This is a genomic window from Kitasatospora sp. NPDC056731 (assembly GCF_040687675.1).
In the GTDB taxonomy this organism is placed as follows: domain Bacteria; phylum Actinomycetota; class Actinomycetes; order Streptomycetales; family Streptomycetaceae; genus Kitasatospora.
The window spans coordinates 1-55955 of sequence record NZ_JBFBNR010000002.1; the positions used below are offsets into that span (position 1 = coordinate 1).

General features: G+C 72.8%; 53 protein-coding genes and 3 pseudogenes (1 of these 56 running past the window's edge). 32 read left to right on the top strand and 24 right to left on the bottom strand.

All coding sequences use genetic code 11. From position 1 onward, the window contains the following. Nucleotides 1-72: 72 nt before the first annotated feature. The gene (locus AB0R04_RS02285) at nucleotides 73-210 is read right to left on the bottom strand and encodes a hypothetical protein (RefSeq protein WP_363367367.1); all 138 of its coding nucleotides are present in this window, start codon (nucleotides 208-210) and stop codon (nucleotides 73-75) included. 57 nt (nucleotides 211-267) lie between these two features. Between AB0R04_RS02285 and AB0R04_RS02290 the strand changes: the two genes are divergently transcribed. Further along, nucleotides 268-972, top strand: a complete 705-nt coding sequence (locus AB0R04_RS02290) for a TetR/AcrR family transcriptional regulator (protein ID WP_063352140.1) — start codon at nucleotides 268-270, stop codon at nucleotides 970-972. Between the two features lie 198 nt (nucleotides 973-1170). Here AB0R04_RS02290 and AB0R04_RS02295 read toward each other — a convergent pair whose 3' ends face one another. Continuing rightward, nucleotides 1171-2808, bottom strand: coding sequence for an amidohydrolase (locus AB0R04_RS02295; RefSeq protein WP_363367369.1), 1638 nt, complete (start codon nucleotides 2806-2808; stop codon nucleotides 1171-1173). 35 nt (nucleotides 2809-2843) lie between these two features. Continuing rightward, nucleotides 2844-4262, bottom strand: a complete 1419-nt coding sequence (locus AB0R04_RS02300) for an APC family permease (RefSeq protein WP_363367371.1) — start codon at nucleotides 4260-4262, stop codon at nucleotides 2844-2846. Between the two features lie 84 nt (nucleotides 4263-4346). Here AB0R04_RS02300 and AB0R04_RS02305 point away from each other — a divergent pair, with 84 nt between their 5' ends. Further along, on the top strand, nucleotides 4347-4634 hold the full coding sequence (locus AB0R04_RS02305) for a TetR-like C-terminal domain-containing protein (protein WP_363367999.1): 288 nt from the start codon (nucleotides 4347-4349) through the stop codon (nucleotides 4632-4634). 112 nt (nucleotides 4635-4746) lie between these two features. On the opposite strand, the gene AB0R04_RS02310 is transcribed toward AB0R04_RS02305, so the two are convergent. Together AB0R04_RS02310 and AB0R04_RS02315 are read right to left on the bottom strand one after the other, a co-directional pair. Next, nucleotides 4747-5370: a hypothetical protein gene (locus AB0R04_RS02310; protein ID WP_363367373.1), complete on the bottom strand. Its 624-nt coding sequence runs from the start codon at nucleotides 5368-5370 to the stop codon at nucleotides 4747-4749. Nucleotides 5371-5396: 26 nt separating this feature from the next. Further along, nucleotides 5397-5954: a hypothetical protein gene (locus tag AB0R04_RS02315; RefSeq protein WP_363367375.1), complete on the bottom strand. Its 558-nt coding sequence runs from the start codon at nucleotides 5952-5954 to the stop codon at nucleotides 5397-5399. Nucleotides 5955-6186: 232 nt separating this feature from the next. On the opposite strand from AB0R04_RS02315, the gene AB0R04_RS02320 reads away from it, so the two are divergent. The 3 genes from AB0R04_RS02320 to AB0R04_RS02330 all read left to right on the top strand — a co-directional run bounded on the left by AB0R04_RS02320 (nucleotide 6187) and on the right by AB0R04_RS02330 (nucleotide 11243). Next, nucleotides 6187-8943 carry a LuxR family transcriptional regulator gene (locus tag AB0R04_RS02320; RefSeq protein WP_363367377.1) on the top strand — a complete coding sequence of 919 codons (2757 nt, stop codon included), beginning with the start codon at nucleotides 6187-6189 and terminating at the stop codon, nucleotides 8941-8943. 130 nt (nucleotides 8944-9073) lie between these two features. Further along, a complete protein-coding gene (locus AB0R04_RS02325; RefSeq protein WP_363367379.1) occupies nucleotides 9074-10033 on the top strand; it encodes a helix-turn-helix domain-containing protein in 960 nt (319 codons plus the stop codon). Nucleotides 10034-10208: 175 nt separating this feature from the next. Next, nucleotides 10209-11243, top strand: coding sequence for a helix-turn-helix domain-containing protein (locus tag AB0R04_RS02330; RefSeq protein WP_363367381.1), 1035 nt, complete (start codon nucleotides 10209-10211; stop codon nucleotides 11241-11243). A gap of 13 nt (nucleotides 11244-11256) precedes the next feature. On the opposite strand, the gene AB0R04_RS02335 is transcribed toward AB0R04_RS02330, so the two are convergent. The 6 genes from AB0R04_RS02335 to mdlC all read right to left on the bottom strand — a co-directional run bounded on the left by AB0R04_RS02335 (nucleotide 11257) and on the right by mdlC (nucleotide 18101). Beyond that, nucleotides 11257-12168, bottom strand: a complete 912-nt coding sequence (locus tag AB0R04_RS02335) for a glyoxalase (RefSeq protein ID WP_363367383.1) — start codon at nucleotides 12166-12168, stop codon at nucleotides 11257-11259. 46 nt (nucleotides 12169-12214) lie between these two features. Continuing rightward, complete coding sequence (locus AB0R04_RS02340; RefSeq protein ID WP_363367385.1) at nucleotides 12215-12943, bottom strand: YoaK family protein; 729 nt, start codon at nucleotides 12941-12943, stop codon at nucleotides 12215-12217. Then, nucleotides 12924-13448: a DoxX family protein gene (locus AB0R04_RS02345; RefSeq protein ID WP_363367387.1), complete on the bottom strand. Its 525-nt coding sequence runs from the start codon at nucleotides 13446-13448 to the stop codon at nucleotides 12924-12926. The genes AB0R04_RS02340 and AB0R04_RS02345 overlap by 20 nt, the downstream gene beginning before the upstream one ends. A 48-nt stretch (nucleotides 13449-13496) precedes the next feature. Continuing rightward, nucleotides 13497-14159 (bottom strand): hydrolase, encoded by a 663-nt coding sequence (locus AB0R04_RS02350; protein WP_363367389.1) that lies wholly within the window; start codon nucleotides 14157-14159, stop codon nucleotides 13497-13499. 92 nt (nucleotides 14160-14251) lie between these two features. Continuing rightward, a complete protein-coding gene (locus AB0R04_RS02355; RefSeq protein WP_363367390.1) occupies nucleotides 14252-16147 on the bottom strand; it encodes an amidohydrolase in 1896 nt (631 codons plus the stop codon). A gap of 343 nt (nucleotides 16148-16490) precedes the next feature. Continuing rightward, complete coding sequence (gene mdlC / locus AB0R04_RS02360; RefSeq protein ID WP_363367392.1) at nucleotides 16491-18101, bottom strand: benzoylformate decarboxylase; 1611 nt, start codon at nucleotides 18099-18101, stop codon at nucleotides 16491-16493. 265 nt (nucleotides 18102-18366) lie between these two features. On the opposite strand from mdlC, the gene AB0R04_RS02365 reads away from it, so the two are divergent. From AB0R04_RS02365 to AB0R04_RS02395, 7 genes and pseudogenes are all read left to right on the top strand, one after another. Next, entirely contained in the window at nucleotides 18367-19527 is a 1161-nt protein-coding gene (locus AB0R04_RS02365) for an inorganic phosphate transporter (RefSeq protein ID WP_363367394.1), read from the top strand. Then, nucleotides 19524-19784: a hypothetical protein gene (locus tag AB0R04_RS02370; protein ID WP_363367396.1), complete on the top strand. Its 261-nt coding sequence runs from the start codon at nucleotides 19524-19526 to the stop codon at nucleotides 19782-19784. Before AB0R04_RS02365 ends, AB0R04_RS02370 begins: the two co-directional genes overlap by 4 nt. Nucleotides 19785-20169: 385 nt before the next feature. After that, nucleotides 20170-20661, top strand: coding sequence for an RNA polymerase sigma factor (locus AB0R04_RS02375; RefSeq protein ID WP_363367398.1), 492 nt, complete (start codon nucleotides 20170-20172; stop codon nucleotides 20659-20661). Beyond that, nucleotides 20658-21275 (top strand): methylated-DNA--[protein]-cysteine S-methyltransferase, encoded by a 618-nt coding sequence (locus AB0R04_RS02380; RefSeq protein WP_063352126.1) that lies wholly within the window; start codon nucleotides 20658-20660, stop codon nucleotides 21273-21275. The genes AB0R04_RS02375 and AB0R04_RS02380 overlap by 4 nt, the downstream gene beginning before the upstream one ends. Further along, nucleotides 21272-22078, top strand: coding sequence for a 2OG-Fe(II) oxygenase (locus AB0R04_RS02385; RefSeq protein ID WP_363367400.1), 807 nt, complete (start codon nucleotides 21272-21274; stop codon nucleotides 22076-22078). The genes AB0R04_RS02380 and AB0R04_RS02385 overlap by 4 nt, the downstream gene beginning before the upstream one ends. A gap of 136 nt (nucleotides 22079-22214) precedes the next feature. Next, nucleotides 22215-22823 (top strand): hypothetical protein, encoded by a 609-nt coding sequence (locus AB0R04_RS02390; RefSeq protein ID WP_363367402.1) that lies wholly within the window; start codon nucleotides 22215-22217, stop codon nucleotides 22821-22823. A 305-nt stretch (nucleotides 22824-23128) separates the two neighbouring features. Then, nucleotides 23129-23536 (top strand): annotated as a pseudogene (locus AB0R04_RS02395) (DNA-3-methyladenine glycosylase I); the annotation flags it as partial. 282 nt (nucleotides 23537-23818) lie between these two features. Here the strand turns inward: AB0R04_RS02395 and AB0R04_RS02400 are convergent. Continuing rightward, nucleotides 23819-24712 carry a hypothetical protein gene (locus AB0R04_RS02400; protein ID WP_363368023.1) on the bottom strand — a complete coding sequence of 298 codons (894 nt, stop codon included), beginning with the start codon at nucleotides 24710-24712 and terminating at the stop codon, nucleotides 23819-23821. A gap of 183 nt (nucleotides 24713-24895) precedes the next feature. Between AB0R04_RS02400 and AB0R04_RS02405 the strand changes: the two genes are divergently transcribed. From AB0R04_RS02405 to AB0R04_RS02420, 4 genes are all read left to right on the top strand, one after another. Then, nucleotides 24896-25546 (top strand): LysE family translocator, encoded by a 651-nt coding sequence (locus AB0R04_RS02405; protein ID WP_363368001.1) that lies wholly within the window; start codon nucleotides 24896-24898, stop codon nucleotides 25544-25546. A 101-nt stretch (nucleotides 25547-25647) separates the two neighbouring features. Beyond that, nucleotides 25648-26454, top strand: a complete 807-nt coding sequence (locus AB0R04_RS02410; protein ID WP_363367404.1) for a transposase — start codon at nucleotides 25648-25650, stop codon at nucleotides 26452-26454. 103 nt (nucleotides 26455-26557) lie between these two features. Then, nucleotides 26558-26689 carry a hypothetical protein gene (locus tag AB0R04_RS02415; RefSeq protein WP_363367406.1) on the top strand — a complete coding sequence of 44 codons (132 nt, stop codon included), beginning with the start codon at nucleotides 26558-26560 and terminating at the stop codon, nucleotides 26687-26689. 395 nt (nucleotides 26690-27084) lie between these two features. Then, nucleotides 27085-27960, top strand: coding sequence for an SGNH/GDSL hydrolase family protein (locus AB0R04_RS02420; RefSeq protein ID WP_363367408.1), 876 nt, complete (start codon nucleotides 27085-27087; stop codon nucleotides 27958-27960). A 201-nt stretch (nucleotides 27961-28161) separates the two neighbouring features. Here the strand turns inward: AB0R04_RS02420 and AB0R04_RS02425 are convergent, their stop codons facing one another. Next, entirely contained in the window at nucleotides 28162-28965 is an 804-nt protein-coding gene (locus tag AB0R04_RS02425; RefSeq protein ID WP_363367410.1) for a GntR family transcriptional regulator, read from the bottom strand. A gap of 249 nt (nucleotides 28966-29214) precedes the next feature. Between AB0R04_RS02425 and AB0R04_RS02430 the strand changes: the two genes are divergently transcribed. Together AB0R04_RS02430 and AB0R04_RS02435 are read left to right on the top strand one after the other, a co-directional pair. After that, on the top strand, nucleotides 29215-30450 hold the full coding sequence (locus AB0R04_RS02430; RefSeq protein ID WP_363367412.1) for a GDSL-type esterase/lipase family protein: 1236 nt from the start codon (nucleotides 29215-29217) through the stop codon (nucleotides 30448-30450). A gap of 495 nt (nucleotides 30451-30945) precedes the next feature. After that, a complete protein-coding gene (locus AB0R04_RS02435) occupies nucleotides 30946-31461 on the top strand; it encodes a hypothetical protein (protein ID WP_363367414.1) in 516 nt (171 codons plus the stop codon). Nucleotides 31462-31537: 76 nt separating this feature from the next. Here the strand turns inward: AB0R04_RS02435 and AB0R04_RS02440 are convergent. Beyond that, nucleotides 31538-32134, bottom strand: a pseudogene (locus tag AB0R04_RS02440) (zinc-binding dehydrogenase); the annotation flags it as partial. Here AB0R04_RS02440 and AB0R04_RS02445 point away from each other — a divergent pair. From AB0R04_RS02445 to AB0R04_RS02455, 3 genes and pseudogenes are all read left to right on the top strand, one after another. Then, nucleotides 32129-32632 (top strand): annotated as a pseudogene (locus AB0R04_RS02445) (LysR substrate-binding domain-containing protein); the annotation flags it as partial. The pseudogenes AB0R04_RS02440 and AB0R04_RS02445 sit on opposite strands and share 6 nt — an antisense overlap. A 236-nt stretch (nucleotides 32633-32868) precedes the next feature. Next, on the top strand, nucleotides 32869-33408 hold the full coding sequence (locus AB0R04_RS02450) for a SigE family RNA polymerase sigma factor (RefSeq protein ID WP_363368003.1): 540 nt from the start codon (nucleotides 32869-32871) through the stop codon (nucleotides 33406-33408). Next, nucleotides 33408-34112 (top strand): hypothetical protein, encoded by a 705-nt coding sequence (locus AB0R04_RS02455; protein WP_363367416.1) that lies wholly within the window; start codon nucleotides 33408-33410, stop codon nucleotides 34110-34112. The genes AB0R04_RS02450 and AB0R04_RS02455 overlap by 1 nt, the downstream gene beginning before the upstream one ends. A 290-nt stretch (nucleotides 34113-34402) precedes the next feature. Here AB0R04_RS02455 and AB0R04_RS02460 read toward each other — a convergent pair whose 3' ends face one another. Then, nucleotides 34403-36064 (bottom strand): FAD-dependent oxidoreductase, encoded by a 1662-nt coding sequence (locus AB0R04_RS02460; protein WP_363367418.1) that lies wholly within the window; start codon nucleotides 36062-36064, stop codon nucleotides 34403-34405. A 47-nt stretch (nucleotides 36065-36111) separates the two neighbouring features. Here AB0R04_RS02460 and AB0R04_RS02465 point away from each other — a divergent pair, with 47 nt between their 5' ends. After that, on the top strand, nucleotides 36112-36768 hold the full coding sequence (locus tag AB0R04_RS02465; RefSeq protein ID WP_363367420.1) for a TetR/AcrR family transcriptional regulator: 657 nt from the start codon (nucleotides 36112-36114) through the stop codon (nucleotides 36766-36768). 86 nt (nucleotides 36769-36854) lie between these two features. Next, nucleotides 36855-37418: a group II intron maturase-specific domain-containing protein gene (locus tag AB0R04_RS02470; RefSeq protein WP_363368004.1), complete on the top strand. Its 564-nt coding sequence runs from the start codon at nucleotides 36855-36857 to the stop codon at nucleotides 37416-37418. 125 nt (nucleotides 37419-37543) lie between these two features. On the opposite strand, the gene AB0R04_RS02475 is transcribed toward AB0R04_RS02470, so the two are convergent. Continuing rightward, nucleotides 37544-38797 (bottom strand): sigma-70 family RNA polymerase sigma factor, encoded by a 1254-nt coding sequence (locus AB0R04_RS02475; protein WP_363367422.1) that lies wholly within the window; start codon nucleotides 38795-38797, stop codon nucleotides 37544-37546. Next, complete coding sequence (locus AB0R04_RS02480) at nucleotides 38794-39156, bottom strand: YciI family protein (protein WP_363367424.1); 363 nt, start codon at nucleotides 39154-39156, stop codon at nucleotides 38794-38796. Before AB0R04_RS02480 ends, AB0R04_RS02475 begins: the two co-directional genes overlap by 4 nt. Before the next feature lie 753 nt (nucleotides 39157-39909). On the opposite strand from AB0R04_RS02480, the gene AB0R04_RS02485 reads away from it, so the two are divergent. The 3 genes from AB0R04_RS02485 (at nucleotide 39910) to AB0R04_RS02495 (ending at nucleotide 41926) form a co-directional block, all read left to right on the top strand. Continuing rightward, nucleotides 39910-40287 (top strand): hypothetical protein, encoded by a 378-nt coding sequence (locus AB0R04_RS02485; RefSeq protein ID WP_363367426.1) that lies wholly within the window; start codon nucleotides 39910-39912, stop codon nucleotides 40285-40287. A gap of 727 nt (nucleotides 40288-41014) precedes the next feature. Next, nucleotides 41015-41323 (top strand): hypothetical protein, encoded by a 309-nt coding sequence (locus tag AB0R04_RS02490; RefSeq protein WP_063352105.1) that lies wholly within the window; start codon nucleotides 41015-41017, stop codon nucleotides 41321-41323. A 363-nt stretch (nucleotides 41324-41686) separates the two neighbouring features. After that, nucleotides 41687-41926, top strand: a complete 240-nt coding sequence (locus tag AB0R04_RS02495; RefSeq protein ID WP_363367428.1) for a hypothetical protein — start codon at nucleotides 41687-41689, stop codon at nucleotides 41924-41926. Between the two features lie 89 nt (nucleotides 41927-42015). Here AB0R04_RS02495 and AB0R04_RS02500 read toward each other — a convergent pair whose 3' ends face one another. From AB0R04_RS02500 to AB0R04_RS02530, 7 genes are all read right to left on the bottom strand, one after another. Next, a complete protein-coding gene (locus AB0R04_RS02500) occupies nucleotides 42016-42171 on the bottom strand; it encodes a hypothetical protein (RefSeq protein ID WP_363367430.1) in 156 nt (51 codons plus the stop codon). A 61-nt stretch (nucleotides 42172-42232) separates the two neighbouring features. After that, a complete protein-coding gene (locus tag AB0R04_RS02505; RefSeq protein WP_363367431.1) occupies nucleotides 42233-42580 on the bottom strand; it encodes a hypothetical protein in 348 nt (115 codons plus the stop codon). 289 nt (nucleotides 42581-42869) lie between these two features. Next, entirely contained in the window at nucleotides 42870-43907 is a 1038-nt protein-coding gene (locus AB0R04_RS02510) for an ABC transporter ATP-binding protein (protein ID WP_363367433.1), read from the bottom strand. Then, nucleotides 43904-45055 carry an ABC transporter ATP-binding protein gene (locus tag AB0R04_RS02515; protein WP_363367435.1) on the bottom strand — a complete coding sequence of 384 codons (1152 nt, stop codon included), beginning with the start codon at nucleotides 45053-45055 and terminating at the stop codon, nucleotides 43904-43906. The genes AB0R04_RS02510 and AB0R04_RS02515 overlap by 4 nt, the downstream gene beginning before the upstream one ends. After that, on the bottom strand, nucleotides 45052-45930 hold the full coding sequence (locus AB0R04_RS02520; RefSeq protein ID WP_363367437.1) for an ABC transporter permease: 879 nt from the start codon (nucleotides 45928-45930) through the stop codon (nucleotides 45052-45054). The genes AB0R04_RS02515 and AB0R04_RS02520 overlap by 4 nt, the downstream gene beginning before the upstream one ends. Continuing rightward, nucleotides 45917-46885, bottom strand: a complete 969-nt coding sequence (locus AB0R04_RS02525; protein ID WP_363367438.1) for an ABC transporter permease — start codon at nucleotides 46883-46885, stop codon at nucleotides 45917-45919. Before AB0R04_RS02525 ends, AB0R04_RS02520 begins: the two co-directional genes overlap by 14 nt. Next, nucleotides 46882-48441, bottom strand: coding sequence for an ABC transporter substrate-binding protein (locus tag AB0R04_RS02530; RefSeq protein WP_363367440.1), 1560 nt, complete (start codon nucleotides 48439-48441; stop codon nucleotides 46882-46884). Before AB0R04_RS02530 ends, AB0R04_RS02525 begins: the two co-directional genes overlap by 4 nt. A 238-nt stretch (nucleotides 48442-48679) precedes the next feature. On the opposite strand from AB0R04_RS02530, the gene AB0R04_RS02535 reads away from it, so the two are divergent. The 6 genes from AB0R04_RS02535 to AB0R04_RS02560 form a co-directional block, all read left to right on the top strand. Next, complete coding sequence (locus AB0R04_RS02535) at nucleotides 48680-49282, top strand: TetR family transcriptional regulator (protein WP_063352100.1); 603 nt, start codon at nucleotides 48680-48682, stop codon at nucleotides 49280-49282. Nucleotides 49283-49451: 169 nt separating this feature from the next. Then, complete coding sequence (locus tag AB0R04_RS02540) at nucleotides 49452-50279, top strand: tyrosine-protein phosphatase (protein WP_363367442.1); 828 nt, start codon at nucleotides 49452-49454, stop codon at nucleotides 50277-50279. Continuing rightward, nucleotides 50273-52048 (top strand): glycoside hydrolase family 3 N-terminal domain-containing protein, encoded by a 1776-nt coding sequence (locus AB0R04_RS02545; RefSeq protein ID WP_363367444.1) that lies wholly within the window; start codon nucleotides 50273-50275, stop codon nucleotides 52046-52048. The genes AB0R04_RS02540 and AB0R04_RS02545 overlap by 7 nt, the downstream gene beginning before the upstream one ends. A 199-nt stretch (nucleotides 52049-52247) precedes the next feature. After that, nucleotides 52248-53453 carry a cytochrome P450 gene (locus tag AB0R04_RS02550; protein WP_363367446.1) on the top strand — a complete coding sequence of 402 codons (1206 nt, stop codon included), beginning with the start codon at nucleotides 52248-52250 and terminating at the stop codon, nucleotides 53451-53453. Nucleotides 53454-53796: 343 nt separating this feature from the next. Then, on the top strand, nucleotides 53797-54852 hold the full coding sequence (locus AB0R04_RS02555; RefSeq protein ID WP_363367448.1) for a type III polyketide synthase: 1056 nt from the start codon (nucleotides 53797-53799) through the stop codon (nucleotides 54850-54852). 290 nt (nucleotides 54853-55142) lie between these two features. Next, on the top strand, nucleotides 55143-55955 hold the beginning of the coding sequence (locus AB0R04_RS02560; protein WP_363367450.1) for a multicopper oxidase family protein. It continues 846 nt past the right edge of the window; the window shows 813 of its 1659 coding nt (coding positions 1-813); the start codon lies at nucleotides 55143-55145; its stop codon lies off the right edge, out of view.

Below are 55955 nucleotides of genomic sequence, written 5' to 3' on the forward strand. Positions count from 1 at the left end.
GGCAGCTTGGCGCGCAGCACCTCGACCACCGCCAGGTTGGTCTCCACCGGCATCGGGAACGACTCCAGCAGCTCACCTCCTCGACCCGGCGACGTCGGCGTCGTAGAGCAAGCCGGTGGGGCCCTGGGCCGCGGCTTTCTGCGGGATCGCGATCTGGCGCTCTTCTCCGGCGGCCAGGGCCGGGAGGGTGCACGGGACCTCCTCGGGCACGGCGGAAATGCGAGCCTTCCCTGGCTTACGTCAAGCATGTTGACCTACGCTGCCGGTATGAGCGAACGGGTAGTCCCCGAGCCCCGGCGGCAGCGTCGGCGGCCCACCAAGCAAGGCGTCATCCTGTCCAGGGAACTGATCGTCGACACCGCGTTGCGGCTCATCGAGCAGCACGGCGCGGACGCGCTCACCGTACGGCGGCTCGGTACCGCGCTCGGCGCCGATCCCAGCGCCGTCTACCGCTACTTCCGCAGCACCGACGACCTGCTGCTCGCCGTCGCCGACGAGCTCATCGGCCGCGCCCAGTACGGTTGGCAGGCCACTGGTGACTGGCGCGCCGACCTGCGCGCCATCGGCCTGCGAATCCACGCCGCCTACCAGGCCCACCCCCAGGCCGCGCTGCTCGCCGCCCACCGCACCACCGGCCGAACCTACGAGATCGCCGCCGTCGAGGCCATCCTCGGCGTCCTGCGCGGGGCGGGCTTCCCCGACCGCGAGGCCGTCCGGATCTACCACGCGTTCGTCGACCAGAGCCTCGGCTTCGCCGCGCTCGACGCCGCCGCCCTCGCCCTGCCCGCCGCGGCCCAGGCCGCCGACCTGGAGGTCTGGCAGGCCTCCTACGCCCGGCTCGACGCCACCACGCACCCGCACATCGCCGCCACCGCCCGCCTCCTCACCAGTGACATGCGCCGCAGCGGTTATCCCTACGCCCTCGACCTCCTCCTCGATGCCGCCGAGGCCCGTCTCCCGGCGACGGGCTGAGCGCGGGCGACGGGCCGAGCGCTGCCGGATCCGAATCGGCCCTCGGAACCGGGCAGATCGCTCCCGGCTGCGTCGGCGACCGTCACGGTGCCGACGCAGCCCTGGCGCCTACGCGTTCCTGGGTACGTTTCATCACTTCGTGCGGGGGATCCCGGTAGTGCCCTGAGACGCCGGGGCGCCGACTCACCCCCGGGTGGGTCAGTCCGCCGCGTGGACGAGCCGGCCGCCGACGTAGGTGCGCAGGACGCGGGCGTCGGCGATCTCCTCGGCGGGGGCGGTGAAGAGGTCGCGGTCCAGGACGACGAGGTCGGCGAGGTGGCCCGCCGTGAGGGTGCCGGCGTCGTCATGGCCGTTGACGTGCGCGGTTCCGGCCGTGTACGCCGCGAGGGCGGAGGCCAGGTCGAGGCGCTGCTCGGGGAGGAAGACCCGGCCGTCGGCGGCCCCCGGCTCCCTCCTGTTGACGGCCACGTGAACGCCGGCGAGCGGGTCCGGGCTGCTCACCGGCCAGTCGCTGCCCGCCGCCAGGGTGGCGCCCGCGCGCTGGAGGGCGCCGAAGGGGTACTGCCAGGCGGCGCGCTCCGGGCCGAGGAACGGGATCGTCAACTCGTCCATCTGAGGCTCGTGCGCGGCCCAGAGCGGCTGGATGTTGGCGATCGCGCCGAGCCGGGCGAAACGGTCGAGGTCATCCGGGTGAACCACCTGGAGGTGGGCGAGGTGATGGCGGGTGCCGCGTCGCCCGTTGACGGCGCGGGCGGCCTCGACCGCGTCCAGCGCCTCGCGGACGGCCCGGTCGCCGAGGGCGTGGAAGTGCACCTGGAAGCCGAGCGCATCCAGCTCGGTGACGTACCCGCGCAGGGCGGCCGGGTCGACGAAGCTGAGGCCGGAGTTGGCGGTGGCGCAGCCGCAGCCGTCCAGGTAGGGGCTGGTCATAGCAGCGGTGAAGTTCTCGGCGATGCCGTCCTGCATGATCTTCACCGAGCCGGCCCGGAACCGCCCCTGGCTCAACCCTGCACGCCGCTCGACCAGTTCGGGGATCTGCTCGGCCCCTCGGTCGCGGTCCCACCAGAGCGCGCCGGTCACCCGGGCGGTCAGCGCGCCGGAGCGCGCGGCGGCCAGGTAGGCGTCGGACGGATCCGGCTGGCCGTTGAACTCGCCGAGCAGCGCGTCCTGCCAGCCGGTGATGCCGAGCGAGTGCAGCAGCCGTTGGGCGCGCAGCAGCCCGTCCAGCCGGTCGGCGGCGGTGGAGGGCGGGATCAGCCGGGCGACCAGGCCGGTGGCGCCCTCCTGGAGCGTGCCGCCCGGAGTGCCGTCCGGCTCGCGCTCGATCCGGCCGTCCGCCGGATCGGGGGTGTCCCGGGTGAGGCCGGCGAGCTCCAGCGCCCGGGTGTTGGCCCAGGCGCCGTGGTGGTCGCGGTTGGTCAGGTACACCGGGCGGTCCGGGACGACGGAGTCCAGCAGTTGCCGGGTCGGCAGCCCGCCCTCGAAGCTCTCCATCGACCAGCCGCTGCCGGTGATCCACGCCTGGCCGGGATTGGCGTCGGCGTACGCGCGGATCCGCTCCAGGTAGTCGGCGACGCCGACCGTGCCGGTGAGGTCGCAGACCGCCAACTCGGTGCCGCCGAAGACCGCGTGGATGTGCGCGTCCTGGAATCCGGGCAGCAGCAGCTTGCCGGTGAGGTCCACGACCTCCGTCCCCGGCCCGATCAGCTCCCGGACCTCGTCGTGGCCGACGGCGGTGATCCGCTCGCCGGTCACGGCCAGGCTGGTCGCCCGGGTGCGGGCGGCGTCACCGGTGTGGACCGGGCCGCGGGTGAAGACCAGATCGGCCTCGGGCATGGGGTGCTCCGTTCTCTCGTGGCTTCCGTGGATCGTCAGTCGGTGTCGGGCAGGAAGTAGGGCGAGCGCCGCCGCCAGCGGGCCCAGGCGGCCGCCGGTAGTCCGGTGACGATCATCATCACCGTCACGGTCAGCTCGAACCACCCGTTGTCGGCGGCCAGTTCGAAGTGGTCGGCGGAGTCGTAGAACGACCAGGCGAGATAGCCGCCGACGGTGAGCAGGGTCGCCGCGCCCAGCAGCGGGCCGACCACCGCGCGCAGCCCCTCCAGCAGGTTGCTGCGCAGCAGGTGCCGGAACCGGACGGCCGCCGCGACGGCCGTCAGCGCGTAGTACAGCGCGACGATGATGCCGATCGCGTTGACGGAGGCGGAGATCAGGTCGTTGACGGTGGGGATGACGATCGAGGCCAGCGCGAGGGCCATCGCGATGCCGGTGATCAGGAGCGTGCCGACGGCGGGCGTCGCGTGCTTCGGGTGCAGTCTGGTCCAGACCGGGCCGAGCACGCCGTCGCGCCCCATCGCGTACATTCCGCGCGCCGTCGGGATCACGGACGATTGCAGGGAGGCCACCGCGGAGAACATGAGCGCGATCAACGGCAGGGCGGCCAACGGCTGGTGGGCGAGCGTCGTGCCGAAGTAGGCGAGCCCGTGTGCGCCGTTGTCGGCCAACTCGTCGAGTGGCAGCACCCGTTGGAAGGCCGTACCGGCGAGCAGGAAGAGCAGCAGCATCACCACCAGGGCGAGCATGCCGCCCCGCGAGGCGTCCCGGGGGCTGCGCACCTCCTCGCCGACGCTGAACACCGACTCGAAGCCCCAGTAGCAGAACACCGCCAGCACCATGCCCTGGGCGAGCGCGTCGAAGGACGGGATGTCGAACGGGTTGAACCACTGCAGTGAGAACGGCTGGTCGCCGGCGAACAGCCCGTACCCGCAGAAGCCGAGCAGCACCGCGTACTCGAACACCAGCAGCGCCTTCTGCAGCCGGGCGGCCAGGTCCAGGCCGCGCACCGCCACCAGCGCCGCGCCGGCCAGGACCACCAGGCCGAGCAGGGTGCACTGGACGGTCGAGTCGGCGTCGAGGCGGAGGCCCGCGAGGCTGCGCACGTGGGCCAGGTCGAGGAGCTGGATGATGGAGGACCCGGTGACCGTGGTGGTGTAGGCCATGAAGACCACGGTGCCGACGGTGTTCACCCAGCCGGTGAGGAAGCCCAGCCAGGGGTTGAGTATTCGGCCCACCCAGCGGTAGCTGCTGCCGGCGTCCGGCTCGACGGTGTTCAGTCGCCCGTACCCGCCCGCGATGGCGAGCACGGGCAGGAAGGCCAACAGCATGATCGCGGGCAGGTGCAGGCCGACGACTCCGGCCATCAGGCCCAGGCCGATGCCGATGCTGCTGGTGGCCGCCGTACTGGAGGCGGCGATCGTCGCCCCGTCCAGCAGGCCGATGGACTTGTGCATGGTGACGTGGGGGCTGCTCGTGTCCGGTCTCGGAGCGTCGCCCGTGGCCTTCACCGTCGGTGTCAACGGATCACCGCCTTGCTCGTGTGGGGGAGGGGTGCGAGACATGAAACCGGTGGCGTCCCTACACGTCAATGCTGTTGTCATAAGAGCCGGCGCGCAGGAGAGCGCGAGCAAGGGCTCGAAGCCATCCTCGGGCGGGAACGGGCCCGGGGCGAACAGCCCCCGACCCTCGAACACACCGCGGACGCCGTACTCGCGCCCCTCTACTACCTCGCTGTCTTCACCGACCTGCCGCTGACCGCCGAATGGACCCGCACCCTCGTGTCGCGCCTGCTGTCGCCCGGTCCGGTCCAGCAGCAGGCCTCCTGAGGTTCGCAGGAGGCCCGAAGAACCTGTTCGGTTTTCTGTGGGCGAGGACCGGATGGAACCCGGTCGTCGCAGGTCAGGTGGTGTCGGGGGGCGCGGCTTCGGCCCCGTTGCTTCAGGTGTTGAGCAGGCGGTTGAAGAACGAGCGGTAGCGCTGGAGCGCGACGCGCAGTTCTTCGGTCGGCACCTCGTCGCCGCGGTGCCACTGGCTTTCGAGGTCCTGCTTGTGGGCGGAGAAGGTGGTGGCGAGTGCCTGCATCGCTTCGGCGACCAGATTGTCGGCCGCGGACACGGCAGTGCGCGGGTCGTCGACGAATTCGCCCTGGATCTTCTGCCACCGGGAGCGGAACTCCTCCTGCTGCCCGCCCAGCAGGGGTTCGTTCTCGGCGGCTTCCGGGTCCTCGGTGCGCTCGGACGACTCGGACGGCTCGGATGCCTGGGTGTAGCCCGTTTCCTGGTCCTCTTCCTGTCCGCGTTCCTGCCCGTATTCCTGCTCGCGGTCGCGGTCTTCGAGCGTGAACTCCTGCTCACCGCTCCGCTGTTCGGTGGTGGCTTCCCCGGGGAACGCCGGTGGCGAATCCGCCCCGGAGGTATCGCTCTGTTCGTCGGTGTCCTGTCGGGCGCCGGCCAGGTCCTCCGTGGACAGGCCGCCCTCGCGTGGTTCGGATGTTGCTCGGCTGTGCATCTCTTCACTTCCCTCTCGACCGTTCCGGTCGGCGGCCGTCGTCGGGTGCGCCATGTCGGCTCAACCCACCGGTCAGGGGTTCACGCACGGCTGCCCCGTGGACGGTCGCCGTTGTGGAGCAGTTCCTCGAACAGGGTGCGGTAGTGCACCATGGCGCCCCGCAGTTCTTCCGTGGTCGCCTGGTGGCGGCTGCTGCGGTCGTTGACCTCGTGAGCGGACCGGAAGTGCGTCAGTACGTTCCCGTGTTCGACGGAGAGGTCCTTGAGCTGCTGTTCGTACCCCTCGGTCGGGTATCCGCGCTCGCTCATGAGCGTGGTGACGAGCCGGTCCGCCTCGTGCACCGTGTCGTCGGGCCGGTCGACGAACTGTTCCTGCACCCGTGCCCAGTCCTTGGCGTAGCGGTCACGGGCACCTGGTGACAGCGGTTTGATGTCCAGCGAGTCGTGGCGCGACTCGCGCTTGCGCAGCTCCTGGTCGGCGGCGAAACGGCCGTCCTTCGCCTCGGCGGTCCGGTCGTACTCCGGGCCGAACCGTTCCTGCAGATGGCGGCGGCGGATGGCGAACGTCGCCACCAGCGCGGCCACGATTAGAAGGGCGAAGACGATGACGAGGACTGCGATGAGGGTGCCTGTTGACATGTGGGTCCTCCGTTTGTAGCTCCAGACCTCCCTGAACGGCGCGTGCCCTGCGGCCCGGAGCCAAAACACGGACGAACCGAAGAAGTCGAACGATGTGCCACGCGGACGTGCCCGATCACGTTGAGCAGCCCGCCGGCGACCCCGGGCGCGCCCGACGGCGTGCCCGGAGATGCTGACGGACGGTAGCCTTGGCTGCCCGTGGAGTGACCCGGGCGGACCCGAGGGGGCAAGGGTGGCGGAGGACGGGCGGGTTCCGGGGCTGGTCGGGCGGCAACGGGAGACGGAGTTGCTGACCGCGGCGCTGGTCCAGGCCGTGGACGGTGCGAGCGGTTCCACGGTGCTGCTGCGCGGTGAGGCCGGGGTCGGCAAGAGCACGCTGCTGGCCTGGGTGGAACGGGCGGCGCGGGAGCGGGGGTTCACCGTCCTGCGGGCGCTCGGTACGGAGGCGGAGACGGATCTCGCGTTCGGCGCCCTCCACCAGGCCTTCCGCTCGCCGCTCCAGCGCACCGACATCCTGTCCGCGCACCAGCGGGAGGCCCTGGAGAGCGCGCTCGGTGTCCGGGCCGGCACCCCGAGCGGGTTCGCCGTCGGCGCCGCCGCGCTGGCGTTGCTGGAGGAGGCGGTGCGGACCGCCCCGGTGCTGCTGCTCCTGGACGACCTGCACTGGATCGACTCCTCCAGCGCGACCGTCTTCGCCTTCCTGAACCGCCGCTGCGCCGAGCTGCCGGTGGTGATCGTCGCCGCCGTCCGGCCGGGCGGGCCGGCCGCCCGGACGTGGTCGGCCGAGACCGTCGACGTGCGGGCCCTGCCCCGGGCGGCCGCGGCGCTGCTGCTGGGCGCCCGCTACCCCGACCTCGCCGCACCCGCCCGGGACCGGGTCCTCACGGAGGCGGCCGGAAACCCGCTGGCGCTGGTGGAGCTGCCGCGCCAACTGGCGGCCGCCCAGCAGCTGGGGGCCGCCCCCCTGCCCGAACGGCTGCCGCTGGGGCGGAAGTTGGAGCGGATGTTCGCCGACCGCCTGGGCGCCGTGACGCCCGAGGTCGGCCGCCTGCTGCTGCTGGGCGCCCTGGCCACCGGTGCGGAGTCCGCCACCGGGGCGTGGCTGCGCGCCGTCGCGGACGAGAACGCGCGGGAGATCCTGGAACGGATCGAGGCGGACGGGCTGGCCCGGCTCGACCGGGCCGGACAGCTCGTGTTCCGGCACCCCCTGGTCCGTACCGCCGTCGTCTCCACCGCCTCCGACAGCGCCCGCCGCGAGGCGCACCGGGCCCTGTCCGCCGCCCTCGCGCCGGACGATCCCAGGCGGCTGGTCCACGAGGCGTCGGCCGCGCTGTTGCCCGACGAGGCACTCGCGCAGCGGCTGCAGGAGGCGGGGCGTGACCTTGCCTGTCGAGGGGGCGACGCGGAGGGCGCGCTGCTGCTCGAACGCGCCGCCGCCCTCAGCCCCGGCTCCTGCGACCAGACCCGCCGGCTCACCTGGGCCGCGGTGATGGCGGCGCGCGGCGGGCAGCTGCGCCACGCCGTGGACCTGGTGGAGGAGTTGAAGTCCAGTACGGTGCCGCAGGACGTCGCCCCGCTGTTCGCGTACGCGGTGGTCTACGTCGATCAGAGCCACCACGTCGACTTCGAGTCCTCCGCAGCCCTGCTGCCCGCGGCCCTCGACGCGCTGACCGCCCCGGGCGCCGACAGCTTCGGCGGGCTGGTCGACCAGGCGTACTTCAAGCTGCTGCTGGCCGCCAGCTACACCGACGACCCGTGGGTGTGGCACGCCCTGGAACGGCACCGGGAGAACGTCTCCGAGGTGGGGCGGCTGTGCTTGCGGGCCTGGACCGCCCCCGGCCCGGAGGTCGCCGAAGCGCTGCGGACGGTGGCCGGGACCATGACCGAGGAGCAGGGGGCCGGTGCGGCCTGGCTCCTGCTGTGGACCGCCTCGGCGCTCGACTGCCCCGAGGGCGACCTGTGGCGGCGCTTCACCGGCTTTCACGGCTACGCCACCCAGGGCTCGGTGGCGAAGGCCATGTGCCACCAGGACTTCCTGCTCGGGCACTGGGACCGGGCGGCCGCCTGCCTGCGCGAGGCCGAGATCGCGGACGAACTCGGCTATCACACCAACGCCCTGATGTTCCGCCAGTACTACGCCCACTTCCTGGCCGGCCGGGGTGACGAGGACGGCCTGCGGGAGATCGAGCAGGCCGTCCGCCCGGCCGCCACCCGGGGGCGGATGCGGTACGTCCTGGACCGCCTGACCCACCTGCGCGGCCTGGCGGCGCTCGCCCACGGACGCGACGAGGAGGCGTACGCGCACTTCTGCGAGCTCACCCCGCCCGGGCGGCTGCCCAACGGGTCGCCGTGGCGCCACGCGCTGGTCCTCGACCTGGTGACGGCCGCCGTGCACACCGGCCGGCACGAGGAGGCCCGGGACCACCTCGCGGCCGGGGCCGCGGCGCGCTCGGCGGAGATCTCCGGCCGCCACGCCTTCCTCTTCGCGGCCGCCACCGCCCTGGCCGCCACCGCCCCGGCAGCCTCCGCCCCGGCCGCCGCCGACGACGAGGCCGACGCCGCCTACCGCGCCGCGTACGCCGTACCCGGCGCCGAACGGTGGGCGTTCGACCTCGCCCGGCTGCGGCTCGCCCACGGCTCGTGGCTGCGCCGGCGCCACCGGCCCGGGGCCCGGGAGGCGCTGCGCGCGGCCCACTATGTGTTCCGCCGCCTCGAAGCCACCCCCTGGGCCCGGCAGTGCGAGGCGGAACTCCGGGCGGCCGGCGACTCCGTGGCGCTGCCGCCGGGCGGACCGGTCGCGGAGCCGGCCGGCCTCAGCGGTCACGAGCTGCGCATCGCCCGGCTGGCCGCGACCGGGCTGACCAACAAGGAGATCGGCCGGCAGCTCCAACTGTCGCCCCGCACCGTCGGAGCCCACCTCTACAGGATCTTCCCGAAGCTCGGCATCACCACCCGGGCCGCGCTCGCCCACGCCCTCGACGGCGGCTGACCTGCCGGAACGGCTCCTCGAACCGCCCTTCCCGGGCACGGCAGTCAGATGACCTAACGGCACGTCGTGCGCGCGGTCCACGCTGGACCGCGCAGGGCTTCGGCGGAAGGGCGGTCAGATGGGCGTGCGGGTGACGACCGCGTCGGTCGCGGACGAGGAGAAGGCGGCGTTCTGGAGCGCGATGGTGTCGCGGACGCTGGTGCCGGTGGAGGTGCACCCGCTCACCGGGCGGCCGTTCGACGGACTCCTGGAGTCGCACCGGCTCGGCTACGTACGGATCTCCACCCTGGAGGCGGACGCCGCCCGCCTCTCCCGTACGGCCGACCTGATCGCCCGGGCCCCGCGCACCGAGCCGCAGGTCGGGGTCGGGGTGCAGGTGTCGGGCCGGGCCGTGCTGGAGCAGGACGGGCGCCGGGCGGAGGCGCTGCCGGGCGGGCTCATGCTGTACGACACCGCGCGGCCCTACGCCGTCGACTTCCCGGAGCGCTTCCGCACCCATCTGGTCCACCTGCCGAGCCGGCTGCTCGGTGCGGCGGAGCGCGACCTGCGGCACGCGGCGGGCACCGCCGTCGGCCCCGCGGACGGCTGCGGGCCGGTGCTGGCGCCCTTCCTCGGCGCCCTGGCCGCGTCCGCCCGGTCGCTCCCCGCACCGGTCGGCGACCTGCTGGCCGGACGCGTCGCCGACCTGGTGAGCGCGTTCGTCGCCCACCTGGCGGCCGGCCGGGCCACGGATGAGCCGGACGGCCCCAACGAGCACCTGGTCCGGCGGGTGCGGGAGCACATCGACCACCGGCTGGGCGATCCGGAGCTGACACCCGAGCGGATCGCGCGGGCCCACCACATCTCCGTGCGGTACCTGCACCGGCTCTTCGAGCACGAGGGAGTGACGGTGAGCCGCCTCATCCAGCAGCGCCGCCTGGAAGCCTGTGCCCGCGAGCTGGGCCGCCGCGGTCGTACGGCCCCGACCGTGTCGGCCGTCGCCCAACGCTGGGGCTTCGTCAACCCGGCGCACTTCAGCCGGGCCTTCCGCGCCGCGTACGGGGTCTCGCCGCGCGAGTGGCGCTCGCTCCGGAACGACGAGGCCGGCTGACCGGGCGGCCGAACCGTCCGCCGAAGGGCACGGTCGGGCCACCGTCCAGGTGGTCGACACCGTGCGCGTCGCCCTGCACAGCCGTCCCTGTGAGCCCCGATCGGCCGGCCCCCGATCGGTCGGCCCTCCGAAGAGAAGTACATCCGAAGCGAAGTACATCCGAAGAGGAGTACAGATGTCCGTCGTCCTCGACACCGCAGGGGTACCGGCCGCCGACCGCGCCGAGTACTGGCACGAGGCCGTCTCCCGCACCTTCATCCCGCTCGACGTCGCCCTGTGCGAGGACGCGCCCGCGCCCGCGGCGATCACCAGCCACCGCCTGGGCGCCGTGCAGGTCTCCCTGGTCCGGGCCGGACCGCAGCGGGTCGAGCGCAGCGCGGGCCTGATCGCCCGCGGCGGGGAGGACCACCTCACCCTGGCGCTCCACCACCGCGGCACCGCCCGGCTGGTCCAGGACGGCCGCCAGGTGGAGCTGCGCCCGGGCGCCTTCGCGATCTCGGACGCCGGGAGGCCGTTCGTCAAGGAGCTGCCGGAGCCGTTCGTCTTCACGGCGTTCCACTGGCCGCGCTCGGCGGTGGGCGTCACCGAGGAGGACCTGCGGGTGCTGACCGCGACGGCCTTCGACACCCGCGACGACACCGCCCGCCTGGTGGCCGCCTACCTGGAGTGCCTCTCCCGGTCGGCCGGTTCGATGGAGCCGCAGGTGGCCCGCCGGCTCGCCGCCACGGCGCTCGACCTGCTCGCGGTGCTCGCCCACGAACGGCGCGGCCGGTCAGCCCCGGAGGCGCCCGAGGCGGCCCTGGCCACCCTGGCCCGGGTGAAGGACCACATCCTGCGCCACCTGGGGGACCGGGACCTCTCACCGGAGCGGATCGCCGGGGCCCATCACGTGTCGGTGCGGTACCTGCACAAGCTCTTCCGCTTCGAGGGGGTGACGGTGGCCCGCTGGATCCGGCGCCAGCGGCTGGACATGTCCCGCCGGGACCTGGGGCGTCCGAACGCGGGCCGGGCGACCGTGGCGGCGGTCGCCGGCCGGTGGGGCTTCGTGAGCGCCAGTCACTTCAGCCGGGCCTTCCGGGCCGCCTACGGGGTCTCGCCGCGCGAGTGGCAGGAGTGCGTCCGGGCGGGCCTGGCCCAGGGAAGCGTGCTGCGGCCGGCCGGGCAGCCGGTCCCGGCCGCCCGGCCGGCGGGGTACGGCGTCGCGGTGTGACCGCCCCTGCCGCTCACCGGTCGTTGTGCAGCTCCGCGACGTAGCCGCCGGGGAAGCGCACCATCGCGCTGTCCCGGCCGTCCGCGCGGACCGGGCCCGACAGCACCGAGGCGCCGGCGGCCTTCGCCCGCTCCAGGGTGGCGCCGAGGTCGGTCACGCCGTAGCCGGTGAGCTCCCGGCCGAACGGGTACGGCAGGTGGCCGTCCGTCACGGCGACCGTCGTGGTGCCGAAGCCGGAGGTGAGGCGGAGGAGCCGGTAGGCGGTGCCGGGCAGTCCGATCGCGGAGCCGTCGGCCCGGCGGTCATCGGAGACGATCCGGCCCTGGGTGAAGGCGAGGAAGCTGTGCAGGAAGGCGCCCACCGCGTCCGGTGACAGGTAGAGCCGGTTCTCCGGCACGCTGGCCAACTCGGGGTAGGACGGCGGGGTGGTGTGCACGTAGAGCTGGGCACTGACGCCGCCGGGGAACTGGACGACGGCGTCCCGGCCGATCGGGTCGGCGAACGGCGCCACGGTGACGGCGGCTCCGTCGGCGCGGGCTGCGCGGACCGCCTGGTCGAGGTCGGTGACCAGCCAGCCGGTGCGCTCGGTGCCGAACGGGTACGGGACGGGCGTGGTGTAGTCGAACACCGACAGCGTGCCGACCGGGGAGACCACCAGTTCGGAGAGCGTCCGGCTGGGCGTGGGGGTCACCTGGGTGGCGTTCGGCCCGATCGTGCTGCCGCCGAAGGTGGCCACCCAACTGGCCGCGAACGCCTGCTCGGTGCCCGGTTCGACGTACACGTGGGTGGAGTCGTACTGCGGGCCGACGGCGAAGGTGTGGCGGGTGGCCGGTGCGGGCTGGGCCGCCGAGGCGGCGGGCAGGGCCGTCAGCGCGGCGATCGCCGCGGCGAGCGGGACGAGGCGTCGGGCGAAGCGTCGCATCATGGGGAAGCTCCTGAGGTTCTGACGTTGTGACGGTGCGGTGGGTTGCTCAGGCCGTCGGCGCGGCCCAGGGGGCGTCGGGGCCGTCGGCGGCCGAGCGCCGGTGGGCGGCCAGCGCCGTGCCCAGGAGCAGCAGGGCGGCCAGGGCGAGGGCCGCGGCGGGCCGTCCGTGCAGGACCAGCGCCGCGCCGGCGAGGCCGCCGAGCAGCATCGCCAGGGCGGAGAGGATCCGGCGGCCCGGGCGCGGCGCCGTGCCGCCGGCCGCCGTCGAGTCGGCGGCGAGGCCGGTCAGGGTGAGGGTGAGGACGGTGGTGGTCAGGTCGGGTACGGCGAGCCGCCGGGCGACCGCGTTCTGCAGGCCCATGCCCAGGCCCAGCAGGACGATCAGGACGTAGTCGGCGCCGCCGGCCGCGGCGGTGGCGGCCGCCGCGGCCGTCAGGGCCGTCTGGACGCCGACGGCCAGGGCCAGCAGGCGTCCGCGGTGGGCGGCCGACCGGCTGCCGAGCCGTCCGCCGACGAGTGCGCCGGCCAGGAAGGAGGCCAGCGAGACGAGTGAGGCGGTGGCCGACAGGCCCGGGGCTCCGGCCAGGGCGAAGCCGAGGAAGACCACGTTGCCGGTCATGTTGGCGACGAAGACGTGTCCGAGGCCGAGGTAGCTCACGGCGTCGACCACCCCGGTCGCCACCGTCAGCAGCAGCATCAGCGGGGGAAGGGGCCCGTGCCGGTCGGCGCGCGGCGGGGCAAGGGTGCGCAGGGCGTCAGTCAGCAGGGCGCGCAACGGCGGCCGCCTCCTCGGGTGCGGGCGGGTGGTGCAGGATCACCCGGGTGAGCAGCCCGCTCGCCGGGCCGAGCACGGCGGCCGCGACCGACAGCCAGAGCGGCCAGGCGGTCAGGCCGACGGCGTGGTCCACGGACCACCGGCCCGGGCCGGTGAGGGCGAGGGATCCCGCGACGACGACCAGCACCAGCGGGTACTCGTAGCCGTCGTCCTGCACCCAGAGCCCGTGCGGCAGCTTGACGGTCATCGCCACCGTCATCACGCCCATGGCGACCATGGCCGCCGGCGGGGTGAGCGCGCCCAGGGCCAGGAACAGGCCCGAACCGACCTGCCCGGCGCCCGCGGCGAGCGCGGTGAGCGTCCCGCCGCGGAACCCGTCGTGCCGGAACTCCTCCGTCCCGCCGACGAGGCCGTTGCCCCCGAGGCGGTGGCTCACCTTCTGTACCCCGTGCCCGGCGATGAGCAGGCCCACCACCACGCGGAGGATCAGCAGTCCGGTATCCATCGTGTCCTGTCCCTGGTCCCTGTTCTGAGGGGGCGTCGGTGGTGGGGGTCAGCCGGCGGCGTGTTCGCCGATGACGGCCTGGGCGTAGACGATCCCGAGGCCGTACGCGCCGCCGTGCTCCTTGACGATCTCCGTGACCAGGCCGTACGTCTCCGTCCGGGCCCAGTCGCGCTGGAGCTCCAGCAGCACCTGGACCCAGGTGACCGGCACCGCACCGGCCTGCGTCATCCGCTGGATCGCGTGCTCGTGGGCCTGCGGGGAGACGCCGCCGGAGGCGTCGGTGACGACGTAGACCTCGTAGCCCTGGTCGATCATGGACAGCACCGGCAGGACCAGGCAGACCTCGGTCCACAGACCGGCGATGACGACCTTGCCGCGCCCGGTGGCCTTGACCGCCGCGACGACCGCCGCGTCCTCCCAGGCGTTCATCGAGGTGCGGTCGAGGACCTCGGCCTTGGGGAACACCGCCGCCAGCGGCGGCAGCAGCGGGCCGGAGAAGGACTCGGCGGCGACGGTGGTCAGGACGGTCGGCACCTCGAAGGCCCGGGCGGCCTTGGCGAGGCCGACGGTGGCGTTGACGATCGCGGTGCGGTCGCCGCTGCCGGTGCCGAAGAACATCTGCGGCTGGTGGTCCACGAACAGCACCACGGCGTTGTCGGGGGTCAGCAGGTCGGGGCTCGGGGTGGGGCTGACCTGGGTGAGGTCGACCATGACGGGGTTCCCTTCGGTTCGTCTCGGCAGGGCTCCCGCGCGGTGCTCCGCGCGGGAGCGGGGGAGGTGGATCAGGGGCCGGGGGAGGTGGATCAGAGGAGGAAGCAGGGGTCGAACGGCTGGTGGTGCTCGTCCGCCAGGCCGCGCGCGACCCGCCAGCGGTGGTGCAGCTGCGACTCGGTGACGACCTCGCCGAGCAGCTCCGCCTGGCGGGCGCCCGCGCCGGAGGCGCGACCGGAGGCCTGGTAGCCGCCGAAGTGGGCGACCGGGCTCCAGCCGGGGCTGACCGGCGGGAGCTCCTCGTCCATGCCCTCGTACTCGGCCGCCGCATGGACGATCCGGCCGCCGACGACCGTCAGCAGGGACTCGATGGACGGGATCTCCGGCTCCGGCACGGTGAAGTAGTCCTCGGACAGGACGGCCAGGTCGCCGTAGCAGCCGGTCCGCAGCACGCCCTTGACGTCCTGCTCGCCGGTGAGGGCGGCGCCGGCCGTGGTGTACATCGCGAGCGCGGTCGCCCGGTCCACCCGGTTCTGCGGCGGCCGGATCGCCGACCCGCCGACCGTGCGCCCGGAGACCAGCCAGTGCAGGGCGACCCAGGGGTTGTACGAGGACACCCGGGTGGCGTCCGTACCGGCGGCCACCGTCAGGCCGCGCTCCAGCATCGCGCGGATCGGCGGAGCCTCGGCGGCGGCGCCGACGCCGTGGCGGCGGGTGAACACCTCGCCCTGGAAGGACAGTCGGTTCTGCACCGACAGCGAGCCGCCGAGGGCCGCGATCCGGTCCAGGCTGTCCCGGGAGACGGTCTCCGCGTGGTCGAAGAGCCACCGGTTCCCGGCCGGGAAGAGCCCCTCGGCGGCGAGCTTCTCGAACACCGCGAGGTCGCGCCGGATCGTCTCGTCGTAGGTCGCGTGCAGCCGAAAGCCCCAGCCGTGCTCCGTCAGCAGGCGGACGGCCTTCTCGAACTCGCCCTCGTAGGGGCCGAGTTCGGGGCGGGGCTCGGCGAAGTTCTCGAAGTCGGCGGCGGCCCAGGTGAGGTTCTCGCCGGCGCCGTTCAGCCGCAGCCAGGCGTCGCCGTCCCCGGGGCGGACCGTCTCGATCCAGCGGGTGAGGTCGTCGAGTTCCTGGCCGGGGGTCTGCGGGAACAGGTGGTAGGCGATGCGGAGCGTGAGCAGGCCCTCGCGGGCGAGTTCGGTCACCGTGGCGTAGTTCTCGGGGAAGCTCTGGAAGCCGCCGGCGGCGTCGATCGCGGAGGTCAGCCCGAAGCGGTTCAGCTCGCGCAGGAAGTGCCGGGTGGAGGTCGCGCGGTCCTCGCCCTCCAGCACCGGAGCCTTGGCCAGCGTCGAATAGAGGACCAGGGCGCTCGGCGCCGCCAACAGCATGCCGTTCGGCTCGCCGCCGCGGCCCCGGACGATCTGGCCGCCCTTCGGGTCCGGGGTGTCGCGGGTGTAGCCGACGGCGCGCAGAGCGGCGCGGTTGAGGATCGCCGACTGGTAGAGGTGGAGGACGAACACCGGGGTGTCCGGCGCCGCCTCGTTCAGCTCGGCGGGCGTCGGGAGCCGCCGCTCGGCGAACTGCTCGGCCGACCAGCCGCCGACGACCCGCACCCACTGGCCTCTGGGGGTGCGGGCGGCCTGATCCCGCAGCATCGCCAGCGCCCGGCGCAGCGATGTCACGCCGTCCCAGCGCAGCTCCAGAACGTAGTTGAGGCCGCCCCGGATCACGTGCAGGTGCGCGTCGTTGAGGCCGGGCACCACCCGCCGGCCGAGCGCGTCGACCACGATGGTGGACGGGCCGATGGCCGGGGCGATGTCCGGGTCGTCCCCGACGGCGGTGATCACGCCGTCGCGGATGGCGAGGGCGCCGGCCTGGGGGCGGCGGGCGTCGCCGGTGTGGATCTTCGCGTTGCGGACGACGACGTCGGCGGCGCACTCGACGGCGTCCTCGACGGCGCGGGGGACCAGCCCACCGACGGGTATTGCAGGCACCTCGACGGCCTCCTGTCAGGGGATCGACCTGCCGCCCGGGTGCGGGCGGCAGGTGGAGGCTTCCGAGCGGGCCGGGGCCACCGCCGCGCCCCGCTCGGGCTCCTGACGAGACGTTAGGCGCGGCGGTGGTGCCGGACTTGGCCCACAGCGCACCGGTCCCGGTCCGCGAGCGCACCAGCCGCCCGCAGCGGCGATCGTGCGCGGGGGCGGTCGATGGCGAGGGTCAATGGCGAGGGTCGGAGAGGTCCGTGGTGCCGAAAGGGGAAGGCGCCCGGTGGTCGGACGCCTTCCCCTGCTGGTCGCCGAGGTGCTCCTGCCGCCCGTCCCGGCCCCGGCGCGCGGGCTACAGCGCGGCCTGCTGGGGTCGGGTGGGAACGATGATGACGGTGGGGGTGTCGGCGGTCAGGGCTGCGGTGAACTCCCGCTCCAGGTCCTCGGTGGTCTCCACGTCGACGGCGTGGCACCCGAAGCCGCGGGCCACCGAGGCGATGTCCAGTCCCGGCAGGTCGAGCCCGGGCACCCCGGGGGTGTCCTCCAGCAGGGCGAACGACTTCAGGATCGAGTACTCGTGGTTGCGCATCACCACGTAGACGATCGGGAGCCGGTGCCGGGCCGCCGTGTAGAGGGCCTGCACGGAGTACTGGAAGGAGCCGTCGCCGATCAGGCCGACCACCGGGCGCAGCACTCCCCGCTCCCGGTCGCCCAGCGCGACGCCGACCGCGGCCGGGACGGCCCAGCCGATGCCCCCGCTGGCCGTGGCGAAGAACGAGCCCGATCGGGTGGTGGGCAGCCATTCGAGCTGCTGCGCCATGGTCGACGTCGACTCGTTGACGATGACGGCGTCCGGCGGGCGGACCCTGCTCAGGGCGGCGTAGACCTCCGGCGGGGTGAGCGGCCGGTCCGGGGCGGACGGCAGCGCGCGGGGCCGCGGCATCGGCTCCGGAGCGGTCCGCGCCGAACCCTCCTCGACGAGGTCGAGGAGCAGCTCGATCGCCCGCCGGGGATCGCCGAGCAGGCTGTCGCCGACCCGCGCGGCCGCGGCCGCCTCCGGGTCGCCGGTGATCTGGAGCAGCCCGGTGCCCGGGGGGAGGTAGTCGCCGGGCACGTACGGGTAGTAGCGGAACACCTCGGCGCCGATCACCACCACCAGGTCGTGCCCGGCCAGCCGGTCGCTGATGGTCTTCACCGACATGCCGAGCGGGCCGGCGAAGAGCGGGTGGTCCTCGGGGAAGGAGACGCGGTCCCCCAGCGGGGCGCCGTAGACGGCGGCGCGCAGTCTCTCCGCCAGGGCGACGGCCGTGTCCCAGCCGCCGCTGCGGTCGACCTCCGGCCCGAAGACGAGTGCGGGCCGGCGGCTGGCGGTGATGCGCTCGGCGAAGGCCCGCAGCCGCCCGGGGTCGGGGGCCACCCGCTCGCTCACCGTCCGCACCCGGGTGAAGCCGGACAGCGGCCGCTTCCAGTCGTCCATCGGGATCGACAGGTAGACCGGGCCGGCGGGCGGCTGGAGCGCCTGCGCGTAGGCGCGCATGAAGGCCTCGGGGACGTCCTCGGCGCAGGCCGGCTCGTAGGACCACTTCACCCAGGGTTTCGGCAGCTGGGTGGCCTCGCGGTTGCCGAGGTAGGGCTCGCCGATCACCAGCTCCCGGTGCTGCTGGCCGGCGGTGACGATCAGGGGCGTGTTCCCGTGGTGGGCCGCCACCAGGTTGCCCAGCGCGTTGCCGGTGCCGGCCGAGGAGTGCAGGTTGACCAGCGCGGGGCGGCCGGTGACCTGGGCGAAGGCGTCGGCCATCGCGAGGGCGGACGCCTCCTGGAGCGCCAGGACGTAGCCGAAGTCCGCGGGGAAGTCCTGGAGGAACGGCTCCTCGGTGGAGCCCGGATTCCCGAAGACCGTGGTGAGTCCGAGCGTGCGCAGCAGGTCGTACGTCACGGTGCGGACGGTGGAGTGCTCAGCCATGGGTGCCAACGCTTTCACCCGGGGCGTCAGGGCCTCAGGGCTTGCAGGGACGGGTCTCGGTCCGGCCGGCCGGCAGCCTCCTGGGGCGAGGCGGCGACGGGGGGCGGCACGTCGGTTCCGATCGTCACGCCGGCCGGCTCTTGCAGGAGAGCATCGGCACTGAGGGCCCCGCAACCGGACGAACGGCCGGACGAACGGGTGCGGGGCCCTGGGGCAGGGCGGGTCGGCGGCAGCCTCGGCCGGTGCGCGGGCTAGGTTCGGGTCCGTGACCGGCAACGACGCGGTCCTGGCGCTGATGGTCGCCACGGCGCTGGGCTTCGACTTCACCAACGGCTTCCACGACACCGGCAACGCGATGGCGACCTCGATCGTCACCGGCGCCCTGCCGCCGCGCGTCGCGGTCGCGGTGTCGGCGGTGCTGAACCTGGTGGGCGCGTTCCTGTCGACCGCCGTGGCGGCGACCATCGCCAACGGCCTGGTCGCCACGGGGGAGGTGACCTTGACGGTCGTCTGCGCCGGCCTGGTCGGCAGCATCCTGTGGAACCTGGCCACCTGGTTCCTCGGGATCCCCTCCAGTTCCTCGCACGCGCTGATCGGCGGGGTGGTCGGGGCGACGGTGGCGGCCGCCGGGGCCTCGGCCGTCAAGTGGCAGGGGCTGGTCTCCAAGGTGATCGTGCCTGCGGCGCTGTCGCCGTTCATCGCCGGTGGGGTGGCCGCGGTCGGCACCCTCCTGGTCTACCGCCTCACCCGCGACGTGCCCGAAGGCCCGCGCGGGCGCGGCTTCCGGCTCGGCCAGATCGGCTCGGCCTCCATGGTCTCGCTCGCCCACGGCACCAACGACGCGCAGAAGACCATGGGCGCCATCACCCTCGCCCTGATCGCCAACGGCACCCTGCCCACCGGGGCGAAGGCACCGGACTGGGTGATCCTCTCCTGTGCGCTGGCGATCGCCCTGGGCACCTACATCGGCGGCTGGCGGGTGATCCGGGCCCTGGGCAAGGGGCTGGTGGAGATCGAACCGCCGCAGGGGATGGCCGCCGAGTCGGCCTCGGCCGCCGTGATCCTCTGCTCCACCGACTTCGGCTACTCGCTCTCCACCACGCACGTGGCCACCGGGTCGATCCTGGGCTCTGGGGTCGGCCGGAGCGGCGCCGTGGTGCGCTGGCAGCTCGCCCGCCGGATGGTGACGGCCTGGCTGCTCACCCTGCCGGCTTCCGCGCTGGCCGGCGCGGTGGCCTACTGGGCCGCGAACGGGATCGGCGGGACGGCCGGCGTGGTGGTGATCGTCGGCGCGCTGGTGGCGGCGTCGGCCGCCTTCTTCGCCGCCTCCCGCCATCCGGCCGTGACACCGGAGAACGTCAACGCCGTGTGGACCGGTTCGGTGACGCCGGAGCCGGTCAAGGCCAAGGACGAGGTGAGCCCGTGAACTCCTGGATCAACCTGGACGCGGTGTGGAAGATCGTCGTGGTGGGCTTGCTCACCGGCGCCGGCCTGCCCGCGCTGTTCGCCCTCGGCCTGCGCCTGCTCAACCCGACCGGCGCGGCCGGCGAGCCCTCCGCCGTCCGGCCCTCCGCCGTCCGGCCCGCCGCCGGGCCGGTCGGCTCCACCCTGGCGGGACTGATCTTCGCGGTGGTGCTCGCGGCGATCGGCTGGGGCATCTCCGTCATCGTCGGCCACCGCTGACCGCCCGCCGTCCAGGCCGTCTCGGCGAGTGCCGATCCCGCTCGTCACCGCAGGTGCTGTCGTGCTTCGTCCGTCCCCTGCCGTCCGCCCCTGCAGTCCGCCCCTGCCGTCCTGCACCCGTCCGCCGGATGAACGGGAGTGGCTGCGGCTGAGGCCCGCGCCGGGCACGTTCCCACCGGGTGGAATTCGGATCTCACGTTCTCGGCACCCGCACCGTCTTCCAGGTGAGACAGCAGGTGCAGAAGGCGGCCGGGCACGGCGACGACCCGAAGAAACCGAGTGGAGGCCGCCGGACGTGGAGGAGGGCAGTGCCGGCCGCGACCGGCCGGCTGTTTCGGGAGCTCGAACACATCGGTTCGGATTCAAGGTCTACGGCAGGGCGAGGATGAGGGAACCGTTCGAGAAGGCGGTCGAGCAGCACGGCGCGACCGTGCTGCGGGTGTGCCGGGCGCTGCTGGGGACACACGACGCAGACGACGCCTGGTCGGAGACGTTCCTGGCGGCGATGCGGGCTTGGCCGGGGCTGCCGGAGACGGCGAACGTGGAGGCGTGGCTGGTGACGATCGCCCGGCGCAAGGCGATCGACGTGCTGCGCGCCGCCGGACGCCGGCCGCTGCCGGCCGAGGAGTTGCCGGAGGAGCCCAGTTCGCTGGGCGTTCCGGGCGCTGACGACGGGGAGCTGTGGGAGATGGTGGGGCGCCTTCCGGGCAAGCAGCGGCAGGCGGTCACGTTCCGCTATCTGGCCGGGATGTCGTACGACGAGATCGCGGCGGTCCTGGGCGGGAACACCACGGCGGCGCGCCGGGCGGCGGCGGACGGTCTGAAGAATCTACGAAAACACTATCCGGGCGCGACCTCGAGAGGAGCATCTACATGAGCGGCATCCGATCCCACGATGACGTCCTGAGCGTGCTGTCGGCTCCCGTCGACGCCGGGACCCTGGCCCGGCTGCACCGCCGGCTGGAGGCCGAGGCCCAGGCCGCCGCCCTGGTCGACATCGCCTACACCGTCGTCGACTCCCCGGTCGGCCCCCTGCTGCTGGCCGCCACCGACCGGGGCCTGGTCCGTGTCGCCTTCGCGGTCGAAGGCCACGACCAGGTCCTTCAGGCTCTGGCCGACAAGGTCAGCCCGCGCATCCTGCGCGCCCCCGGCCGGCTGGACACCGCCGCCCGGGAAATCGACGAGTACTTCGACCACCGCCGTCGCGCGTTCGACCTGCCGCTGGACCTGTCCCTGTCCAAGGGCTTCCGGCAACTGGTCCAGCAGCACCTGCCGGAGATCGGCTACGGCCAGACCCGCAGCTACCGCCAGGTCGCCGAACTGGTCGGCAGCCCCAAGGCGGTGCGGGCGGTCGGCACGGCCTGCGCGACCAACCCGCTGCCGGTGGTCGTCCCCTGCCACCGGGTGCTGCGCACCGACGGCACCCTCGGCGGCTACATCGGCGGCCTGGAGGCCAAGACCGCACTACTGGAACTGGAGGCCGCGGCATGACCGCCACCGCCGTCACCGCCGTCACCGCCGCCACCGCCGTCACCGCCGCGAAGACGAGGACGACGGCTCCCGGCACGGACGCCGCCACCGGATCCGGGCCGTGGGCCGGCCGGGCCGAGAGCGCCGACTGGGACGCGGTGGCCGCCGAACTCGACGCGTTCGGAGGCGCGTTGCTGCCGCAGCTGCTCACCCCGGACGAGGCCGGCCGCATCCGGGACCTGTACGGGCGGCCCGAGCTGTTCCGTTCCACCGTCGACATGGCCCGGTACCGGTTCGGGGCCGGCGAGTACAAGTACTTCCACGCCCCCTACCCCGAGCCGGTCGAGCAGCTCAAGCAGGCCCTGTACCCGCGGCTGCTGCCCATCGCCCGCACCTGGTGGGAACGGCTCGGCCGCACCGCGCCGTGGCCGGACACCCTGGACGAGTGGCTGCAGATGTGCCACGCGGCCGGGCAGTCCAAGTCCACCGCGATCCTGCTGCGCTACGGCGCCGGGGACTGGAACGCGCTGCACCGTGACCTGTACGGCGACCTGGTGTTCCCGTTGCAGGTCGTGATCAACCTGGACCGGCCCGGCACCGACCACACCGGTGGGGAGTTCCTGCTGGTCGAGCAGCGCCCCCGCGCCCAGTCCCGCGGCACCGCCACCCTGCTCCCGCAGGGCCACGGCTACGTGTTCACCACCCGCGACCGGCCCGTGCGCTCCGCGCGAGGCTGGTCCGCCGCCCCGGTCCGGCACGGCGTCTCGGCGGTGCGCTCCGGGCACCGGCACACCCTGGCCCTGGTCTTCCACGACGCCGCCTAGCGTCCCCGGCGGCCGCCGTCGGTCTGTCCGCATTCACCGCGCCCGCCCGCCCGCTCGCCTGCTCCTGCCGGCCGGGCGCGGTGTGCCGCCTGGACCTCTGCCGGTCATCGAAGAGCGCTGACGAAGAAGGCACCCCATGAATCCCCTGACCAGCCCCCTGCTGACCGACCCCCCACCGCCGGGCCCCGACCTGGCGGTCACCGACACCGAAGTCACCGTGCTGGTCGCGCTGGCCCAGGCGCGCGGCGCCCGGAGCATCGCCGTCGGCTCCGGCCGGACCCCGGCCGCGCTGGCGGGCGCCGACGCGATCACCCGGGCCTGGCAGGCCGCCGGCGGCGTCGTGGCCGCAACGACCACCTGGCCGGAGACCGCAGCCTCCTGGCTGTGCCAGGCCCGCCACTTCGCCGACGCGCCGGCCGACGTGTGGGTGATGACCGGCCCGGAGGTCGGCTGGGCCCAGGTGGCCCGGCGGCTGCTGTGGTCCACGTCCTGGCGGCCCGACCGCACCCTGGCCACCGCCGCCATCGGCCGCCCCGCCACGCTGGCCCTGGTCGGCGCCCGGCAGCTGCGCGGCCTGACCGGAGCCGACGCGAACGGCGCCACCTGGACCGTCACCGACGACGGCGGCCTCACGGTCACCGGCCCCGGCCCCGGCCCCGGCCCCGGCCCCGGCCCCGGCCCCGGCCCCGGCCCCGGCCCCGGCCCCGGCCCCGGCCCCGGCCCCGGCCCCGGCCTATCACGGTGACGGCGCTGTCCGACCTGCCGGAGGTGCCGCGCGATGCGGTCAGCCCCGCCCCCCGGGGCACCCCTGTTGCCCGGACGACTCTTCTAGCTGCGCCCCGGCCCGGCGGTCCGACCATCAGGCCGTGAGCACCAGACCCCTTGAAGAACAGCGAGGACCATTTCCCGATGGCCAGCGACACCGCCCCCGCCCCCGCCCCCGAACACTCTGTCGACCCCGGGGTGGTGATCGGCGAGGACGGGCTCGCCCGCCCCGCGTGGGCCGGCACCGATCCGCTGCTCCGCCAGTACTACGACACCGAGTGGGGCATGCCCGTGCGCGACGAGCGCGGCCTGTACGAACACATCAGCCTGGAAGCGTTCCAGGCCGGGCTGTCGTGGGCGACGATCCTGCGCAAGCGCCCGGCGTTCCGCGCCGCGTTCGACGACTTCGACCCCGACCGGGTCGCCGGCTACGGCGACACCGACGTCGAACGCCTCATGGCCGACGCCGGGATCGTCCGCAACCGCGCGAAGATCCTCGCGGCCGTGGCCAACGCCCGGGCGACCGTCCGGCTGCGCGAACACGGCGGCCTGACCGACTTCGTGTGGGGGTTCAAGCCACTCGACACCCCCAGACCGCGCACGTTCGCCGAGATCCCCACGACCTCCCCCCAATCGCAGGCCCTGTCCAAAGCACTGCGCGCACAAGGATTCGCGTTCGTCGGCCCGACCACCATGCACGCCCTGATGGAAGCCATCGGCATCATCGATACCCACCTGCTGGACTCCCACCGCCGTGGCTCCTCCGGACCCCCCCACCACCCAGCGCCCCTGCCCGGTGAGGCCGTTCGGCCGCCACACGGCCCGCCACGTCCCCCGTGTGGCGGGCCGTGTCCGTCGAGCCGCCGTCTGGAGGCGACGAGCGACGGGACGTTCGCCATCATCATCACGCTGCTCGTGTTCCCGATCCACCGCACCCGGGAGGGCCGGTGCGGTGAACCTGGTCCCGAGTGGGTGTCACATGACGCGCTTCATGACGATCATGTGGCGTTTGAAGGGTGCGGTGTCGCTGCCCCAGGACAGCACGGCGAAGACCTCGCCGCCGGGGAAGCCGTGGATCTCGGGTGCGGCGCCGGTGGGCGAGGGGCCGCCGGTGCTGTGGGCCCAGTCGGACCAGGTGTTGCCGCCGTCGGTGGAGCGGTTGAGGTAGAGCTGGTGGTCGTTGGGGCTGATGCAGCCGATGGCCATGTTCTGCTGGGCGGCGTAGCCCGGGTCGAAGGGGCTGGTCGCGAGGTGTCCGGGGTCGCCGCCGCGGCCGATCGCGACCGACTCGCACCGGCCGCCGCCGGGCAGGTCGGTGTACTGGGCGTTCCTGCCGTCGCCCGGGCGGGTGCGGGCGACGCGGACCGTGTTCGTCAGGCCCCGGGAGGCGAAGAACTCCTGTTCTCCGAAGGTGAAGGTGAAGTTGCTGGCGATGTCCACGCCCCGGCCTTGGAAGCGCTGGATCTCCCAGTCGGGCCGGAAGCGCGGCCGGCCGGGCCGGAGATCCATCTGCTGGGTGTGGAGCCAGCCGTTGACCTCGGTTGCCAGTTGCACGCCGTTGGTGCTGTAGGTCGCCGAGACCCTGCCGGTGAGGTGCAGGATGCCGGGGACCCGGTTCCAGCCGGTCCACCAGTTGGTGTTCCGGTCCTGGAGGAAGCTGTAGTAGGCGGAGCCGTCGTTGCCGACGCGGAACATGACCAGGCGTTGGATGCGGGCGTCCACGTCGCCGACCGCCAGCGTGGGCGGGAGGTGGGTGTGGGCGTTGCCCGGCATCTGCTGCCAGGCGCCGTTCCCGTGCCGCCACCAGATCCGGTCGTCCTCGCCGCGGGTGGCCTCGTACGTCTCGTTGTCGTGCCACAGGGCGGTCATGGCCGACGGGGGCCGCCAGCCACCGCGCGCTGCGTGGCCGGCCGTGGCGACACCGCGCGCAACTCCTCCACCAGCGCATACAGACGGTCGGTACGGTTCACGTGGACGACCGAGGCGCAATCCGAAAGAGCGTCGCGTGTTAGGTTTCGCCCGCGGAACAGGACGGTTGAGGGCGGGGGCGACATGGTCAGTATCAGCGCGGTAGCAGGCATCGCGGCGGTGGAGTTCGGGATGGTGCTCACGCCCGGACCGAACATGATCTACCTCGTCTCTCGCTCGGTGGCACAGGGGCGCCGCGCCGGACTGATCTCACTGGCCGGCGTCGGGACCGGCTTCTTCGCCTACCTGCTGGCGGCGACCGCGGGCATCTCGGCGGTCTTCTCGCTGGTTCCGGAGATCTATCTGGCGGTCAAGCTGGTCGGCGCCGGCTACCTGCTCTGGCTGGCCTGGAAGGCGGTGCGGCCCGGCGGCTCCTCGGTCTTCGCGCAGCGCGAGCTGGTGCCCGATCCGCCGCGCAAGCTCTTCACGATCGGCCTGCTGACCTGCCTGCTCAACCCGAAGATCGCGATCCTCTACGTGTCACTGCTGCCCCAGTTCGTGGACCCGAGCCGGGGTCACATCGCGGCGCAGAGCCTGCTGCTGGGACTGACCCAGATCGTCGTCGGGCTGGTCGTGAACGGCATCTTCGTGCTGACCGCCGGATCGGTCTCGACGTTCTTCTCCGGCCGCCCGCTCTGGACCCGGATCCAGCGCTATGTGATGGGCACCGCACTGGCCGGCTTCGCGGTACGGATCGCCGCCGACCGCTCGCAGGCCGTGGCTGGCACGCCCTGAGAGGGCTGTACGCGGGCTGATGTCCGGTGTGTGTCGCCTGAACGTGTGGCTTTGACGCCCTATGGTCGGTCGCCGAGCGGCTGCCGTGCTGAGCTGGCTACGTGAGCGACCGCAAGCCCTACAAGAGCGACTTATCCGACGAACGCTGGGTGCTGATCGAGCCCGTGATCACCTCCTGGAAGGCCCGGCACCCTTCCGTCAGCGGCCATCAGGGCAGCTACGACATACGGGACATCGTCAACGCCTTGCTCTATCGGTCCCGCACCGGTTGCCAGTGGGACTTCCTCCCCCACGACCTGCCGCCCGCCGGGGCGGTGAAGTACTACTTCTACAAGTGGCGCGACGACGGCACCGACCAGACCATCCACGACCTGCTGCGCTGGCAGGTCCGCGAGAAGAGGGGCCGATTTGCCGACCCCAGCCCGGTGGTGCTCGACACCCAGAGTCTGCACGCCGCCGCCGGGGTCCCGGCCGGCACCACCGGACGGGACCCGAACAAGAAGGTGCCGGGCCGCAAGCGGGGCCTTGCCGTCGACGTCCTGGGTCTGGTGATCGCCGTGGTGGTGCTGGCCGCCTCCGTCCACGACAACGCCTTCGGCACTGCTGGACGGGCTCGACACCGCCGCCGAGGAGATCCGGATCACCCGCAAGACGCTGCTGGAGCTACCCGGTCCACACCACCCGCACCGCCGGCCGCCAAGCTGCCGGACCATCCGGCCTACCAGGAGATCATGGCGGTATTCGCTGTGGCCGACGCCCCGCTGCGGGCGCGGGCGGTGTGCGAGGCGATGGACGTGGAGATCGCTCCCAGCAGCATCAACAACGCCCGCCTGAAGCTCAAGCGGCTCACCGAGCGGGGAATCCTGGTCGAGACCGAGCAGGGGTTGTTCACCCTGCCGCGGCCGTAGTCGCCCCAGCGAGCCCGCAGCCAGCCTGCTCAACCCAGTCGACAAGCAAACCGGGCATCACGTCACGTACCGTCCTCTCAGTAAGCACCGCCGGAAGCGCCCAGTGGTCAACCGTCAGCGCCGCTGGCCAGTGTGGTCGCTGCAGGCAGATCAAGGTCGACTGCCCAGCGACTACGGGGTGGTGATCTTCCAGGCGGTGTATCGCCTTGAGCATGTCCTGCCCGACTGGTTCTGACGTCCGCGCGCTGTCCCGCACGCTCTGCCGACACACCGGGCCGCGGAGCGAATCTTGGGTCCGGGATCGCCGAGTCCGAGAAGGCGAAGCCCGTGGGGACGTACGCCGCCCTCCTGGACCCACCCCACCCCACTCCCCGACACGGCAGCCGCTGCGGGCCTTCTCGCGGCGGCAGGCGCTCTGATTGCGGAGTCGGAGAGCAACTCCGTGAAGTTCTCCTGCCGTTCAACATGGCGGTACTCGGCGAGGGATAGCATCTGCGACATCTAGATGTGTAGATGTCCTGCCGGGGCCTCGGTGGGACCTGCGTGGCTTCCTGGTGAAGGAAGTCTGCTCGAACCATGGGCGCTCGCACGCCTTCTGGCGAATAGTCATGAGAACGGGAAGGGACCCCGATGACCCCCACGAAGACCGCCGGCGTCGCAGCCGCGGCCTGCCTCGCCCTCACTACTGCGCTGGCCCTGGCCGGCCCGGCCCAGGCGTCCCCGGTCCAAGGCGCCTATGTCGCCCTGGGTGACTCCTACACCGCCGTCGGAACACTGACCGCCCCCGCCCCCGGCGCACCGTCCGCCTGCCGCCAGGGCATCGACAACTACCCCCACGTCGTGGCCCAGAACCTCGGGCTGCAACTCGTCGACGTCAGCTGCTCCGGCGCGCAGGCCCGAGACATGACGATCGCCCAGTCACCGGACTCGCCGCCGCAGTTCGACGCGCTGGCCCCGTCCACATCGGTGGTCACCCTGGGCATAGGAGGCAACGACAACAACACCTTCAGCACCGCCGTCCGCGGCTGCGAGGTCATCGACGCGCTCAACGTGTTCGACATCGGTTCGCCGTGCGCGGACTTCTACAAATCGACGTTCACCGACGCCATCGCCTCGGACGAGGTGAACATCGCCGGGGCCCTCCAGCAGATCCACCGACTCTCGCCGCAGGCCAAGGTCTTCGTCGTCGGCTACCCGGACATCCTGCCGCAGAGCGGCAACTGCCGGCCGCAACTGACCCTCACCACCAAGGACACCGCCTACCTCGACGACATCGAACTGGCCCTCAACTCCATGCTGCGGCGCACCGCCCAGAGCAACGACGCCACCTACGTCGACACCTACACCCCGAGCATCGGGCACGACGCCTGCCAGAGCGCGTCCACCCGCTGGATCGAGCCGCTCGTTCCCGCCGGCGCCTACGCGCCGTTCCACCCGAACGCGGTCGGTCAGCAACACACCGCTGCGGCCGTCGAAGCCGCGCTGCGGGCCGCCGGCGTCAGCTGAGGGCCGAGGCCGCAGACCGCAACGGGTCGGTGGCCCGGCGGCCTCACCGAGGCTGCCGGGCCACCGGGCTCTCGCCCCCGACGTCCCAGTTGTTCCGGTCGCGCCTGGTCACGCTTGGTCGCGCCTGGTCACAGCCTCACATATGGCCCGGATCACTTGCGACGGGAGGGAGGTGGAAGTCCCCGCGCAACGAGGCACGCCTCAGCCGCTGGTATCCGCGCCGCCCGAGTCCTGGTCCGCCTGGCGCCACTCGCGGTAGCGCATCACGAAGCTGGCGTTCTCGCCGTAGATCCGCCGGCGTACGTAGAGGATCGGTCGTCCGTCCGGTGCGCAGCTGACTCCCTCGCGCAGGAGCAGTGGACTGCCGGCCGCGACGTCGAGTCGCTGCGCGTCGGCGATGTCGGCGGCGATCGCGCTGAACGAGCGCCAGTCGTATTCAAGTTCGATATCGATCGCCTCGGCCACCGCCACCGTGGTGTTCCGCGACTCCGTCGACTCCGCGAAGCCTGTGGGCAGCAGGTGCGTGGCCACCCAGTAGCTGTTCACGGCCCAGGGCTGGGCGGAGATCACGATCACGGTGTCGATGCGGGTCAGCGCGCTCGTGGGCAGCCGCAGGTGCTCGGCCGCCTGCCGGTCGGGCGCCGTGTCCGAGCCGACCGACACCTCCACGGCCCGTTCCTCGGTGCCCTTCAGGCCGCGTACGGGCACGGGCACGCTCTGGCTGCCGACATCGAGGCGGGCGCTGTTCGGGTCGACATCGATCGTGGCCCGCACGACCGGCCGGCGTACGAAGGTGCCGACCCCCCGCCGGATCTCGATCGCTCCCGCGCGGTCGAGTTCGGCGATCGCCTGGCGGACAGTCAGTCGGTTGGCGCCGAATTGTAGGCACAGCTCCGGCTCGCTCGGCAGTCGGGAGCCCGGGGGGTACTCGCCGGTGTCGATGCGCTCCTGGATGGCGTGGGCGAACTGGAGGTACAACGGACCGTTGTTTCGTGGTGTCGGCACGTGGCGAATCCTACGGATCCGGCGCCCTGGGTCCAGTCCGGGTTCGCATCCGTGAAGTTCTCCTGTTGTTCAACCGGGTGCGGCCCGGCAAGGGATAGCATCTGTGTCGTCTAGACGGCTAGACATCTAGATGCCTGGTCGGAGCCCCAGCAGGCCCTGCACAGCCGCCTGGTGAAGGGCCCCGCCCCCCCCGGCACCCCATCGAATGAATCGCAACACCACGACAACCCCGACGGGCAGGCCGACACCATGCACCACCAGCACGAGCCGCACGCCTGGATCACCACACCCATCACCGCGAACCTCCTGCGCGGAGCCCTCGACCTGGAGCAGACCGAGCGCGGCCTGCTGCCGCACCGACTGCCCGCCTGGGCCCGCGCCCAGTGCGCCGACCCGCAGCTGGCCAGGGCAGAGTCCCAGCCCTCCGGTGTACGGCTGGCCTTCCGCACCCGGGCCACCGCCGTCGAACTGGACACCCTGCCGACCAAGACCGCCTACGTGGGTGCCCCGGCGCGCCCGGACGGCGTCTACGACCTGCTCGTCGACGGCCGCCTGGCCGGTCAGGCCGGCGTGACCGGCGGCGACACCCTGACCATCGACATCACCACCAGGACCGCCGAGCGCCGCCCGGGCACTGTCGGCACTCTCCGCTTCAGCGACCTGCCCGACCGGGCCAAGGACGTCGAGATCTGGCTGCCGTACAACGAGACCACCGAACTCGTCGCGCTGCGGACCGACGCCCCCATCGAGCCCGTGCCGGACCGAGGCCGCAAGGTGTGGCTGCACCACGGAAGTTCCATCAGCCACGGCTCCGACGCCGCCGGCCCCACCAGCACCTGGCCCGCCCTGGCCGCTGCCCTCGGCGACGTGGAACTGATCAACCTGGGCCTGGGCGGCAGCGCCCTGCTCGACCCCTTCACCGCGCGCACCATGCGGGACACCCCCGCCGACCTGATCAGCGTCAAGATCGGCATCAACGTGGTCAACCACGACCTGATGCGCCTGCGCGCTTTCACCCCCGCCGTCCACGGCTTCCTCGACACCATCCGCGACGGCCACCCCCGAACGCCCCTGCTCGTCGTCTCGCCCATCCTGTGCCCCATGGTCGAGGACACACCCGGCCCCAGCACGATCGACCTCACCGCTCTCAGCACCGGACAACTCCGCTTCCGGGCAACGGGCGACCCCGCGGAGCGCGCGAGCGGAAAGCTGACGCTGGGCGTCATCCGGGACGAGCTGGCCCGCATCGTCGAACAGCGGTCCGCCGACGACCCGAACCTCCACTACCTCGACGGCCGCGACCTCTACGGACCGGCCGACGCCGCCGGCCTCCCGCTGCCCGACCAACTCCACCCGGACGCCGCCACCCACCAGCACATGGCCCAACGCTTCGCCACCCTCACCTTCACCACCCCGGGCCCCTTCAGCCACTGGCCGGAGCGGTGCCGTTCGGCCGGTTCGGCCGCGCGGTGTGGATGTAGTTGAGGAGTATGCCGGTGAAGGGCTCGGGGACTGGGGTGGGTGGATCGCCGAGCCGGAGCGCGACCTGATCGGCTTCGTGCTGGACCTCGCGGATGGGTGAGCCGGACCAGCTGCCGGATGGGCTGGGCATAGCGCAGGATCAGTGCGGTGGCGACCCCCTCCATGGGCGGGAGCTCGTCGCTGATCACGACCTTGCGGATCAGGGCGATGCGCCGGTGCCGGCTGACCGGGCCTGGGGCGGATTCTCGGAGAAGCCGGGAAGCCGAGCAGCGTCCTCGTTCAGCGCGAGGTTCAGCATGAGGTTCGGCACGAGTCGGCGCAACCAGGTGTGGTGCCAGCCGACTTGTCGGCATTCGACCGGCCCTGACGGGAGCCGTGCGGCCCTCGACCCATCCCCCTGCGAGGCCGGGCCGAGGGCGGCGTAGTGTGCGCAGTGTGAATGAACTGATCTTCCGGGGGAAAGACAGATTCCGCCCAGACTGGTCCGATCTCGGGCCGGTGCTCATCGTCGTCACGATCGAACTCGTCGCCGGCCACCTGAAGTTCCACCTCGGCCTCGGCCCCATGGTCCTGATCGTCGGCGGGACCGTGGTGCTGGCCGCCGCGAGCCGCCTCCTCGCCATGCGGTACTGGAGTAGGGTCGGCACCGACGGAGTCACCATCTGCTGGGGGTTCGGCCGTGGCCGCACCTACTCCTGGCAACAGATCTCCTGGATCGACGTGTCGGAGATCCAAGGCCGCGGCGCGCCCACACGTGTGGCCCGGATCCACACCACCGACGGCCGACGCCACTGGATGTCCACCGTGATGGCCAGCGACCTCCACCCGTCGGAGGACTTCGACGCCGACTTCCGGCGGGTCGTCGACTGGTGGAAGCACAACACCAGTCCGAGCCAGCGCGTCCTGCCGGAGAAGCGGTTCCGGGACCGGCTGACGCCCGTGAGGGTCGCGGTGCTGTGCACCATCGCCCTCGCCGTCGTCCTCTTCGTCTTCACCGTGGTGCTGGCCCAGTAGCCGCCTGAACGTGTCGGCCCGGCTCCCCGACGGGCGTTGGGCCGTGGCGCTGACGTGGGGAGATCGGTCGGTCCTGTCAGCGAGCCGGTGGGGTGAGGGCGGTGCGGTCGAACGGGCCGCCGTGTGAGGCGGCGTACGTGACGGCGTCGTTGACGGCGCTGAGGCCGAACGACCGGACCCGTTCGGGGGCGAGGTCCAGGGTGCCCGAGGCGAGGAGCCGGATGATGCCGACGTTCGCCGTACGCGGGTACATCCACTGGCCGCGCACGGTGACCGAGTTGCGCATGATCCACGGGTACGGGAGCGCGAGGTCGTCGCCGCCGAGCATGCCGACGCCGCCCATGAGAACGACGCGGCCGTACTCGCGCACGGTCATGGCGGCCGTGCGCGCCGCCGGGCTGGGTGCGCTCGGCGGCAGCAGGTCGATCACCATGTCGATCGGGCCGCCGCCCGCCGCGGACATCGCCGCGCGGTCGCCGGCCTCGTCCCCGCTCAGCGGGACCGGGCGCACCCTCGGACCGAACCGGTCGGCGAGGAGGTCGAGCGCGGCCCGGTTACGGCCGGGGGCGACCACGCGGCCCGCCCCCATGGCGAGCGCGACCGCGACCGCACTGCTGCCGAGGTTGCCGGTGGCCCCGCTGACGAGCAGCGTCTCACCGGCTGCGAGCCCACCCTGGTCCGGGCACTGCGCGCGGGCTCGATCGACCTCGCCGTCCTGACGTCCCGCCCGCCCCACCGGCCCGTGGACGGCGAGTCGCCGCGCCTGCACGTCGAGACCGTCGCGGACACCGAACTGGTCGTGGCGGCGCCTTCGACCGGAGCGTTCGCCGGCCGCACCGCGGTGCACGTCGACGAACTGGCCGACGCCCCGTGGATCGCCGCCCCGGCCTCGAACTCCGAGCCACTGCTCGGCGTCTGGCCCGGCCTGCCCGCACGGCCGCACATCGTCCACAGCGCGCGCGACTGGCTGACGAAGCTCCAACTGGTCGCCGGCGGCTTCGGGGTGACAACGGTGCCCTTCCGGCTCTCCCCGGTGCTGCCGCCCGGGGTGAGCCTGCTGCACGTCGAAGGCGCACCTCCCGAGCTCCGCCGGGTCCTCGTAGCGCGCCTCCCCGGCCGCCCGACCCCGCCGGTCACGGCCGTCACCCGAGCCATCACCTCGACCGCCTGATACGTGCCGCCGGGCCCCCGGACCCAGCGCCGAGACCACCGACTCGCCGTGCACCAGCTGTCGGCGCCCGTGTGCAACCTTCTCGGTGGTGCGGCGGTGAGTAGGGCAGAGCGATGGCCCGGTTGGGTCGTCGCGCGGACGCGAAGAGGAATCGGATGACCGTGAGCGTATTGCACATCCCAGTGGAGGACCCGCCCCCGTCCGTCACGGCACCGGCTTCCGCGGGCGGCCCCGGCCTGCGGGAGCTTGACTTCGAGGGGTTCGCCGCCGCGCGCTGGCGGCAGTTGGTGCGCACCGCCTACCTGCTCACCGGTGACTACCACGAGGCCGAGGACGTGGTGCAGGCGACTTTCGCGAAGGTCTTCAGGAACTGGTCCCGGATCAGCCGTCTGGAGGAGCCGGACGCCTATATCCGCCGGGCCCTGGTGAACAACAACCTGAGCCGTCACCGGCGGCGCCGGGTCAGGCAACTGCTCGTGCCCGTCCTGCCCGATCGGGCGCACACCGCGGGCGGTGGCCACCGCGACGTCGAGGAACGCTCGGTGCTGCTCCAGGCGCTGGCGGAACTGCCGCAGCGCCAGCGGGCCGTGGTCGTCCTGCGCTACTGGGAGGACATGAGCGAGTACCAGGTCGCCGAAGCGCTCGGCTGCTCGCTGGGCAATGTCAAGAGCCAGGCCAGCCGAGGCCTGGCGAAACTGCGCGGACACCCGGCGTTGGCCCCGTATGCGGCGGACACCGGTTCGACGAGCGACGGCACGAACGGAGACAACAGGTGATGGACACCGAGAACATGATGCGCGGCGCTCTGCGAGATGAAGCGGCCCGGGTCGCGGTGGCGGACTGGTCTGCCGGACCCGTGCAGGTCCAGGTACGCAGGCAGCGGCGGGGGCGCCGGGTGGCGATGGGCGCGTCGGCTGTGGTGGCCGCGCTCGCGGTGGTGGCCGGCACGGGCGCGGTACTGTCCGCGCAGCGCGCGGTCCAGACCGTCGGGCCGGCCTCGCAGGCTCTGGCCGTACCGGAGGGGCCGGCTCCCGAGGCCGTGGTGGTGGAGCCCGGCCAGCAGCTGTCGTTGGGCCGCCAGGACTGGTGGATGCAGCTGAACGACCAGGAGATCTGCATCCACGACGCCCCCGCCTACCGCAGCGGTCCGGGGTGCGGCGGGCACTCCTGGGCGGGCGGAGCGACCGAGATCGTCATGCAGTACTACGGGAACCCCCCGCAGTACCAGGAGGGTCTGTACAACCTCATCTACCACGGGCCCGGGCGGGTGGCCCGGATGACCATCGAGGTGGACGGCCAGGTGTCCTGGGCCACGGTTGCCTCACTTCCCGGCAACCCGGGCTACGCCACCGGCTATGTCTGGGGGCCGCCCAGCCGCAAGACCCCCAACGGTTCGACGGCATACCCGTTCGAAGGCGTCAAGCTCGCCGCGTACGACGCTCAGGGGAAGGTGCTGGCGAGCAAGACGCTGACCTCCTGAATCAGACCGCCGCCGCGATCCCGGCGGTGCCCGGCCGGTCGGGGAAGCCGCCAAGTGGCTGCTCTCCCACCCGTAGTGCGCCCGGACGTTCGGGTTGACGCTCGGGTTGAGGCCCGACGCGTCGGACGCGCCGGGCGAGGACGGTGCCGCCCCGGCGCCCGGTTGCCGGGGATCCGCGTCGGTGGGAGACGTCTGCCGGGCGGATCGACACCCTGCAAGGATCCGGCGCTCGCCCTGGCAGCCGCCGTCCTGCGCCAGCCTTGAGCTCAGCCCTGAGTTCAGCCTTGAGCTCAGCCCTGAGCTGCGCCGAGCCACCTGCCGAGCGCCTCGCCGAGCCCGTCCGGGGCCTCACCGCTGCCGCCCGCCCAGGCGACGAACCCGTCCGGGCGGACCAGCAGGGCGGCCAGCGCGGACTGTTCGGGGCAGTGGGAAGTCACGACCCGCAACCGGTCGCGGTGGCCGTCGGCGCGGGCGCGCAGCTCGGGGTCGTCGGTGAGGTCCAGCAGCAGCGCGCGGCCGTCGTGCAGGTGGTCGGCCAGCTTGCTGCCGTCGGCGAGTACGAGGTCCGGCGCGCTGCGGCCCACCAGCGGGTGCTCGCCGGGCAGGTCGTAGCGCTGCCACACGCCGGAGAGCTGCTTGACGAAGTAGGTGGTCCCGGCCGCGGTGTCGGCCAGCTGGGCGACGACGTTGCGCAGTGCGTCGCTGCCCGGCTCGGGCCGCATCAGCGCGACCTGCGCCCTCGTCCAGTCCAGGACCCAGGCGCCGATCGGGTGCCGCTCGGCGGTGTAGCTGTCCAGCAGGCCCTCCGGCGCCCAGCCCTGCACGGTGGCGGCGAGCTTCCAGCCGAGGTTGATCGCGTCGCCGATGCCGAGGTTGAGTCCCTGGCCGCCGAACGGGGAGTGCACGTGCGCCGCGTCGCCGGCCAGCAGCACCCGGCCCGCGCGGTAGGTGCTTGCCTGGCGGGCGTTGTCCGTGAAGCGGGTCGCGCTGTGCACCTTGGTGATCGTCACGTCCACACCGCTGACGTTGCGCAGGCCGGCCTGCAACTCCTCGGCGGTGACCGGCGACTGGCGGTCCGCGGGCGGACCGTCGAACTCCACGGTGAGGATCCGGCCCGGCATCGGCCCGTGCACGTACGTCCCGACCGCGGTCCGGTTCCAACCGGCGCCCAGGGCCTCGGAACCGGTCATCTCCACCATCGCCTGGTGGCCGGTGATCTCCGGGGCCGTGCCGGGGAAGTCGAACCCGGCGAGCCGGCGCACCGTGCTGCGGCCGCCGTCGCACCCGACCAGCCAGCCGGTTCGGATCGGCGCACCGCCGTCGGTGTGCACGGTCACCCCGTGCTCGTCGTTGTCGAAGCCGGTCAACTCCACGCCCCGGCGCAGCTCGACGCCCAGCTCGGCCGCGCGCTCGCCGAGCACGTGCTCCAGGGCGGCCTGCGGGATGAGGGTGGCCTTGTCGACGGGGCCGCGGTCGGCGAAGTCGGGGTCGTCGGCGGGGTCGAAGCGGTCGAGGCTCAGCATGATTCCGGCGAAGTGTCCGGCGATCCGCTGCGGTGCCCGCGCGGGCACTGCGCTGTCGGCGGGCACCGCACTGTCGGCGGGCAGTTCGCCGTTGGTGGGCACTGCGCCGTTGGCGGGTGGCCCGCCCGGGCGGCGCTGCCGGGTGAACTGGGCGAACTTCTCCATTGCCTGCGCGTGGATCTCTTCGAGCGCCGGCAGCAGCCCGCGCCGGTAGAAAGCCTCCACGCTGGGTGTGTTGATGGCGCCCGCCTTGATCGTCTGGTCCACCTCGGTGAGCCGTTCGATGACCAGCACCGAGGTTCCGGCGAGCCGGAGCTCGCAGGCCAGCATCAGCCCGACCGGCCCGCCGCCCGCCACCACCACGTCGTAGTCCGTGCCTACGTCGGTGCCTGCGTCTGTGCGCATGTCCGTGCCCGTGTCCGTGTTCATGACTTCACTGTAGTCACTAAAAATCTGTGGTGGGTATAATTTCGGCCATGGATGTAGCCAAGACCCCGGACGCCGACGACGAACCGCAGTCCCGGAACCTCACGATGCGTCAGCGCAAGAAGGTGCAGACCAGGCAGCGGATCTCCGGCGTGGCCACCACCCTGTTCCTGGCGCGCGGGTTCGACCAGGTCACCGTCGCGGAGGTGGCCGAGGCGGCGGAGGTCTCGACCATGACGGTCTTCAACTACTTCCCGCGCAAGGAGGACCTCTTCCTGGACCGGATCCCGGAGGCCGTCGAGCTGTTCACGAGCGCGGTGCGCGGCCGCCCGGCCGCCGAGTCCCCGCTCGCCGCGCTGCATCGCCTGATTCTCGAACTCGTCGACGAGGGCTACCCGTTGGCGGCGCTGCGGGATCGCTTCACGGCCTTCTGGCGGGTCGTGGTGGACTCCCCGTCGCTGCGGGCGCGGGCCCGCGAGGGCGTCGAGGAGCTGGAGGCCGCGCTGACCGAGGTGATCGCGCAGACCTCGCCGGACCCGCAGCCCCGGCTGACCGCCGCGCTCGCCGTCGCCGCCTATCGCACCGGCTGTCTCACCTCCGCAGGCCGGATGCTGGCGGGGGAGAGCGCGGCGGCGGTCGACCCCGATCATCGGGCCCTGCTGGACGAGGCCTTCGGTGCGCTCAGGCGGGCGCTACCGCTGTCGTAGCGCCATCGCTGTCGTAGCGCCGCCGCGGACGCGGACGGCGGGCGGCCGACAGGCCGAAGTGGCCTGCGGTCGCCCTCCGTTCAAAAATCCCCGCGACTACTCCGGCCGTCTGGTTCGAACGCTATGCGGACGACGCGGTGCTGCACTGCGTCAGCGAGCGCCAGGCCCGTGAGGTGCTGGCCGCGCTCACGGACTGGATGGTCGAGGTCGGGCTGCGTCTGCACCCGGACAGGACCCGGATCGTGTACTGCAAGAACGGATCCCGCCAAGGCTCCTACGAGCACGAGGCGTTCACGTTCCTCGGGTACACGTTCCGCGCCAGGCGAAACCGGGCTCGGCACGGCAGGCTCTTCCTGTCGTTCGAGCCGGCGGTCAGCCAGGACGCTCTGGCGAGGATCGGCCGGGAGGTGCGCTCCTGGCAGCTGCACACCCGCTCCGATCTTTCCTTCAATGAGCTCGCCCGATGGGTCAACCCCATGGTGGCGGGCTGGATCAACTACTTCGGCCGCTTCCGGCCGTGGGAGCTGCATCCCTTCTTGATGCGCATCAACGCCTACCTGGTGCGCTGGATCCGCCAGAAGTACAAGCGGCTCAAGGCCAAGCGGAAGGCCATCGCGAAACTGCGGGAGATCGCCCAGCGATATCCCTGAATGTTCGCGCACTGGCGCCTCACCGTGGACGCCTCGTCGGCGTACACCTGAATGTGCACAGGCGAGTACAGCCGAACGTGCACAGCGGTGGTGCCCGAGTTCCGTTGGTGGTTCGGCTTTGCCGGTCAGTTCTGCTCGGGGGCGAGGCGTGCCGCGCGGGTTGTGAGGTGGCGCCGCTCCGGTGTGCTGGTGGTGCGTCGGGCTGCCTCGCGATAGGCGTGGGCCGCTGCGTCGAGGTCGCCGAGCTGTTCCAGGAAGTGGGCGCGGGCGGCGAGCAGGCGGTGGTGGCGGGCCGTCCGTTTGTCGGATTCCAGTGCCGCCAGCAGGTCGAGCCCGGCAGCGGGTCCGTGCACCATGGCGACGGCTACCGCGCGGTTGAGAGTGACCATCGGGTTCGGTGCGAGGTGCTCCAGCAGGTCGTAGAGGGTGAGGATCTGCGGCCAGTCGGTGGCGTCGACGTGCTCGGCCTCGTCGTGGACGGCGGCGATGGCCGCCTGCAGCTGGTACGGGCCCACCTGTCCGCGGGGCAGGGTGCGGCTGATCAGGTCGAGGCCCTCCGCGACAAGCCGGCGGTTCCAACGGGTGCGGTCCTGCTCGGCCAGCGGCACCAGGTCGCCGTCGGGTCCGGTGCGGGCGGGGCGGCGCGCGTCGGTGAGCAGCATCAGGGCAAGCAGCCCGGCCGTTTCGGTGTGGTCGGGCAGCAGGCGGTGCAGCAGGTGGGTGAGCCGGATCGCCTCGGCCGACAGGGCCGGCGCGGTCAGGTCGGCGCCGTCGGTGGCGGTGTAGCCCTCGTTGAAGATCAGGTACAGCACGTGGAGCACCGCCTCCAGCCGTTCGGCCCGGTCGGCTGCCCTCGGCATGCACAGCGGGGTGGCGGAGGTTTTGACGGTTTGTTTGGCGCGGCTGATGCGCTGGGCCATGGTCGCCTCGGGGACGAGGAAGGCCGCGGCGATCTGGGCGGTGGTCAGGCCGCCGATCGCGCGCAGTGTCAGGGCGATCCGGCTGGGCTCGGACAGTGCCGGGTGGCAGCACAGGAATAGCAGCGCCAGGGAGTCGTCCCGGTCCGTGTCCGGTTCGGCGTCGGCGGCGCGGCTCAGCAGCTCGGCCTGCGGAGTGGCCAGGGCGATCCGGTCCTCGCGGCGCCGGCGCGCCTGCTCACTGCGGACCTGGTCGACCAGCCGGCGGGAAGCAATGGTGACCAGCCATCCCCGGGGATTGTCCGGCGTTCCCTCGGCGGGCCACTGGAGGGCGGCGGCCAGCAGCGCCTCCTGGACGGCGTCCTCGCATGTGTCGAAGACGCCGTACCGGCGGATGAGCGCGCCGAGGACCTGCGGCGCCAGTTCGCGCAGCAGGTCCTCGACGCCGGGCTTCTCGGTCACAGGTCCGTCGCGGCGTCGTGCAGCACCGTCCACAGCTCGACCGGCTCGATGTCCGCGAAGGGCATGTCGGCGGCGATCTCCTGCGCGCGCTCCAGGGACTCGCAGTCCAGCATGTAGAAGCTGGCGATGTACTCCTTGGTCTCCAGGTACGGCCCGTCGGTGACCGCCGGGACGCCGTCCTTTCGGCGCACCAGCTGCGCGTTGGCCGCGTCCGCCAGGCCGTAGGCGCCCAGCAGTTCACCGCTGTCGCGGTACTTCTTGTTGAACGCGTCCTGCTTGGCGATCGCCTCGGGCCAGGCATCGGCCGGGAAGGAGTCCCACTTGGCCTGGTTGCCGTAGATCATCGCAACGTACTTCATCAGGTGTCCCCTTGTGTCCCGCGCGCCCACTCGGCGCGCTTGCACCCCTCAGTCGGAGCCGGGCACAGGCCCTCGACATCCGGCACGAAACAATTCCTTCGGCTGCTCTTCCGAACCGTGGTGGCGGGCTGAACTGCCCGAACGGCACAAACGATCAACCTACCCGGCGCCCTCCGCCCAGGGACAGCCACCCGCACCGGTGCACGTTCGCGCGTACCCGACTGTGCAGATTGACCCGTACGCCGGCTACTGGGGCAACTACCACGCCGGGATCGCTGCCGGGCTATCTGGTGATACCTCCATCGCGCGGCATCGCCTCGACCAGGTCCTGGCCGAGGATGCCTTCGCGCCTTGGACGGTCCAAGCTCAGGACTGCGCCCGGCAACTCCACGGACTGGCAGGAGACTCCTAAGCCTTCCGGGACTGGGCGACGGCAGCCACCACCTCCTGCAGGCAGCGACTCAAGCTCCAGACGTGGGAGGCAGCAGCGATCAGCGGCAGCTACTGGAGCTGACTCGCGCGCCGAAGCTGCCGCGCTCGGTGGGAATCCCACCGCTTGCCGGGCCCGACCAGTGCCCCGTTTCCATCGATCCGGTCCCTGTCTCAGGTGATCCGGTCCGATTCGTCCGTCATCTCGGATGATCCGGTCTGGGCCGGCCGCGCCTGTTCCCGAGGCAGAGCCTGGTCGCCTCGCTGGATCCGTCGCGGCGCCCCGGACAACGGCCGGAGATCGGCCAGGGCGAGACTGCTCTCATGAGAGTCAGATGCCTGCAGATCATCCACCCCGCGGCCGACGTTCCGGTCGCGGAGTTCGACGGGATCCGGGTGGGCGGTGTCTACCCGGTTGCGGAGATGGTCGCATGCGACATCGATTGCCAGATTCGCGTGCTCGGCCCCGAGGTGCCCGATCCCGGACTGCTCTGGGACCCCGCCCACTTCGAGACAGTGGACACCCGAATACCACCTGGCTGGACCCTGGTCATCGACGGCGGCAGTACCCGCCTCGCGGACGCCCGTTGGCAGCGCCCCGGCTTCTGGGCCGACTACGACCACGGCGACCCGCGGGCCCGGGCCGACTACGAGCACGTGAAGCGTGAACTCCTCGCCGCCGCCCCACCATCCGAGAACTGACCCCTGCGCCGGGGCGGGGGAGAGCGCGGCGGCGGTCGACCCCGACCATCGGGCCCTGTTGGACGAGGCCTTCGGTGCGCTCGGACGGGCGCTACCGCTGTCGTAGCGCCATCGCTGCCGTAGCGCCGCCGTGGGCGCGAACGCGAACGCGGGCGGCGGGCGGCGGGCGGCCGACAGGCCGAAGTGGCCTGCGGTCGCCCTCCGTTCAGAAATCCCCGAGACTACTCGACGACGAGCGAGACCGGGATGTTGCCCTGGGTGGGTGTCGCAGGCGCCTTGGCCGGCCCCCCGATAGCCGCTGGCCGGGTTGTTCGACCGAAGCGTCATCGGGAACAGCATCCATGGGGGGCGGGCCTGTGGACCGGTGCGTCGAGCCGGATCGGCTCGCCGTGATCAGGTTGCGAATGTGTGCGAACTATCGCACTTTGCGTAAATGCGATACATGCAGAGCGTTACGGCATGTGGTGCGCGTTTGGCGCCGGCCCGGCCCTCAGGGCTTCGGCGTAGTTGGCTGACGCCCGGTTTGTGGTGATCTGCTGGCTGGTGGGTGCCCTGGAGGCAGGACAGGCACGGCTTCCAAGATCATGGAGTTCTCGACGCCCCGCGACCTGCTCGCGTTCCTCGGCCTTGCGTGATCAGCTCTGGGCCAAACCCGGTGACACGCGTGTGCCGTACAGGGAGACTGGCGATAGACATATACGAGCAGTCGAAGGCCGAAGGGCAAAGAGTGGCACTGGCGAAGAAAGGGTCCCGCCGCATTGTCGTCGACGGCGTCGAGTACCGCTGGCGAGTGAGCAGGAAACCGTGCTGCGACTACGACGGCATCACCTTGGGTTACATGGTGGAGGACGCGGCCTGTCCCGGAACGACGCTCGTCGTGGAGACCGGTCGGCCGGCCGTGCTCGAACCGAACATGCTGCCGGCTGAGGTCGTCCTGCCGCGCGAAGTCGCCGCAGGTATTCGGGCCGGGCGGTCGAACGGCTGGACGCCCAGCTCCAACGGTTCGCCGTTCAAGCTGCACCTCTCCGCTGTCTGACCGGGACGTACCGAAAGAGGCGCGGCAGCGCGGGCGGGCAACCGGTCTCCCACGGGATCCGAGCGTGGCGGAGCCTGGCCACGTGCTACGACGAGACGCCCGACAACTACATGGTGAGGCTCCAGCCGCGCGGATCGCGTGGGTCCGGTACCTGGGCCAGTCGCTCCAGCAGGCCGGGGACCTCCCCGGGAGCGGCGTCGGACTGCTCGCGTAGCTGGTCAAGGGCAGGCGGGATCGGGGATGCTGCGTCGGCAGGCACGGTCTTCCAGGCAGGTCGCGGGGCGTCGAGAACTCCACGATCTTGGAAGCCGCGCCTGTCCTGCCTCCAGGGCACCCGCCAGCCAACAGATCACCACAAACCGGGTGTCAGCCAACTACGCCGAAGCCCTGGCCCGGCCCTGGGCGGTTCGGGCCGGGGCCTGCGCGGTGAGCCTGGCGGGTTCCCTGGCGCTGACGGTGGGCCTGGCCCCGTCCGCGTCCGCTGCCACGACCCAGACCTTCACCGTCCCCGCCGGGACCACCAGCATCACCGCCGTCCTTATCTCAGGCGGAGGCGGCCAAGGCGGCGCAGGCGGCAACGGCTGCGTCACCCTCACCTACTGACCGAGCACCTGAGGCTCTCGAAGAACGCAGATGGCCCTACCGCCCCCGACCAGGGATGTCCGCTCGCCCAGGAGCCGTTCGGATCGCCGTCACCGCGACGGCGATCGGAACGGCCCCTCGCCGTGACCGGCCGCCGCCGAGGGCAACACCGTCACCATGGTGGAGAGCACGGACCGGGCGTGGTCGGCCGCACGTTCGAGGTCCTGGTCCCGGGCGAGGCCAGCAGCGACGTCGTCGCTGTCCAACTGGCCGGTTCTGTGTCCGAGTTGCCCGCGCTTCGGTCGCGCAGGGGGGGCGGGTCTCCGGTCAGTTCTCGACCCAGAAGGAGCGCGGGTGCGAGTTGAACCTGACCGAACGGCCGGCCGACACGCTGAACAGCGATCCGCCGGTGCAGTCCTCGCCCCAGTAGAAGCGGACCGTGCTGTCCGTCGCGTTGTTCACGCCTGACAGGGGCCCGTGTGCCTCCCTCGGGACGTCGTAGCAGCCGGGGGCCGGGTCGAGGTACGGCACGCCCGGGCCGCTGCCCGACCCGTCGGGGAAGATCACGTTGTAGAACGTCAGGGTGCCCGTGGCGGCCTGGGCGGACGTGGGGACGGCCACGGCCAGCGTCCCTGCGGCGATGAGGGTACCGATCGTCGTGACGAGGCGTCGCATGATGGGACCTCCGGTACGCCGGGTCGCCGGGTGCGGCCCGTGATCGCAGCCAACGGTAAGGCTGCGTACGCGAATCGTCACCGGCGTGAAGGGGTGCGAACGGGGCGCGAAGGCCTTGCCCCTGCCAGGTGACAGCCCGGCAGGGGCGTCGTCCGTCGCTTCCGCCGACGGCGCGCCCTGGACGCCGGCCCGTCCGCGGCCGGAACGGAACGGAATGGAACGGAACGGAACGGGCCCCTGGGGCGGGAGTGGGGCTCCCGGCCCGGGGGCCCGTGGTGCGTCCGGCTGGTCAGGACGCTGTGGCAGCGTCGATCAGCGGTCGGTGGCAGGCCACCGTGCGGCCTGGTGCCACCTCCCGCAGCTGCGGTTCCTCGGTGGCGCAGCGGGTGTCGGCCAGGGGGCAGCGGGTGCGGAAGCGGCAGCCGCTGGGCGGGGCGAGGGGGGAGGGCGGGTCGGTGGGGAGGAGGCCGGTGTCGCGCAGCGGGCGGCCGGGTTCGGGGACGGCGGCGAGCAGGGCGGCGGTGTAGGGGTGGGCCGGGGCGGCGAGGACGGCTTCGGTGGGGCCGCGTTCGCAGATGCGGCCGAGTTGGAGCACGGCCACCTCGTCGCTCACCGCGCGGACCACGCCGAGGTCGTGGGAGATGAAGAGGCCGGCCAGTCCGCGTTCCTCGGTGAGCCCGCGCAGCAGGTTGAGCACGGTGGCCTGGGCCGAGACGTCGAGGGCGGAGACCGCCTCGTCGGCGATCAGGACGCGCGGTCCGGCGGCCAGGGCCCGGGCGATGGCGACGCGTTGGGCCTGCCCGCCGGAGAGCTGGTGGGGGCGGCGGTCGCCGAACAGGGCGGGCGGCAGGCCGACGGCCGTCAGTTGCTCGGTGACGACCTGCTCGCGGTCGCGGGCCGGGTCGGGGTGGGCGTCGAGGGGTTCGGCGACCAGGTCGCGGACCCGGCGGTGCGGGTTGAGGGAGGAGAGCGGGTCCTGGAACACCAGCTGGAGGCGGGGCCGGACGGCCCGCAGGGCGCGCGGGGAGAGGGTGGCGAGGTCGGTGCCGTCGAGGGTGACGGTGCCGGTGGTGGGCGGGGGCAGCCGCAGCAGGGCCTTGGCGATGCTGCTCTTGCCGGAGCCGGACTCGCCGACCAGGGCGAGGGTGCGGCGCGGGTGGAGGGCCAGGTCGACGCCGCTGACGGCGTGCAGCGGGCCGGAGCGGGTGCGGTGGACGACGCTGAGGCCGGTGGCCTCCAGGACGGCCGTCCCGGGAGCGGCGGCGTCGGGGGTGACGGCGGCGGGGGCAGCGGCGTTGGGGGCAGCGGCGTCGGGGGCGGTGGTCATGCCGCGGGCTCCAGTTCGTCGGGCGAGGGCGAGGAGGAGGACGGAGGGGCGGGCGAGGACGACGGTGCGTCAGGCGGTGCGGTGAGCGGGAAGTGGCAGGCGGCGGTGTGGCCGTCCGCCGCGGTGTGGGTGGGGGGCGCGGTCGTGGTGCAGAGGTCCGTCGCCAGTTCGCAGCGCGGGGCGAAGGGGCAGCCGGGGGTGGGCCGGGTGAGGTCGGGCGGCGAGCCGGGGATCGCGGGCAGGGTGCGGCGCAGCGGGCCGGTGACCCGCGGTACGGAGCGCAGCAGGGCCGCGGTGTAGGGGTGCCGGGGGTGGCGGGTGACGGCCTCGGTGGGGCCGGTCTCTACGATCCGGCCGCCGTACATGACGGCGATCCGGCGGGCCCGCCCGTACAGCAGGCCGATGTCGTGGGTGATCAGCAGGGTGGCGAGGCCGCGGCTGCGCCGGTGCTGGTCGAGCAGGTCGAGGACGGTGCGCTGGACGGTGACGTCGAGGGCGGTGGTGGGTTCGTCGGCGAGCAGCAGGGCGGGTTCGCCGGCCAGGGCGGCGGCGATGCCGACGCGCTGGCGCAGGCCGCCGGAGAGCTCGTGCGGGTGGGCGCGGGCCCGCCGGGCGGGGTCGGGGACGTCGACGGCGGCGAGCAACGCGGTGGCGGTGCGCAGCCGTTCGCGCCGGGAGAGCCGGCGCCGGTTGGTGAGGGACTCGGTGACCTGGTCGGCGATCCGGACCACCGGGTTGAGCGAGGTCATCGGGTCCTGGTGGACCATGGCGATGCCGGTGCCGAGCAGTTCGGCGCGGCGGGTGCGGGAGGCGGCGAGCAGGTCCTCGCCGTTCAGCCGGATCTCGCCGGTGGCGACGGCCCTGGTGGTGCGGGACTCGACGCCGAGGACGGCGCGGGCGAGCACGGACTTGCCGGAGCCGGACTCGCCGACCACGCCGAGGCACTCGCCGGCCGCGATGGTGAGGCTGACGCCGTGCAGGACGTGCAGGGCGCGGCCGTCGGGGGTGTGCAGGACGGTGTCCAGCGAGCGGACGTCGAGGACGGGAAAGCCGACGGCAGGTTCGTCGAGTACCGGGACGTCGAGGGCAGGTTCGTCGAGCGCCGGGACGGCAAGGGCAGGGACGTCGAGGTCGGGGGCGGAGGTCATCCGCGCGCTCCCTTCGGGCCGGCGGGGCCACCCGAACGCAGGTGCTCCCCGAGGTAGTTGAGGGCGAGGACGGTCAGGCAGAGCACGGCCGCGGGCGCCAGCGAGATCCACGGCGCGCTGCCGAGGGCCGTGCGCCCCTCGGCGATGATGCCGCCCCAGGAGGGCTCCGGCGGGCGCAGTCCGAAGCCGAGGAAGCTGAGCGAGCCCTCGGCGACGATGGCGACGGTGGTGGCGGTGAAGGCGAAGGTGAGGGCGGTCGGTACGACGTGCGGGACGATCTCGCGGCGCAGGATGCGCAGCGGGGCGGTGCCGAGCATGCGGGCGGCCTGGACGAAGCCGCGCTCGCTGAGCGAGAGCACGACGGCGCGCACCACCCGGGTGAAGTGCGGGACGGTGAACAGCCCGATCAGTGTGCCGATCACGGTGAGGCTGGGGCCGCGCAGCGAGACCACGATCATCACCAGGATCAGGCTGGGCACGGACATCAGCAGGTCGGTCGCGAAGCCGATCGCCTTGTCGAGTGGGCCGCGGAACCAGCCGGCGGCGAGGCCGAGCGTTCCGCCGCCGAGCAGGCCGACCAGGATGGTGAGGCCGGCGACGGTGAAGGAGGCGCGGGCGCCGGCGACGGTGCGCTGCAGGACGTCCCGTCCGGCGCTGTCGGTGCCCAGCCAGTGGCCGGGGCCGGGGGCGGCGGCGGGGTGGGCGAAGTCGCCGTGCAGCGGGTCGAAGCCGGGCAGTAGGGGCAGCAGCAGCGCGGCGAGGGCGACCACGGCCAGCCAGGCCCCGGCGGCGAGCACGCCGGCCGGGGGCCGGCGGCGGGCGGTGCGCGCCGGGGCCGCCTCGGCGGTCACGGCGGTGGTCTCAGCGGTGCTCATGGGCGATCCTCGGGTCGATCGTGCGGTACAGCAGGTCGACCGCGAAGGTGGCCGCGACCACGCCGACGGCGCTGACCACCACCACGGCCTGGACGACGGGGAAGTCCCGGCCGGAGATGGCCCCGGCGGCCAGGCTGCCGACGCCGGGCACCGCGAACAGCGACTCGACCAGCACCGAGCCGCCCAGCGAGGTGCCGATGCCGATGCCGACCAGGGTGACCAGCGGCAGGCTGGACGGCCGCAGGGCGCGGCGCAGCAGCAGCCGGGTGGTGCCCATGCCGCGGCTGCGGGCGGCGGCGATGTACGGCTGGTCGAGGGTGTCGAGCAGTTGTCCGCGCAGGGTGCGGGTGAACACGGCGGCCTCGGTGAGGCCGAGGGTGAGGGCGGGCAGCACGAGGTGGCGCAGGTTCTCGGCCGGGTCCTCGGTGAACGGGGTCCAGCCGGTGGCGGGCAGGATGCGCAGTTGGACGGCGGCGATCCAGATGAGCAGCAGGCCGAGGGCGAAGCCGGGGACGGCGAGCCAGCCGAAGGTGCCGGCGGTGGCGATCCGGTCGAAGGTGCCGCCGGGGCGCCAGGCGGAGAGCAGGGCGACGGGCACGGCCAGGGCGAGTGCCACCAGCTGGGCGGCGAGGAAGAGTTCGAGGGTGACGGGGATGCGGTCGGCGAGTTCGGTGGTGACGGCGGCTCCGGTGGACAGCGAGTGGCCGAGGTCGCCGTGCAGGGCGTCGGCGATCCACTGCCAGGTGGCGGCGAACAGGTTGCGGTCCAGGCCGAGCCCGGCCTCGTAGGCGGAGATCTGTTCGGGGGTGGCGGTGGGGCCGAGGGCGGCGACGGCGGGGGAGCCCGGCATCAGGTGGGGCAGGTACAGGGCGGCGACGGTGACCAGCAGCAGCACGGCCGCGGCGCGGCCGAGCCGCCCGCCGTGGCGCAGCGCGGTGCGGGTGCGGGGGGTCACCGCTTCACCCACAGGGGGGCGGGGGAGACGTTGAGGACGGTGCGCTTGGACAGGTCGGGCAGTCCGCCGACCTTGGCGGAGCCGAGGAAGCCGACGGTGTTCTCGGTGAGGAAGGCCATCGGCACCTCGCCGATAACCCGCCGGGCGGCCTGCTGGTAGGCGGCCGCACGCTTGGCGGTGTCGGTCGAGGAGCGGCCCTCGGCGATCGCCTTCGAGGTCTCCGGGTCGGACCAACTCATGAAGTTGTACGGCGAGTTGGGAAGGTAGAGGCTGGTGAGTGCGGTGTCGGTGTCGCCGAACATGCTGGTGGGGAAGTCGATCACCTGGAACTTGCGCTGGAGCAGCGCGGTGCCCAGGCCCGCGGCGTCGAGCGGCTTGATGGTCACCTTGATCCCGGCCTCGCCGAGCATCTGCTGGATCACGGTGGCGCGCTGCTGGCCCTCGGGGCGGCTGTCGACGAGGTAGTCGAAGGCGAGGTCGGGGTGGCCGGACTCGGCGAGCAGCGCCCGGGCCTTGGCCACGTCGTGGGCCGGGTACGCGGCGGCGGTGCGGTACGGGGAGCGGGAGCCGATCGGGCCGTCCGAGACGGCGCCCTGGTCGAGGGAGACGACCTTCTCCAGGGCCTCGCGGTCGATCGCGTACTGCACGGCCCGGCGGACCCGCACGTCGTCGAAGGGCGCCGACGTGGTGTTGAAGACGATGGTGGTGGTGCCGCCGGGCCCGGTGGCGCTGCGCAGCCCGTCGGCGGCGGCCTGCTTGAGCTGGCCGGGCGTCTCGGTCCAGATCAGGTCGGTGTCGCCGGAGCGCAGCGACTGGTAGCGGCTGTCGGTGTCGGTGAGCACCCGGTAGACGAGCTTGTCGGCGTGGCCCTTGGCGCCCCAGTACGCGGGGTTGCGGGCGAGGGTGACGGAGACTCCGGGCTGCACGCTCTCCACGGTGTACGGGCCGGAGCCGACGGCGGGGGAGTCGCCGGCCGGGGCCTCGGAGACGTAGCCGAGGGAGCGGGTGAACAGGTTGGGGAAGGCGGCGTCGGGCGCTTTGAGGGTGAAGGTGAGGGTGGTCGGGCCGGAGACGGTGGTGGCGCCGATGGTGGCTGCGTCGATGGCGCAGGCGCACTTGCTCTCCGGCTTGGCGAGCCGGGTGACGTGGTCGGCGACGGCCTGGGCGTCCAGCGGCTTGCCGTCGCTGAACTTCACGCCCTCGTGCAGGTCGAGGGTCCAGACCGTGGCGTCCGCGTTGGGGGTGAAGGACTTGGCGAGGTAGGGCTGGACGGCGCCGTTGTCGCCGTTGACCATCAGCGGGTCGTACAGGGCGTTGGCGAGGACCATCATCGGCATCGAGGTCAGGGTGCCGTCGGCCGGGTCGAGCTTGGCGAACGGCCGGTCCAGGCCGATCTTGAGCGTGCCGCCGTCCACGGCCGGCCCGTCGTTTGCCGCGCCGGTGTTCCCGGCGCCGGCGCCGGCGCCGGAGACCGCGTCGTCGGAGGCGGAGCAGGCGGTGAGGGTGAGCGCGGCCGTGCAGGCCGCCGCTACCAGGAGGTGGGTGTGCCGCTTCATGGTTCCTCGGTTCGGGGGAGGGGGCGGGGACGGCCTGGGGGAGTGCGGCCGCCGACGCCCCACACCATTCCGGAAGTGGCAGTACTGCCAAAAGGCAGTTGTGCAAATTTCAGATGACGAGACCCGGAAGAGTCGGCACTCGCCTTGAGCGAGCACGGTCGGACGTGATTCGGTACTGACAGCCGCCCCCTCGGCGGCCCCATCCACACTCAACTCACCGAGAGGAAACGGAAGAACCATGCAGGGGACGGACACCGCGGCGGAGCAGGGCATGCGCGACCGCAAGAAGGCGCGCACCCGCGACAGCATCCGCACCGCGGCGCTCGACCTCTTCGAGGAGCAGGGCTTCGAGCGCACCACCGTGGACCAGATCTGCCGCCGCGCCGACATCGCCCACCGCACGTTCTTCCGCTACTACCCGGCCAAGGAGGCTCTGCTGTTCGGCTGGGACTTCGGCCAGGCCATCCTCGACGCCTTCGCCGCCGCCCCCGCCGAACTCCCGCTCTGGGCCGCGCTCGACCACGCGCTGACCGCCACCGGCGGCCGGCTCGAAGAGCCCGTCGAGCACACCGAGCGCCGCCGCCGGCTGCGCCGGAGCCTGATCGAGGTACAGGGTTCCGTGCACAACTACGCCGTGGTCGTGATCGATGGCTTCACCGAACGCACCGTCACCATCGCGGCCGAGCGGCTCGGCGTCGACCCGGCCACAGACCTGCGTCCGACCGCGCTCGGCGCGCAGTTCGGCGGCATGGTGCGCCACCACGTCCTGATCGCGTCCGAGACCGGCACGGTGGCCGAATGGCGCCAGGCCTACCGGGACGTGCTCGACACCGCCGGCTGACCCGAGCCGACAGCCTTACACCCCTACACCCCGTCACCGCGACACCCCTGGGCGATGCCGCCGGCCGTCCGGACGGCACCGCGCGCCCTTTCTCCGCCCTGCCCGCCCCCCTCGCGCGGCCCGCCGCGCACCTTCACCACCTGCTTCGCACTTCCCGAAAGGCCCCCGCATGTCCCTGGTCAACTTCCGCGACCCCGCAGCGCTCGCCGACCCCGCGAGCCGATGGGTCCGCCCCGGCACCCTGTTCCGCTCCGCCCAGCCCTTCCCCGCCGCCGACGAGGCCGTCGTCGCCCAGCTGCGCGAGCACGGCATCACCACCATCGTCGACCTCCGGGGCGAGTCCGAGAGCCGCCCCGAGGACTGGGCCGCCGCCGAGGCCGCCGGCATCGCCGTCGTCCTCGCCCGGATCGAGCCGACCAACGACGAACTGGCGCAGGCCATGCGGGCCATGACCACCGCCGAGGACCTCGGCGCCTTCTACCTGCTGATGGCCGAGTCCACGCCGCAGGGACTGGCCGCCGCCGTCGAGGCCGTCGTCCGCCCGGGCGGCGTGCTGGTGCACTGCGCGGCCGGCAAGGACCGCACCGGACTGCTCACCGCGCTGCTGCTGGAACTGCTCGGGGTGCCCGCCGAGGAGATCGTCGCCGACTACGCCCGCACCAACGAGGCGATCGGGCAGATCTGGGCCGGCCTCGCCGACCGCAACCGCGCCGCCCTCAACGAGGTCGAGGCCGGCCGGATGGTCGTCCCCGCCCCGCTGCTGGAGGCCCCCGCCGGGGCGATGAGCACCTTCCTCGACCTGGTCCGCGCCAAGCACGGCGGCGCCGAGGGCTTCCTGACCGCCTGCGGGGTCACCGCCGAGACCCTGGACGCCTTCCGCGCCAAGGCCGCCGCCCGCACCGCCGCCCACACCGAGGCCCGCACCGCCGCCCGCACCGAGGCCGGTACCGCCGCCCGTACCGCCGCGTCGAACACCGCCGAGGTGACGGCATGCTGACCCTGCTGCGGCACACCGACGGCACGCCCTTCCGCGACCTCAACCACAACGGCACCATGGAGCCCTACGAGGACCCGCGGCTGCCCGTCGAGGAGCGGGTCGAGGACCTCCTCACCCGGATGACCTTGCAGGAGAAGGCCGCGCTGATGCTGCACGGCCGGATGCTCCCCGGCGACCAGGGCCCGTTCCCCTCCGGCGCCCGCCTGATCACCGAGCGCGGCCTCACCCACTTCGCCATGATGGCCGTCCCCGACCCGCGCGCGATGGCCGAGTGGAACAACCACGTCCAGGGCCTCGCCGCGGCCGGCCGGCTGGGCATCCCCGTCACCCTCTCCTCCGACCCCCGGCACGGCTTCACCGCCAACCCGGCCACCGCCCACACCGGCGGCGGCTTCAGCACCGGCCCCGAGCCGATCGGCCTCGCCGCCACCGACGACCCCGACCTGGTGCGCCGCTACGCCGACCTGATCCGCCGCGAGCTGTGCGCCGTCGGCATCCGGGTCGCCATCCACCCGATGGCCGACCTCGCCACCGAGCCCCGCTGGGCCCGGATCAGCGGCACCTTCGGGGAGGACCCGGAGCGCGCCTCGCGGATGATCACCGCCTACATCGAGGGCCTCCAGGGCGGGCCGATCGGCCCGGACAGCGTCGCCTGCATGACCAAGCACTTCCCCGGCGGCGGCCCGCAGGCCGGCGGCGAGGACTCGCACTTCGCCGCCGGGCGCCGACTGGTCTACCCCGGCGGCGAGTTCGAGACCCACCTGCGCCCCTTCGAGGCGGCCTTCGCCGCGGGCACCGCGCAGATCATGCCCGCCTACGCGATCCCCTCCGGCAGCGGCCTCGCCGAGGTCGGCGCCAACTTCAACCGGGACGTCATCACCGGCCTGCTGCGCGGGCGCTACGGCTTCGACGGCGTGGTCTGCACCGACTTCAACGCCATCACCGGCATGGACGTCCCCGGAGTGGTCACGCTGCCCCCGCGGCACTGGGGCGTCGAGGAGCTGTCCGTCGCCGAGCAGGTCGTGCTCACCCTGGACGCGGGCGCCGACCAGCTCGGCGGCGAGACGGATCCGGAGTTGATCCTGGCCGCCGTCCGCTCCGGCGCGGTCACCGAGGCCCGGCTCGACGAGTCGGTCCGCCGCATCCTGCGCGACAAGTTCCGCCTCGGCCTCTTCGCCGACCCGTACGTCGACCCGGAGGCCGTCGCCGACCTGGTCGGCGCCCCGGAGGGCCGGGCGCTCGGCCGCGAGGTCCAGCGCCGCTCGGTGGTCCACCTGGCCGGCGGGCCGCGCACCGCCACCCGGCTGTACGTCGAGGGCATCGACCCCGCCGTCGCCGCCGGGTACGGCACCCTCGTCGAGGACCCGGAGCGGGCCGAGCTGGCCGTGATCCGCCTCGCCACCCCGTACGAGCGGCGCGAAGGGATGCTGGAGCAGCACTTCCACAGCGGCTCGCTGGAGTTCGAGCCGGCCGAGGTCGACCGCCTCACCGCGCTGGCCGCCACCGTGCCCACGGTGTTCGCCGCCCAGCTGGAGCGGCCCGCCGTGCTCACCCCGCTCGCCCCGCACGCGGCGCTGCTGATCGGCGAGTTCGGCGCCGCGGACGAGGTCGTGCTGGACGCCGCGCTCGGCCGGGCCCCGATGACCGCGACGCTCCCGTTCGACCTCCCCCGCTCGGACGCCGCCGTCGCCGCCTGCCGCGAGGACGTGCCCTTCGACACCCGCGCCCCGCTCTTCCGGCACGGGCACCGGGCTGCCGGGGAGATCTGAGGCACCCTGGCCGGGGCCGCCGGGGCCTGCCATCACCAGTGGCAGGCCCCGGTGCGGGTGGATCCGAGCCGCTGATCAGCCCGGATGAATTACCGGCGCTCTCGCCCGTTCACCGGTGTGTGCGGCCGAGCGATCGGGTACCGGTGCATTCCGTCCGCCTCCCCCATCCGGCCCGCGCGGCCCAGACCTGGAGGTCCGCATGTCCACCGACTCCAGCGCACGGAACTGCCCGTTCGACTTCGCCGAGACCCTAGAGTTCGACCCGACGCTCCGGCAGCTCATGAACGACGCACCGGTCAGCCGCATCCGCCTCCCCTACGGCGAGGGGGAGGCCTGGCTCGTCACGGGCTACGACGACGTGCGCACGGTGACCACCGACCGGCGGTTCAGCCGCCACGCCATCGTCGGCCGGGACTTCCCGCGCATGACCCCGGAGCCGATCGTCCAGGCCGAGGCGATCAACGTCATGGACCCTCCCGCCAGCGCCCGCCTGCGCAGCCTGGTGTCCAAGGGCTTCACCCCCGACCACATCGAGCGGATGAGGGGCCGTACCCAGCACGTGGTGAACGGGCTGCTGGACCGCATGCGGGACCAGGGCCCCCCGGCCGACCTCATGGAGCACCTGGCCCATCCGCTCCCGCTGATCACGATCTGCGAGGTCCTGGAGATCCCCGAGGCCGACAGCGCCCAGCTGCGCGCCAACGCCCGGACGATGATGGACGTGAGCCTGGCCAACAAGCCGAACGCGGTACGGGCCAAGGCCGACCTGCGGGCGTACTTCGCCGAGCTGACCGCCGAACGGCGCAGGAACCCCGGCGACGACCTGATCAGCGTGCTGGCCACGGCCCGCGACGGCGACGAGGTCCTCGACGAGAAGGAACTCACCGTGATGGCCATGGTCCTGCTGATCACGGGCCAGGACACCACGACGTACGAGCTCGGCAACCTCTCGTACACCATCCTCAGCCGGCCCGACGTGCTCGCCGCACTGCGCGAGCGGCCCGAGACGCTCTCCCGCACGCTCCAGGAGCTGCTGCGCTTCATCCCCTTCCGCAAGGGCGTCGGCATCCCCCGGGTGGCCCTTGAGGACGTGGAGCTGAGCGGGGTGACGATCCCGGCGGGGGACATCGTGCACGTCTCCTACCTGACGGCCAACCGGGACGGCCGCAGGTTCGACCGGCCCGACGAGCTGGACCTGGAGCGGACCAGCCCCTCCCACATGACCTTCGGCTGGGGTGCGCACCACTGCCTCGGCGCGCCGCTGGCCGTCACCGAACTCGAAGTCGCCCTCGGGACGCTGCTGGAGCGCTTCCCCAGGATCGCGCTGGCGAAGCCGGCCGCGGAGCTGGCGTGGAACACCACGTCCATCTGGCGCTATCCGCTGGCGCTGCCGGTCACCTGGTGACGGTGCCCCCACGCCCCGGCGGCCGCCCGCAGCCACCCGCTGCCGGAAACACCGCGTACATCGGCCCGCACACCCCGGGGTGTGCGGGCCGACATGCGGGACGGGCCCGCCTTCCGTAAATTGGGCTAGGTGGCCTGAACCAACTTGCGGCCAGCACGACCGTCCGCACCGCGATCATCCGATGCTCGCCCGGTCGGCTCGTCGGCCGCTGAGTTGGGTCCCGCCCGGTGCGTCCCGCCGACCGCGCCCTCCGCGCGTCCGGCTCGCAGCGGCTGCCGTCGAGTGGTGAATCCCGCCCCCGCCAGGGTCGTACCGGGAACACCGCTCGTCAGGAGGAAATCCCGTGGCAGTTCTGTGCAAACCGGCGATCGACGTACCCGAGCACGTCATCACCAACGAGGAGACCATCGAACTGGCGCGCAGGCTCCACCCCGACCACCCACAACTCGAACTGGCGCTGCGCCTCATCAAGAACACCGGAGTGCGCAAGCGGCACCTGATCCAGCCCATCGAGGTGGTGCTGAAGCACCCGGGGTGGGACGAGCGGAGCGCCGTCTTCGCGGCGGAGTCGAAGGCCCGCGTCCCGGCGGTGGTGGTCAGGGCCCTCAATCAGGCCCAAGTGGAGCCCTCCCAGATCGACTTGATCGTCTATGTGTCGTGCACCGGTTTCATGATGCCGTCGCTCACGGCGTGGCTGATCAACCGGCTGGGCTTCCGGCCGGAGACCCGGCAGCTGCCGATCGCCCAACTGGGGTGTGCGGGCGGCGGTGCGGCGGTGAACCGGGCCCATGACTTCTGCTCGGCCTACCCGGGCGCCAACGTGCTGATCGTGGCCTGCGAGTTCTGCTCGCTGTGCTACCAGCCCACGGACCTGGGCGTGGGCTCGCTGCTGTCCAACGGCCTGTTCGGCGACGGGATCGCCGCCGCCGTGGTCCGGGGCGAGGGCGGGACCGGAATGCGGCTGGAACGCAACGGCTCGTACCTCATCCCGGACACCGAGGAGTGGATCTCCTACGCGGTCCGCCCCACCGGATTCCACTTCCAGCTGGACAAGAGGGTGCCGGGGACGATGGAGCCGCTCAGCCCGGCCCTGCGCGCGGTGGCGGAGCAGCACCAGTGGGACGTGGGCACGCTGGACTTCTACATCGTCCACGCCGGCGGTCCACGGATCCTGGACGACCTCAGCCGCTTCCTGGAGGTGCCGCCCGAGGCGTTCCGCTTCAGCCGGGCCACCCTCACCCAGTACGGCAACATCGCCAGTGCGGTCGTGCTCGACGCCCTGGCCCGGATGTTCGACGAGGAGTCGGCCCTCGACGGGCACCAGGGGCTGCTGGCCGGGTTCGGTCCGGGGATCACCGCCGAGATGTCCCTGGGCACCTGGGCGTCGCCGGAATCCTGAACGGCGGCCAGGTCGGGCTGGGCCGGGCCGGGGCTGGGCTGGGCCGGGCCGGTCCGGCGCCAGTGCCGGCCGGTCCCGGGCAGGTGCGGTCGCGCTGCGGAGCGCGCGAAGCTCGCCGATACTGAGCCAACGGGCAGTGACGGAACGTCGCGTCGGCGTTACGGTCCGACAGGCCCGGCCCGCGCCGTCGTGGGCGCGGCGGCCACCGAGCAGGGCCGCCGGAAGCCACGACCGGCGACCACTGGCCCGGCGGCGTACCGACCGCCCGGCCCTGGACGGAAAGACCGGGAATGCTGAACCGACGAGACCTTTTGAAAGCCGCCGCGATAGGCGGCCCGGCGGTCCTCTTCCCCTGGGACCGCGCACCGGGCGGGGCCCGGGTCTCGTCCCTGGCGTTGTCGGCCGCGCCGGCCGCGCAAGCCGCGCCGGCCAGGTCGGAGGCCAAACGGTCGGCCGCCCGGATCACCCCCTTCGAGCACGCCATGCCGGTGCCCCCGGTGCTGAGCCCGGTGTCGCGGACGGACTCCTCGGACCTGTACCGGCTACGGATGGCCGATACCCAGGCGGAGATCGTCAAGGGCCTGCTGACCACCGTCCGGACCTTCGGCGGCTGCTTCCCCGGTCCGACCATCCGGGCGGTCAGAGGCCGGGAGGTGGTGGTCCAGCAGACCAACGACCTGCGCGTGCACACCTCCGTCCACCTGCACGGCGGCCAGGTGCACTCGCGCTACGACGGCCTGCCGATGGACCTCGTCAAGCCCGGCGAGACCCGCGAGTACCGCTACCCCAACGAGCAGGTGGCCGCCTCGCTCTGGTACCACGACCACGCGCACGAGCTGGAGGCCGAGAACGTCTACCGCGGCCTGGCCGGCGCCTACCTGCTCAGCGACCCGAACGAGAGCGGCCTGCCGCTGCCGAACGGTGAGTTCGACATCCCGCTGCTGATCCGGGACGCCCGGATCGAGACCGACGGCAGGCTGGTCTACACCGACCCGTACGCGTGCCCGCACATGCTGGTCAACGGCAAGGAGCGGCCCTACTTCCAGGTGGCCGCGCGCAAGTACCGGCTGCGGGTCTTCAACGTCTCGCCCAACCGCCATGTG

Excerpts from the sequence above, each read along its gene's own strand:
- AB0R04_RS02465 (WP_363367420.1), top strand. The coding sequence starts at position 36,112 with ATGGATGTAGCCAAGACCCCGGACGCCGACGACGAACCGCAGTCCCGG.
- AB0R04_RS02350 (WP_363367389.1), bottom strand. The coding sequence starts at position 14,159 with ATGGTCGACCTCACCCAGGTCAGCCCCACCCCGAGCCCCGACCTGCTG.
- AB0R04_RS02290 (WP_063352140.1), top strand. The coding sequence starts at position 268 with ATGAGCGAACGGGTAGTCCCCGAGCCCCGGCGGCAGCGTCGGCGGCCC.
- AB0R04_RS02460 (WP_363367418.1), bottom strand. The coding sequence starts at position 36,064 with ATGAACACGGACACGGGCACGGACATGCGCACAGACGCAGGCACCGAC.
- AB0R04_RS02420 (WP_363367408.1), top strand. The coding sequence starts at position 27,085 with ATGACCCCCACGAAGACCGCCGGCGTCGCAGCCGCGGCCTGCCTCGCC.
- AB0R04_RS02530 (WP_363367440.1), bottom strand. The coding sequence starts at position 48,441 with ATGAAGCGGCACACCCACCTCCTGGTAGCGGCGGCCTGCACGGCCGCG.
- AB0R04_RS02505 (WP_363367431.1), bottom strand. The coding sequence starts at position 42,580 with ATGCGACGCCTCGTCACGACGATCGGTACCCTCATCGCCGCAGGGACG.
- AB0R04_RS02375 (WP_363367398.1), top strand. The coding sequence starts at position 20,170 with ATGAGGGAACCGTTCGAGAAGGCGGTCGAGCAGCACGGCGCGACCGTG.
- AB0R04_RS02330 (WP_363367381.1), top strand. The coding sequence starts at position 10,209 with ATGTCCGTCGTCCTCGACACCGCAGGGGTACCGGCCGCCGACCGCGCC.
- AB0R04_RS02315 (WP_363367375.1), bottom strand. The coding sequence starts at position 5,954 with ATGTCAACAGGCACCCTCATCGCAGTCCTCGTCATCGTCTTCGCCCTT.
- AB0R04_RS02380 (WP_063352126.1), top strand. The coding sequence starts at position 20,658 with ATGAGCGGCATCCGATCCCACGATGACGTCCTGAGCGTGCTGTCGGCT.
- AB0R04_RS02545 (WP_363367444.1), top strand. The coding sequence starts at position 50,273 with ATGCTGACCCTGCTGCGGCACACCGACGGCACGCCCTTCCGCGACCTC.
- AB0R04_RS02485 (WP_363367426.1), top strand. The coding sequence starts at position 39,910 with ATGAGAGTCAGATGCCTGCAGATCATCCACCCCGCGGCCGACGTTCCG.
- AB0R04_RS02400 (WP_363368023.1), bottom strand. The coding sequence starts at position 24,712 with ATGACCGCCCTGTGGCACGACAACGAGACGTACGAGGCCACCCGCGGC.
- AB0R04_RS02390 (WP_363367402.1), top strand. The coding sequence starts at position 22,215 with ATGAATCCCCTGACCAGCCCCCTGCTGACCGACCCCCCACCGCCGGGC.
- AB0R04_RS02520 (WP_363367437.1), bottom strand. The coding sequence starts at position 45,930 with ATGAGCACCGCTGAGACCACCGCCGTGACCGCCGAGGCGGCCCCGGCG.
- AB0R04_RS02510 (WP_363367433.1), bottom strand. The coding sequence starts at position 43,907 with ATGACCACCGCCCCCGACGCCGCTGCCCCCAACGCCGCTGCCCCCGCC.
- AB0R04_RS02345 (WP_363367387.1), bottom strand. The coding sequence starts at position 13,448 with ATGGATACCGGACTGCTGATCCTCCGCGTGGTGGTGGGCCTGCTCATC.
- AB0R04_RS02300 (WP_363367371.1), bottom strand. The coding sequence starts at position 4,262 with ATGCACAAGTCCATCGGCCTGCTGGACGGGGCGACGATCGCCGCCTCC.
- AB0R04_RS02550 (WP_363367446.1), top strand. The coding sequence starts at position 52,248 with ATGTCCACCGACTCCAGCGCACGGAACTGCCCGTTCGACTTCGCCGAG.
- AB0R04_RS02310 (WP_363367373.1), bottom strand. The coding sequence starts at position 5,370 with ATGGCGCACCCGACGACGGCCGCCGACCGGAACGGTCGAGAGGGAAGT.
- AB0R04_RS02405 (WP_363368001.1), top strand. The coding sequence starts at position 24,896 with ATGGTCAGTATCAGCGCGGTAGCAGGCATCGCGGCGGTGGAGTTCGGG.
- AB0R04_RS02385 (WP_363367400.1), top strand. The coding sequence starts at position 21,272 with ATGACCGCCACCGCCGTCACCGCCGTCACCGCCGCCACCGCCGTCACC.
- AB0R04_RS02295 (WP_363367369.1), bottom strand. The coding sequence starts at position 2,808 with ATGCCCGAGGCCGATCTGGTCTTCACCCGCGGCCCGGTCCACACCGGT.
- AB0R04_RS02540 (WP_363367442.1), top strand. The coding sequence starts at position 49,452 with ATGTCCCTGGTCAACTTCCGCGACCCCGCAGCGCTCGCCGACCCCGCG.
- AB0R04_RS02430 (WP_363367412.1), top strand. The coding sequence starts at position 29,215 with ATGCACCACCAGCACGAGCCGCACGCCTGGATCACCACACCCATCACC.
- AB0R04_RS02335 (WP_363367383.1), bottom strand. The coding sequence starts at position 12,168 with ATGATGCGACGCTTCGCCCGACGCCTCGTCCCGCTCGCCGCGGCGATC.
- AB0R04_RS02480 (WP_363367424.1), bottom strand. The coding sequence starts at position 39,156 with ATGAAGTACGTTGCGATGATCTACGGCAACCAGGCCAAGTGGGACTCC.
- AB0R04_RS02535 (WP_063352100.1), top strand. The coding sequence starts at position 48,680 with ATGCAGGGGACGGACACCGCGGCGGAGCAGGGCATGCGCGACCGCAAG.
- AB0R04_RS02515 (WP_363367435.1), bottom strand. The coding sequence starts at position 45,055 with ATGACCTCCGCCCCCGACCTCGACGTCCCTGCCCTTGCCGTCCCGGCG.
- AB0R04_RS02455 (WP_363367416.1), top strand. The coding sequence starts at position 33,408 with ATGGACACCGAGAACATGATGCGCGGCGCTCTGCGAGATGAAGCGGCC.
- mdlC (WP_363367392.1), bottom strand. The coding sequence starts at position 18,101 with ATGGCTGAGCACTCCACCGTCCGCACCGTGACGTACGACCTGCTGCGC.